The organism is Neobacillus sp. D3-1R (assembly GCF_052180215.1).
Classification (GTDB): Bacteria; Bacillota; Bacilli; order Bacillales; family Cytobacillaceae; genus Pseudoneobacillus.
This window is the reverse complement of record NZ_CP197471.1, coordinates 288,358-346,028: the sequence shown is the minus strand read 5'-3', so window position 1 is coordinate 346,028 and position 57,671 is coordinate 288,358. Positions and strand designations below refer to the sequence as shown.

60 protein-coding genes and 1 riboswitch (2 of these 61 only partly in view) are annotated in these 57,671 nt (G+C 34.9%); of the genes, 12 read left to right on the top strand and 48 right to left on the bottom strand.

Annotated features, from left to right (window positions below; genetic code table 11):
• The 10 genes from pglX to ACSBPO_RS01650 all read right to left on the bottom strand — a co-directional run.
• Positions 1-1,079 carry the 5' portion of a BREX-1 system adenine-specific DNA-methyltransferase PglX gene (pglX, locus tag ACSBPO_RS01695; RefSeq protein WP_442598156.1) on the bottom strand. 2,464 nt of this gene lie to the left of the window's left edge, so 1,079 of the gene's 3,543 nt are visible here — the first part of the coding sequence; its start codon is at positions 1,077-1,079; its stop codon lies beyond the left edge, outside the window.
• A gap of 15 nt (positions 1,080-1,094) precedes the next feature.
• Positions 1,095-4,676, bottom strand: coding sequence for a BREX system P-loop protein BrxC (brxC, locus tag ACSBPO_RS01690; protein ID WP_442598154.1), 3,582 nt, complete (start codon positions 4,674-4,676; stop codon positions 1,095-1,097).
• An 18-nt stretch (positions 4,677-4,694) separates the two neighbouring features.
• Positions 4,695-5,261, bottom strand: a complete 567-nt coding sequence (locus tag ACSBPO_RS01685; protein WP_442598152.1) for a DUF1788 domain-containing protein — start codon at positions 5,259-5,261, stop codon at positions 4,695-4,697.
• 13 nt (positions 5,262-5,274) lie between these two features.
• A complete protein-coding gene (locus tag ACSBPO_RS01680) occupies positions 5,275-5,871 on the bottom strand; it encodes a DUF1819 family protein (RefSeq protein WP_442598150.1) in 597 nt (198 codons plus the stop codon).
• A gap of 26 nt (positions 5,872-5,897) precedes the next feature.
• Positions 5,898-6,143, bottom strand: a complete 246-nt coding sequence (locus ACSBPO_RS01675) for a TIGR04540 family protein (RefSeq protein ID WP_442600287.1) — start codon at positions 6,141-6,143, stop codon at positions 5,898-5,900.
• Positions 6,144-6,255: 112 nt separating this feature from the next.
• Positions 6,256-6,732: a helix-turn-helix domain-containing protein gene (locus tag ACSBPO_RS01670; protein ID WP_442598148.1), complete on the bottom strand. Its 477-nt coding sequence runs from the start codon at positions 6,730-6,732 to the stop codon at positions 6,256-6,258.
• Positions 6,733-7,061: 329 nt separating this feature from the next.
• Positions 7,062-8,396, bottom strand: a complete 1,335-nt coding sequence (locus tag ACSBPO_RS01665; RefSeq protein ID WP_442598146.1) for a hypothetical protein — start codon at positions 8,394-8,396, stop codon at positions 7,062-7,064.
• Between the two features lie 26 nt (positions 8,397-8,422).
• Positions 8,423-9,358 carry a PD-(D/E)XK nuclease family protein gene (locus ACSBPO_RS01660; RefSeq protein ID WP_442598144.1) on the bottom strand — a complete coding sequence of 312 codons (936 nt, stop codon included), beginning with the start codon at positions 9,356-9,358 and terminating at the stop codon, positions 8,423-8,425.
• A gap of 325 nt (positions 9,359-9,683) precedes the next feature.
• Positions 9,684-10,049, bottom strand: coding sequence for a hypothetical protein (locus ACSBPO_RS01655; RefSeq protein ID WP_442598142.1), 366 nt, complete (start codon positions 10,047-10,049; stop codon positions 9,684-9,686).
• Positions 10,050-10,082: 33 nt separating this feature from the next.
• The gene (locus ACSBPO_RS01650; protein ID WP_442598140.1) at positions 10,083-10,943 is read right to left on the bottom strand and encodes a DUF7662 domain-containing protein; all 861 of its coding nucleotides are present in this window, start codon (positions 10,941-10,943) and stop codon (positions 10,083-10,085) included.
• A 192-nt stretch (positions 10,944-11,135) separates the two neighbouring features.
• On the opposite strand from ACSBPO_RS01650, the gene ACSBPO_RS01645 reads away from it, so the two are divergent.
• On the top strand, positions 11,136-11,555 hold the full coding sequence (locus ACSBPO_RS01645) for a hypothetical protein (protein ID WP_442598138.1): 420 nt from the start codon (positions 11,136-11,138) through the stop codon (positions 11,553-11,555).
• A 182-nt stretch (positions 11,556-11,737) separates the two neighbouring features.
• Here the strand turns inward: ACSBPO_RS01645 and ACSBPO_RS01640 are convergent, their stop codons facing one another.
• Genes ACSBPO_RS01640 through ACSBPO_RS01630 form a run of 3 tightly spaced genes read right to left on the bottom strand, consistent with a single transcriptional unit; the run spans position 11,738 to position 12,262 of the window.
• A complete protein-coding gene (locus ACSBPO_RS01640; protein WP_442598136.1) occupies positions 11,738-11,929 on the bottom strand; it encodes a hypothetical protein in 192 nt (63 codons plus the stop codon).
• A 28-nt stretch (positions 11,930-11,957) separates the two neighbouring features.
• Positions 11,958-12,104 carry a hypothetical protein gene (locus tag ACSBPO_RS01635; protein ID WP_442598134.1) on the bottom strand — a complete coding sequence of 49 codons (147 nt, stop codon included), beginning with the start codon at positions 12,102-12,104 and terminating at the stop codon, positions 11,958-11,960.
• Positions 12,105-12,127: 23 nt separating this feature from the next.
• On the bottom strand, positions 12,128-12,262 hold the full coding sequence (locus tag ACSBPO_RS01630) for a hypothetical protein (RefSeq protein ID WP_442598132.1): 135 nt from the start codon (positions 12,260-12,262) through the stop codon (positions 12,128-12,130).
• 361 nt (positions 12,263-12,623) lie between these two features.
• Here ACSBPO_RS01630 and ACSBPO_RS01625 point away from each other — a divergent pair, with 361 nt between their 5' ends.
• On the top strand, positions 12,624-13,784 hold the full coding sequence (locus ACSBPO_RS01625; RefSeq protein ID WP_442598130.1) for a copper amine oxidase N-terminal domain-containing protein: 1,161 nt from the start codon (positions 12,624-12,626) through the stop codon (positions 13,782-13,784).
• Positions 13,785-13,859: 75 nt separating this feature from the next.
• On the opposite strand, the gene ACSBPO_RS01620 is transcribed toward ACSBPO_RS01625, so the two are convergent.
• Positions 13,860-14,186 carry a hypothetical protein gene (locus tag ACSBPO_RS01620; protein WP_442598128.1) on the bottom strand — a complete coding sequence of 109 codons (327 nt, stop codon included), beginning with the start codon at positions 14,184-14,186 and terminating at the stop codon, positions 13,860-13,862.
• 106 nt (positions 14,187-14,292) lie between these two features.
• On the opposite strand from ACSBPO_RS01620, the gene ACSBPO_RS01615 reads away from it, so the two are divergent.
• Positions 14,293-14,625, top strand: a complete 333-nt coding sequence (locus ACSBPO_RS01615; RefSeq protein WP_442598126.1) for a YolD-like family protein — start codon at positions 14,293-14,295, stop codon at positions 14,623-14,625.
• A gap of 106 nt (positions 14,626-14,731) precedes the next feature.
• Positions 14,732-14,920 (top strand): Spo0E family sporulation regulatory protein-aspartic acid phosphatase, encoded by a 189-nt coding sequence (locus ACSBPO_RS01610; protein WP_442598124.1) that lies wholly within the window; start codon positions 14,732-14,734, stop codon positions 14,918-14,920.
• 430 nt (positions 14,921-15,350) lie between these two features.
• Here the strand turns inward: ACSBPO_RS01610 and ACSBPO_RS01605 are convergent, their stop codons facing one another.
• From ACSBPO_RS01605 to ACSBPO_RS01530, 16 genes are all read right to left on the bottom strand, one after another.
• A complete protein-coding gene (locus ACSBPO_RS01605; protein ID WP_442598122.1) occupies positions 15,351-15,692 on the bottom strand; it encodes a DUF4181 domain-containing protein in 342 nt (113 codons plus the stop codon).
• 136 nt (positions 15,693-15,828) lie between these two features.
• Positions 15,829-16,011 carry a hypothetical protein gene (locus ACSBPO_RS01600; protein ID WP_442598120.1) on the bottom strand — a complete coding sequence of 61 codons (183 nt, stop codon included), beginning with the start codon at positions 16,009-16,011 and terminating at the stop codon, positions 15,829-15,831.
• Positions 16,012-16,211: 200 nt separating this feature from the next.
• Positions 16,212-17,036, bottom strand: coding sequence for an ATP-dependent DNA ligase (locus ACSBPO_RS01595; RefSeq protein WP_442598118.1), 825 nt, complete (start codon positions 17,034-17,036; stop codon positions 16,212-16,214).
• 88 nt (positions 17,037-17,124) lie between these two features.
• Positions 17,125-17,709: a hypothetical protein gene (locus ACSBPO_RS01590; protein WP_442598116.1), complete on the bottom strand. Its 585-nt coding sequence runs from the start codon at positions 17,707-17,709 to the stop codon at positions 17,125-17,127.
• Positions 17,710-17,813: 104 nt separating this feature from the next.
• Positions 17,814-18,380, bottom strand: a complete 567-nt coding sequence (locus ACSBPO_RS01585) for a hypothetical protein (protein WP_442598114.1) — start codon at positions 18,378-18,380, stop codon at positions 17,814-17,816.
• 298 nt (positions 18,381-18,678) lie between these two features.
• The gene (locus ACSBPO_RS01580; protein ID WP_442598113.1) at positions 18,679-19,017 is read right to left on the bottom strand and encodes a hypothetical protein; all 339 of its coding nucleotides are present in this window, start codon (positions 19,015-19,017) and stop codon (positions 18,679-18,681) included.
• Positions 19,018-19,223: 206 nt separating this feature from the next.
• Entirely contained in the window at positions 19,224-19,961 is a 738-nt protein-coding gene (locus ACSBPO_RS01575) for a hypothetical protein (RefSeq protein WP_442598111.1), read from the bottom strand.
• Position 19,962: 1 nt separating this feature from the next.
• A complete protein-coding gene (locus tag ACSBPO_RS01570) occupies positions 19,963-20,682 on the bottom strand; it encodes a hypothetical protein (RefSeq protein WP_442598109.1) in 720 nt (239 codons plus the stop codon).
• A 154-nt stretch (positions 20,683-20,836) separates the two neighbouring features.
• Positions 20,837-22,363 (bottom strand): zinc-ribbon domain-containing protein, encoded by a 1,527-nt coding sequence (locus ACSBPO_RS01565; RefSeq protein WP_442598107.1) that lies wholly within the window; start codon positions 22,361-22,363, stop codon positions 20,837-20,839.
• 96 nt (positions 22,364-22,459) lie between these two features.
• The gene (locus ACSBPO_RS01560) at positions 22,460-23,608 is read right to left on the bottom strand and encodes an NERD domain-containing protein (RefSeq protein ID WP_442598105.1); all 1,149 of its coding nucleotides are present in this window, start codon (positions 23,606-23,608) and stop codon (positions 22,460-22,462) included.
• Positions 23,609-23,874: 266 nt separating this feature from the next.
• Entirely contained in the window at positions 23,875-24,282 is a 408-nt protein-coding gene (locus ACSBPO_RS01555; RefSeq protein ID WP_442598103.1) for a hypothetical protein, read from the bottom strand.
• A gap of 406 nt (positions 24,283-24,688) precedes the next feature.
• Entirely contained in the window at positions 24,689-26,665 is a 1,977-nt protein-coding gene (locus ACSBPO_RS01550; protein ID WP_442598101.1) for a DEAD/DEAH box helicase, read from the bottom strand.
• A gap of 598 nt (positions 26,666-27,263) precedes the next feature.
• On the bottom strand, positions 27,264-27,641 hold the full coding sequence (locus tag ACSBPO_RS01545; protein ID WP_442598100.1) for a hypothetical protein: 378 nt from the start codon (positions 27,639-27,641) through the stop codon (positions 27,264-27,266).
• Positions 27,642-27,705: 64 nt separating this feature from the next.
• Positions 27,706-28,146 carry a hypothetical protein gene (locus ACSBPO_RS01540; protein WP_442598098.1) on the bottom strand — a complete coding sequence of 147 codons (441 nt, stop codon included), beginning with the start codon at positions 28,144-28,146 and terminating at the stop codon, positions 27,706-27,708.
• A 661-nt stretch (positions 28,147-28,807) separates the two neighbouring features.
• Positions 28,808-30,193 carry a 23S rRNA (uracil(1939)-C(5))-methyltransferase RlmD gene (gene rlmD / locus ACSBPO_RS01535; protein WP_442598096.1) on the bottom strand — a complete coding sequence of 462 codons (1,386 nt, stop codon included), beginning with the start codon at positions 30,191-30,193 and terminating at the stop codon, positions 28,808-28,810.
• Between the two features lie 103 nt (positions 30,194-30,296).
• Entirely contained in the window at positions 30,297-31,163 is an 867-nt protein-coding gene (locus ACSBPO_RS01530; protein ID WP_442598094.1) for a DNA-3-methyladenine glycosylase family protein, read from the bottom strand.
• Positions 31,164-31,335: 172 nt separating this feature from the next.
• Between ACSBPO_RS01530 and ACSBPO_RS01525 the strand changes: the two genes are divergently transcribed.
• Positions 31,336-31,620, top strand: coding sequence for a phospholipase (locus tag ACSBPO_RS01525; RefSeq protein ID WP_442598092.1), 285 nt, complete (start codon positions 31,336-31,338; stop codon positions 31,618-31,620).
• A gap of 76 nt (positions 31,621-31,696) precedes the next feature.
• Here the strand turns inward: ACSBPO_RS01525 and pdaA are convergent, their stop codons facing one another.
• The 6 genes from pdaA to cax all read right to left on the bottom strand — a co-directional run bounded on the left by pdaA (position 31,697) and on the right by cax (position 38,166).
• Complete coding sequence (gene pdaA / locus ACSBPO_RS01520) at positions 31,697-32,494, bottom strand: delta-lactam-biosynthetic de-N-acetylase (RefSeq protein WP_442600286.1); 798 nt, start codon at positions 32,492-32,494, stop codon at positions 31,697-31,699.
• Between the two features lie 122 nt (positions 32,495-32,616).
• Entirely contained in the window at positions 32,617-34,152 is a 1,536-nt protein-coding gene (locus ACSBPO_RS01515; RefSeq protein ID WP_442598090.1) for a fumarate hydratase, read from the bottom strand.
• 712 nt (positions 34,153-34,864) lie between these two features.
• Positions 34,865-35,050 (bottom strand): SE1561 family protein, encoded by a 186-nt coding sequence (locus ACSBPO_RS01510; RefSeq protein WP_442598088.1) that lies wholly within the window; start codon positions 35,048-35,050, stop codon positions 34,865-34,867.
• A 168-nt stretch (positions 35,051-35,218) separates the two neighbouring features.
• Positions 35,219-36,028 (bottom strand): YfkD family protein, encoded by an 810-nt coding sequence (locus ACSBPO_RS01505; RefSeq protein ID WP_442598086.1) that lies wholly within the window; start codon positions 36,026-36,028, stop codon positions 35,219-35,221.
• Positions 36,029-36,108: 80 nt separating this feature from the next.
• Positions 36,109-36,756 (bottom strand): YczE/YyaS/YitT family protein, encoded by a 648-nt coding sequence (locus ACSBPO_RS01500; RefSeq protein ID WP_442598084.1) that lies wholly within the window; start codon positions 36,754-36,756, stop codon positions 36,109-36,111.
• A gap of 351 nt (positions 36,757-37,107) precedes the next feature.
• Positions 37,108-38,166: a calcium/proton exchanger gene (gene cax / locus ACSBPO_RS01495; protein WP_442598082.1), complete on the bottom strand. Its 1,059-nt coding sequence runs from the start codon at positions 38,164-38,166 to the stop codon at positions 37,108-37,110.
• 173 nt (positions 38,167-38,339) lie between these two features.
• Between cax and ACSBPO_RS01490 the strand changes: the two genes are divergently transcribed.
• A complete protein-coding gene (locus ACSBPO_RS01490) occupies positions 38,340-39,512 on the top strand; it encodes an MFS transporter (RefSeq protein WP_442598080.1) in 1,173 nt (390 codons plus the stop codon).
• 117 nt (positions 39,513-39,629) lie between these two features.
• Positions 39,630-40,481 (top strand): DUF4362 domain-containing protein, encoded by an 852-nt coding sequence (locus ACSBPO_RS01485; protein ID WP_442598078.1) that lies wholly within the window; start codon positions 39,630-39,632, stop codon positions 40,479-40,481.
• A gap of 244 nt (positions 40,482-40,725) precedes the next feature.
• Here the strand turns inward: ACSBPO_RS01485 and ACSBPO_RS01480 are convergent, their stop codons facing one another.
• On the bottom strand, positions 40,726-41,655 hold the full coding sequence (locus ACSBPO_RS01480; protein WP_442598076.1) for a DMT family transporter: 930 nt from the start codon (positions 41,653-41,655) through the stop codon (positions 40,726-40,728).
• Between the two features lie 215 nt (positions 41,656-41,870).
• Here ACSBPO_RS01480 and ACSBPO_RS01475 point away from each other — a divergent pair, with 215 nt between their 5' ends.
• Positions 41,871-43,781, top strand: coding sequence for a heavy metal translocating P-type ATPase (locus tag ACSBPO_RS01475; protein WP_442598074.1), 1,911 nt, complete (start codon positions 41,871-41,873; stop codon positions 43,779-43,781).
• Between the two features lie 358 nt (positions 43,782-44,139).
• On the opposite strand, the gene ACSBPO_RS01470 is transcribed toward ACSBPO_RS01475, so the two are convergent.
• Both ACSBPO_RS01470 and ACSBPO_RS01465 read right to left on the bottom strand, forming a co-directional pair.
• Entirely contained in the window at positions 44,140-44,916 is a 777-nt protein-coding gene (locus ACSBPO_RS01470; protein ID WP_442600285.1) for a YihY/virulence factor BrkB family protein, read from the bottom strand.
• Positions 44,917-44,979: 63 nt separating this feature from the next.
• Entirely contained in the window at positions 44,980-45,324 is a 345-nt protein-coding gene (locus ACSBPO_RS01465) for a YtxH domain-containing protein (RefSeq protein WP_442598072.1), read from the bottom strand.
• 181 nt (positions 45,325-45,505) lie between these two features.
• Here ACSBPO_RS01465 and ACSBPO_RS01460 point away from each other — a divergent pair, with 181 nt between their 5' ends.
• A complete protein-coding gene (locus ACSBPO_RS01460; RefSeq protein ID WP_442598070.1) occupies positions 45,506-45,727 on the top strand; it encodes a DUF1128 domain-containing protein in 222 nt (73 codons plus the stop codon).
• Between the two features lie 91 nt (positions 45,728-45,818).
• On the opposite strand, the gene ACSBPO_RS01455 is transcribed toward ACSBPO_RS01460, so the two are convergent.
• On the bottom strand, positions 45,819-46,814 hold the full coding sequence (locus tag ACSBPO_RS01455) for an HD-GYP domain-containing protein (RefSeq protein WP_442598068.1): 996 nt from the start codon (positions 46,812-46,814) through the stop codon (positions 45,819-45,821).
• Positions 46,815-46,843: 29 nt separating this feature from the next.
• Positions 46,844-47,599, bottom strand: a complete 756-nt coding sequence (gene map / locus ACSBPO_RS01450; protein ID WP_442598066.1) for a type I methionyl aminopeptidase — start codon at positions 47,597-47,599, stop codon at positions 46,844-46,846.
• Positions 47,600-47,858: 259 nt separating this feature from the next.
• Here map and ACSBPO_RS01445 point away from each other — a divergent pair, with 259 nt between their 5' ends.
• On the top strand, positions 47,859-48,188 hold the full coding sequence (locus ACSBPO_RS01445) for a helix-turn-helix domain-containing protein (RefSeq protein WP_442598064.1): 330 nt from the start codon (positions 47,859-47,861) through the stop codon (positions 48,186-48,188).
• 109 nt (positions 48,189-48,297) lie between these two features.
• Here the strand turns inward: ACSBPO_RS01445 and ACSBPO_RS01440 are convergent, their stop codons facing one another.
• From ACSBPO_RS01440 to ACSBPO_RS01420, 5 genes are all read right to left on the bottom strand, one after another.
• Positions 48,298-48,444 carry an anti-repressor SinI family protein gene (locus ACSBPO_RS01440; RefSeq protein WP_442598062.1) on the bottom strand — a complete coding sequence of 49 codons (147 nt, stop codon included), beginning with the start codon at positions 48,442-48,444 and terminating at the stop codon, positions 48,298-48,300.
• A 32-nt stretch (positions 48,445-48,476) separates the two neighbouring features.
• Positions 48,477-48,572: riboswitch (cyclic di-GMP riboswitch) on the bottom strand.
• Positions 48,573-48,917: 345 nt separating this feature from the next.
• Positions 48,918-50,018, bottom strand: coding sequence for a carbohydrate kinase family protein (locus tag ACSBPO_RS01435; RefSeq protein WP_442598060.1), 1,101 nt, complete (start codon positions 50,016-50,018; stop codon positions 48,918-48,920).
• Positions 50,019-50,327: 309 nt separating this feature from the next.
• Positions 50,328-51,074 (bottom strand): flagellar motor protein MotB, encoded by a 747-nt coding sequence (gene motB / locus ACSBPO_RS01430; RefSeq protein ID WP_442598058.1) that lies wholly within the window; start codon positions 51,072-51,074, stop codon positions 50,328-50,330.
• Positions 51,067-51,861, bottom strand: coding sequence for a flagellar motor stator protein MotA (gene motA / locus ACSBPO_RS01425; RefSeq protein ID WP_442598056.1), 795 nt, complete (start codon positions 51,859-51,861; stop codon positions 51,067-51,069). The genes motB and motA overlap by 8 nt, the downstream gene beginning before the upstream one ends.
• Positions 51,862-52,224: 363 nt before the next feature.
• Positions 52,225-52,599: a DnaJ family domain-containing protein gene (locus tag ACSBPO_RS01420; protein WP_442598054.1), complete on the bottom strand. Its 375-nt coding sequence runs from the start codon at positions 52,597-52,599 to the stop codon at positions 52,225-52,227.
• A gap of 170 nt (positions 52,600-52,769) precedes the next feature.
• Between ACSBPO_RS01420 and ACSBPO_RS01415 the strand changes: the two genes are divergently transcribed.
• Positions 52,770-52,931 (top strand): hypothetical protein, encoded by a 162-nt coding sequence (locus tag ACSBPO_RS01415; RefSeq protein WP_442598052.1) that lies wholly within the window; start codon positions 52,770-52,772, stop codon positions 52,929-52,931.
• Positions 52,932-52,980: 49 nt separating this feature from the next.
• Here ACSBPO_RS01415 and hutH read toward each other — a convergent pair whose 3' ends face one another.
• Entirely contained in the window at positions 52,981-54,507 is a 1,527-nt protein-coding gene (gene hutH, locus ACSBPO_RS01410) for a histidine ammonia-lyase (protein ID WP_442598050.1), read from the bottom strand.
• Between the two features lie 286 nt (positions 54,508-54,793).
• Between hutH and ACSBPO_RS01405 the strand changes: the two genes are divergently transcribed.
• Positions 54,794-56,884 carry a DNA topoisomerase III gene (locus tag ACSBPO_RS01405; protein ID WP_442598048.1) on the top strand — a complete coding sequence of 697 codons (2,091 nt, stop codon included), beginning with the start codon at positions 54,794-54,796 and terminating at the stop codon, positions 56,882-56,884.
• Positions 56,885-57,415: 531 nt separating this feature from the next.
• Here ACSBPO_RS01405 and ACSBPO_RS01400 read toward each other — a convergent pair.
• Positions 57,416-57,671: the final stretch of an AAA family ATPase gene (locus ACSBPO_RS01400; RefSeq protein WP_442598046.1), read on the bottom strand. 284 nt of this gene lie beyond the right edge of the window; the window shows 256 of its 540 coding nt (coding positions 285-540); its start codon lies off the right edge, out of view; its stop codon occupies positions 57,416-57,418.

Genomic DNA, 57,671 nt, shown 5'->3' with positions numbered 1-57,671 from the left:
TACGCCCGATCATCTATATCCAATCCATAAAGATTATTTTCAATAATCAACCTTGGAATTTCTCTCTCCATATATCCACACTTAATATAAATTTCATACAATACATCAAACATATAAACGAGGATATGACCACTACCCATGGCAGGATCGATACACTTAATATCCTCAACCTTTAACTCTTTATTTATATAAGGAGCTAATTCTTCCTCAAAATCAACCTCTGAATCTGGATTTTCGATGTAAAATTCCCATTCTCTAAATAATTCTCTCTGCTCAGGATGGGATTCTACCCAATATCGTCCTAACGAGTTTTGTACCATGTACCTTACAATCCAATCAGGAGTAAAAAGTTGAGTTGCATAAGGTATTTCCTCTGATTTATATTTTTTCTTTGCTTTAAACACTCTGTCTTTCTCTTCAGCTATATAGAATTGATACAGCCAACCTATAATTTCAACCCTTTTCCAATTATCTTCTTGAATGAAATCAATGTCAGTCATTTGACGAATAAAAGAATCCTTTGCCAACAAGCCTTCTGGAAAGAGGATTTCCGTATAATCATCAATTGTTTCAAACATAAATGGTAAGAATCGATTCAACTCGTTGCAATGTTTAATAATTAGATACTTGAACAATTCTTCCGTTTCATTGTTTAATTTCAAGTTATAGATATACTCTCTATCCAACTCGATCTCTAAATCCAATTCTAATGCCTCATTTATCATATCTGGATCTGCACTATTTGGATTTGAAGAAGATAATACCCTTACACCAGTTGGTAGATAGTCATTCACTTCCATAAAACGTAGTGCTGTAAAACGGTTAAACCAAGTATAAGCGACTTCTTCCATTACCTGTTTAAATCCGATTTGATTAATACGAGTAATGAGTTTATCACGTTGAGTTTTTTCTTCTCTTAAAAGCTGTCTGCCATCTATAAAGATGGCATCCGAGCTTTCAATGTCTGCTTTTTTTATATTGTCTTCTGTGATTCCAATTTTCATTGCCTTTGCTTCGACTTTTTTTAAGAGTTCTTTTCTGGCACTTGTCGCAAAGGTTTTGAGAGCTGACTTATTCATTTTTACATCTCCCGACTAATCAATGAACTCGATTTCTTTATTAGACTTAATGATTTGTTTTAACTTATTTGATAACGTCCTGATGTACTTGTCTACATCGTCTTCTGAACGTAATTCCTTCACTACAATTAGTTCTGAGGCTTTAACCTTTTGCTTTTGAACGGTTGCAACATGTCCACCGCCAGATTCGTTACCGCCTCCATCAATTACTACAGGAGGTGTGACGACAGTTCTTCTATGCCATTCCTCTATTTCATGATTAATCTTCAGTTCGTATTGTTCTTTAAAACTTGTGCTTTGAGAAATTGTCGCATCAACTTTATATACGTCAACAAATTCTTCAACTTGTGCTATTAAGGAAGGATAATATTGTTCGACTCGTTCTTTTGTTTCGTTTGATACGCCATTCTGCTTTGCTTTCAGATAAAGGTAATCATAATCCAACTTGATTTTCTCTTTCGCATTTTCTTTTTTCTCTGATAGGACAATATTAATTTGATCCTCTATACCTTTAACGATTTCAGGGATTAGCTTTATTTTCCCATAAGGAATCGAATCATTTAAGATGTCTGTCAATTTCTCAATGTAATTTTCCGCTTCATTTCCTACAAGATAGGCTTTGTTTTCTTGATACTTATTGATAGCTGATAGCCCTTTATCAAAGATATCCTTTTGATCTGTACCAAAAAAACTCTTAACGTAAGTCATATCCTCTTCCCAATAACTAAGGTCTTTTTGTAGTTCTTTTATCTTTCCAAAGAATGATGCATTATCTAACCCTTTGTGGAATTCACCAAAATAACTTAATCCTTTGTCAAGCAAGCTCATACCTGGGTATTTTCTGCCTTCGTAGCGAGCCTTGTATGCATAAATTTCATTCATTTGTTTTTCAATCAATGATCGCATTTCTTTTACTAAACCGTCTTCGTCATCTGGCAAATCGGTTTTATTTAGCACCTCTTTGCAGACCTTCTTCGCTACCTTAATGAGTGCTTCATCTACTTTTTTTCTTTTTAAGATGATTCCTTTGTCTGCTTCAGATGTTTTTGTTAAAACAGTGACAATCTTGCTTGCATCTGATGCTGGCTCCAGGTACTCCGAGTTATAGCGAATTCGAATTTTTTGATCCCTTAGTAGCTCAGCAATAAAACCTTGGATATCAAGCTCTCTCCAGCCATAAGGTTTGTCGTTGAAACGGTCTACAATCATTTTGACTCGAATTTGCTTTTGAATCGAATCTTGAAGGCTAATAAAATCAGAAATTTCTTTGATTGCCAGCTCATTTGGTACTTGTTCCATGACTGTACTTAATGACAATTGCTCTTCTTTAGAGTTTAAAATTGAGCGAAGTTCATTTTCAGTACCTATAAATTTTTTTACATAGGTTAATTTTGTATAAACATTGTCTACCAATGAGTATAAGGCTGTATTCATTTTTTCTTTTACCGTTGAGCCTTTGACAGCCACGTTGTCCCCATTGATAAAGAATTGACCATTTTTAACCGCATCTTCTAATAATTCACGTACTCTACGTTTTCTTTCTCGTACCTCAGCCTGTTTGTTGTTCAAGATGTTCTGAATGCTCTCAGGAAGTTGAGTGATATTTTTTTTCTTACGATACTCCTCAATTCTTAGCACTTCTTCCATCTCTTCGATATACGATTCATTCCCACCTAATTTCAATAGTAATTCACCGTTTCCAGACGACATCATCATTAATTCATGCTCTGATTTTCCATAGTGGTCTGATAATGGAGATATAATATTCACACCAATATTGGATGTTTGATTTCCATAATTCTTTTCATCCATTTTCTGATTATATGAAAATGAATACTCGGATGAATAACGGTACTTTTTCTCTTCATAAAGGTCTTGGAAGATATAATTAGCAAGTTCTCTTTTAATCACATCTTCATCTACATTGATTGTCTTAATTTCTCGGTTGATATCTTGTTCATCATCAGTCAGGAAGATATAGAACTCTCCGTTTTTCTGAACAAGCGTTTGAGAAATGAGCTTTCTTAGGGATGCTTTTATTTTCTCTTTCAACTCTAATTTATCTTCATCAATGCTTGTCACCATAAGGGTAGCGATATTTTCAATATTCGTTGGAAGCTCTTTAATGTATTTAATCATAAACAATACTTTCAAGAGGTTCATGTTAAATTCATCATCTTTAAGTGCAGGATTTTCGTATGCTCCCTCAATAACTCTTGATATAGTCGGATTGAGGAATTCTTTAATCGTGTCATAGAATGCATAGAATGGAATTAACAACCCTTCCTCTGCATCCTTATAACGTAGTCCTGCCTCTTTAAATGCGGATAACATGGAACGTTCCCCTTCTGATAAATGCTTACCAGAAGAACCATGTCGTCTTACTTGCTCAAATACATTTTGCAGTAGTTTAAATTGATAGGGAATAAAAGGATAAACCTCTGCAAATTCTTGCTCGTTGTCGTAGCCCCTTAAATCCGCAGTGCTTTCTTTGAAACTAATTAAATTCTTCAGGATGGCACTTTTCTCTGGATAAATGACTTTGAGCTTATCGTTAGCAAAGTCTTTCTTTAAGAGAATACGCTTCTTAATTACTTCATCTACTGAAATCGATGATAAAGATAATCTCGTATCAAAGCGGCCCTGAATACGGGAGAAGTCATCTCCTTTTACCTTAACGATGCTATCAATGCTCTCTTGGGAAGTGACCATAATCCAGACTTTCCCTTTGGCGAAAGTACCCAAGTCCTCCGCAACTGTTTGAAGATTAAGCATGAGACTACGACTGTCCCCAATAAACTGACCAATTTCATCTACTAAAAACACCAGATGAAAATTCTTACCCTTCTGATCGATATACTCCTTTACATCCTTGGCAAACTTTTCAATGCTAATCTCAAAATTATTTACTCCATTCTCAAACCAATTTCGAGCTGATTCTTCGGACATATCCGTTACTTTTGTTAAGGCTCCTATTACGTAGTCAGCATCGAAATAGAAAGTATTTCGACGGTCGAACCATTCTTCACCTGCAAGTACCTTAAACTCAGCTTTAAACTGTTCGTAGACACCTTTTTGATCTAAGTATTTCTCCATTTCGGCAACGCCTGGAATATCTCCAAAATACCCTCTATGTTCATAGAACACCTTCATAAATACACGTAAAATCGCATCATCTTTCGACTTACTATCCATGGATGCCTTTGAATCGATATTGAATAGAATTACTTCTGTCTCAACGTCGGCAGTTCGATTCATGTTTGCCAGAACTAAAGGATCTTGTATTTTATTTTGGAAGAACTCAATGGCTTTTTTGTTTTTTACTTTCTTGTTTTCAATCAAGTACGCAAGGATTTTCAAGAAGTGGGATTTACCAGATCCGAAGAATCCGCTGATCCATACTCCCATTTTATCGGTAGTTCCATCTATGCCCTTTTGATAATTCTCATAGAATTTGGATAAGTGCTTATGTAACTCTTTTGTCACAACATATTCATCAAGCTCTTGATAGGTATTGTCTTCATCTGCTTGTGCAACTTTTATTACTCCTCTTATATCTCTTTCAATGTCTTTTTGAAACATATCTCTAATAATCATTTAGTATCCCCCTCTTCTCTAATCGACTAACGGAAAGGCTCGGTAATAGTTGTCATCCTTGAACTTGTTAAACAAGTGAAGTGATTGACCGTCATATCTGCCAGGGAAAAACATGATGACTGGTATCTTATCAATAACTTCTTGAAGATTATTTAAAATCGTGTGTGATCGAACAAATGGATACACCTTTCCTACCCCTGTGATGAATACGACATTGTGATCAACCAATTCCTCTTTGATTTTGCTCAAAAAGATTTCTGGCTTGGCAAAGGCAGACATGGCTTTAAAGAGGGCATCCTTCCCCTGTTTTTCTTCTACTTGGAATACTTGATCAAAGATTCGTTTTTCCTTTGCGATTTCAAGCAACATATTATATAAGTCGAATTCGATAATCTTGCGTCCAGATCCTTCATAATTGAATTCCTTCTTGATATGCTTCACGTAATCACGAACCACTAATTCCTCATTTGGCTCATAGTCAAAGATATAAAAACTAATCTCATTACCAAGTCCTCTACCTTGTATAAACTTGTCCTCTTTGATTTTTGGGATAATTTTATCCAATCTACGATTAATATTCGCCATGTGTTTAATCCTTTCACTCACCCATTGCTTTTAAATAAGCTGTATCACCAATAAACATAAGGTGACGCTTTAAATTTTCATCAAATAATAGCCTATTCAACTCACCTGTTTTTTTATCGTTTAGCAAGCCAGCCTCGTAAAGCAATTTCAAATAGACTTGTTTCAATTTATTTACTGTCAGTTCAGTCCATTTTGCCATTTTCTCGTCTTGTTCCGCCTTAGAAATAAAGAATACGTTCAAATCTTTCTTTTCAAGCAGATAATTATTCGATTCCAGCTTTTCTCGGATGACCTCGTTCATAAATTCAAAAAAGAGTCTATCCGTCTTCATAATGGAATATAGGTTTATAACCTTACCCTCTTCCAATGGACTATTCAGTACCCATTCCTGTAGTTGATCGTCTAAAGCATTTGCTCTTCTGATAACTGATGGTACAATGCGTTTAAGACTCGAAGTAAATTTATATTCGAAGACATTTTCCTCGATAACCTTTTTCTTTATTTCATCATTTGATAACCCTTGCCTTTTGAGCTTCAACACTTGCTTTAATTCGTACAATAAAAAAGAAGCCCCAGTAAGTGTTGCACTATAATCTAATTCTTTAGTCATGCATCCAAATCCTTCCACCGTACTTATCAAATTCTACTACCAACTGCACTTTTTAAAATTTGTTCAATCACTTCAAGCCTTCTCTTTCCACATTGTTGTCTTAATATCGTGGTAAAAGCACCTTCCTTTAGTAATTTACTTGGATTATTTATGTAGATATCAGTAACAGATTTTACGAGAACATCTTCATCTATCTTATTTCCCCAATAAGCATCTATTACGGAATTTAATGAAACAGCAAGTTCTCTTTGTGTTTTATAAAAAAGTTTCACCTGCAAAGTTACCACCTCAAAAATAAATCTTATTCTATTCTTATTTTATTCTTACTTTAAATTAAAAGCAAAAACATGGATATAAAAAAAATAAGGAAGAAATTCTTCCTTATTATATAGCCTTAAATTTTTCAATTCTTTTCGACAACAAATATAAATCGTGAATTTTTGTCATAGCATCCCACTTGCAATCAACTATGAACTCCATAATATCCAATAGAAACCTTTTTGCACATCCCTCAATTTTCTTATCATTGATAGTAAATTCATTTTGTATCAACAAATCAGTTAAGGTTAATATACCGCTTTTATTATCATCTTTTTGTTTAAGTTCATCAAAGCTCTTCTCAATCAATAATTCAAATGGGATGCCCAAAGCAACTGCTATCCTAATTAACTTAGAAAAGCTAATTTCATTCCTTTCTCCATTCTCTATACGATTAATAAAACTGGATGATACATTTGTCATTCTCTCAACCTGTGATAAACTCATACCTCTCATTGCACGATATTCTTTTATTAATTTGGCTATCTGATCTGTTGCTACATCTAATTCATGATTGCATTCTACATCATTATTCTTCTCCATACCTTTCCTCTCTCCTTACCTATAATCAATAGATTTAACCTGGGGGGATTTCCAAAAGGAAACCTTTTTATTAAAACATTAGATTATAGATATAATGCATTTTCATTATTCATAGTTAAGAAGGAAAACATTTTGAAAAAACAAAAATAAAAAGCCCTATTTTTTTCAGGACTTTTTTGTAGATTCCATTTTTATAAGAAAAAATTTATTTTAACATTCCTCATATTGTACTTCAGTTGCATATGCAGATTCATTGTCTATGTCTTCAGCCAGTATATAACCAAGCTCATTAATATCTTCTTTTTGCATATTTCCCATTCCCTCCAATTTTATTTTAGGTGATTCCTTAGAATGTCATCCAAATATTTATCAATATTTTTAAGTTTACTATAGTGGATAGTAACTAATTTTTCATTATTTTTCTTGCAATATTCAGTCTTTATTTTATCGTTACGCTTGATTTTTAAAAAACCATCTATGCCTCCAAAAACCTTAACTGGTTTTTCATGTTGACTCCCTTGAAATTCAATTAATAGCAAAGGCTTATTATTATCTTTATCTTCTTGATTTCGAAATATAGCAAAGTCGAATCGGAGTGGTCTTATATATCTACAATCCTCGAACCAAAATTCACTTTTGAAATCAATCTTATTACTTACCAAATAGTCTAATATCTTCTTGTTCCCTTTTGATTCCATACAACGGGGACATCTACTTCCAGATAAAAAGGAATTAGGTTTTACTGACCATTCATGTTGGCATTCCTCATGCCTCATTCTTATTTTAGTTTTATTGTTTATGTATTCACCAAGCACCGTATATTCTTTACCGACTGCATTAAATACATCTATGACGAATTCCTCATGATTTTTTTCAAAACCTTTACATTTTTTACAGCCATCAATACGGTTTATAAAGCAATTAGGATTAACAAGATATGTTTTTCCGCATAGGTTATGCTTTACCTTCACATTGGTTTTCATATTTATATATCTTGATAAGATGATATATTCTTCACTATGAACTTTCAAAACTCTCTTAATAAATTCTTGATGGGTTAATGGCAAATTCCCTGCACAACTTGGACACGATGTACCTTTATGAAGTAGATTAGTAGGTGCTGTTCGCCATACAAAAGAGCAATCCTCAATATTATGCTTAACTAAAATTGGTGTATCCATTGCAACGTACTGCCCTAAAACAATAATTTCGTGACCTTTTTTGGCAAATAGTCGTTCTTTAAATTTCTCAGTGGTTAGTTTTGCATTGGGCTTACAATTTGGACAACTATTTTCCCCTAATAATAAATAGTTTGGAACCGCTTCAAATTCTTCACTACATATATTATGTTTTACCAAGACAGGATCTTTATTGTTCTTACCGTAACTACCAATAACAGTAATCTCATTACCCCATATTCTCCCTACATCAGCAATGAATTGTTCCTGTGTTTTACGTTGTTTTGCTATATTACATTCTGGACATCGTGTACCATTTTCTTTACAAAAATTATTTGGGAATACTGCCCATTCATGATTGCATACTGTATGTTTTAGCCTTACAGGTTTGTCCCATCCAAAATATTCTCCAATAACCTCATACTCAATTCCCACTAACCTAAAGATTCTTAACCTAAATTCTTCTATTGTTAATTTTCTTGGCATACTTCCCATCCTTAAATGTATTTATGCTAAAGATACTTTACATCTATCCCACACATTTCCTTGAAATTACACCGCCTACATACCTCTTGATTAGAAGTTTGACTAAAACACGATGATGGGAGAGGAATATTTTTGTCTACTTCTTCAAGAAAACTCTGCATATAATTTATACTCATATTTATCAGTTCTTTCATGTTATCAATATCAATTGGTTTAACAGAGTAAGACTTGGATTCGTTATTTAGAAGATACTCGTTTCTTATCTTGATCTTACTAAGCTCACTGACTTTATATGCTTTGGATACGAAATGTGAGTACAATGCAAGTTGGTTTCTATCATTATCATCTGATTTTCCAGTCTTCCAATCTACTAAAATAAGGTTATCTCCTGTAATTCGATCTCTATAAAGTAAGTCTACTCTTAACCATATTTTTATCCCGTCTTTACTCATAAAACGAAATTGTTCTGTGTGAGGATGAACATTAATCTTCTTTTGTAGCAATTCGACAAAAATTTCGTTTTCGTAGAGATTATGTATAACAACAATTAGTCGCTCTCTTAAATTAGAGATTTTTTCATTAGAAACATTATCTTCATAGTAAACTTCATGAAGCATATTAATTCTGCTTGGCTTTTCGAACCATTTGTTATAGTCACTAAACGAACAATCAATAACCTCTTCAACTTGTATCCAAATATGATTAAACGCTTCCTTCTCACTAATGAATAGATGTTTACCCTTTGCAGTATCCTCGATAAATTTATGTACCCTTTCCCCCACAAACATTTCAAGATTGGTTAATTTTTTTAGACGATAGATATGTTTTGTAATTGCATCTGAATCCTTTAACCAGCCATTGTGAAATCCATAGTAAGAATGATAATACTTTTTAGCACACTCCAGGGCTGTTTTATGACGTGAGTTAGACCATGAAAATACAGGGTATTCTTGAATAACCAATCATATTTCCTCCTTTTATTGCAATGTATTGTTTGTGAGAAGAGGTAAAATATTTTTTCCAAAAAGAAAAGAGCCGAAATCCTATTTAGATTTCGGCTCTTTTTATATGGGTATTTATAATTAGTTTAATTATTATTTGAAACAAATAAATGCACCCTCTCAGAAACATTTGTTCCCATATTACACCACTGACTTCAACTTGTCAAATACTGGTTAATTGATGGTGAAATGTATTATTTTCACCCTTAATTTAAACTTCTTCTTTCACTAACTCCCCTTTAATTCAATAATATTTTAATTGTGTGTCTTTATACTCAATTTTATTTTAGTGTGTTTTTGAAAAACGTTTACTGATATATAGTACAAGTGGCATTATGGTAAAACTAATTGCGGATACCCAGCCAATTAATACCGCAAATTTTCTAATAAAGTTCAACCAAGCAATCGATCCAATTATTGTATTTCCATCACTCTGTAGTGTATAAACACCCCCAACCCCTGGTGTTGGAAGGGTTACAAGCGTTAGCACACTAACCCCGATAATTAGCAAAGATATTTGACGACTTTTAATAATTTCTTGTTCCTCAAATTCCTCATTTACTTGTAAAAACCATTGAATTGTATTTCCTATTACAGATATAACAAAAAAAGATATAACAAAAAAAGGTGATAAGTGTATATCAAAATCCATAGTAGCCTCCAAATTTGATTAAATAACCCAAATTTATCTATACGTGATAACAAACTCTTCATCTGATAGAGCTTCTGGAAGTAACACAAGTGTAATTCCATTTAGATATTGACCATATTTATTCTGTACTATATTAAATGTCTTACCTTCAGTAACAAAAAAGTATTTGGAATCTGCTACATTTTGCTGTAACTTCTCAAAATCCTTAACGAAATTAATTTTTTGGTTTGCACCAAGGTCATTCTCTTTATAGGGATACGTGGTCTTCAACTCACCAATTATCCTTTTTCCTTCAATGGTTGTTTCATCAACATCTAACCCAGGTGATCCTTGTGGTTTTAAAGCCATATTTAGTTCAGAAAAAGTGTATCTTTGATTAAGAAACTCTTTTATTAATAGGCAACCAATGAAACTCATATCATTATCTATATTCCCGATAATTCTTCTGAAATTTTTTAATGTTTCATACTGATCAACTAAGCCTTCCTTAGAAAAATCGATTGCCAATTCATTCGTTAAGAATGCTCTAACTTTATCTAACTTAGTAGATAAGTTTTCGATATAGTCCATCTCTTCATTAGATAAACTATTATTTCTCTCTATCTGAGTTACTTCTTCCTTTTCATAGAGACTATCATCTTTTTCGTTTCTAATAAACTGTACAGATTTACCGAATATAACCTTTCCTACTGTATATCCCGCATCAAGCCATGTTGCAGAGTGAGAATGTGCTGTTTTGCTGTTCACCCACCATGCCTGATAACTATAGGCTGAGTTTGGCAATGGTGCTTTTAAAATCTCTTCCATTTCATGAAATGACAAAATAACATTGGTATCTGTTAAACTCTTTAAATAATTTTGCAAAGGAAGATACTTTCCTGCAACTGAACTCATTTTCCACACCCGCTACTCTTTAATTTTTATGTAATATAAAAACACTTTAATGTACTTCTTCCACATATCCTATTCGACATGAACTTACAAAACCCTTGAACTCTATTAGGGAAAATCAACCATAAGAAGTGCTTATCTGATGATGCTATAATTACAATGAAAAGTATTATTTTATTTAAAGGATGGAACAATATGAAATCATTAAAAACAAAAGCACTTGAATGGATTGTTTCATTAAAAGTTCATGAGAAAACAACAGAGAACATCCCATATTACTTTAAGTTAGAGGCATTTGCTGATGAACCAGAAGTATATATTCGGACTACTGATGAAGGGTTGGAGTTTGGATTTGAAGCTACTCAATGGGTGGATGGACATACGCCAGCTATTGGTAAGTATAAAAAATATACAGTGAGATGGGAGGATTTGGAGTCATTAAGTAAAGAAGAAAAACAACAGATGATTCTTGACCTACTCATGAAAACTATCAATTCAAGGAAAAGGCAATATAGGAAGTGCCAATTCTGCGGAGAAAATGTACCAGTAGAACATAGATTTGATCGAGATACTTGTCATGGTTGTGCCAGTTCAAACTTTGGAGTCTTGTATTAAAAAATATTCTTTAATTGCAAAAGTTTAGATAACTAATAGATAAAAAGAGCCTACTTTTTTAGCAGGCTCTTACTTGTAATTGAAACCACAATTAATGAGTTATTGGAAATTATATAAAGTAGAAAAAAGCGAACCCATTTGCTAACCCCTATAGTAGATATTCTCTTTATTACTAAATCTAACTATAAGCTGTACTTCACTAAAACAATGGTTAGCAAACATTGTACAATGACACCAAACATTAATATGAATTTTGATACTTGTCTGCGAGTATCAAAATCTACTTCCTTTTTCTTTAATATTTGATCAATTTTTAATATAGATAAGATGAAACCACAAACAATAATTAGCATAACAACTTGAAGAACATTCACATTTTCACCCACCTATCACTCCCGCTTCTCAACTTCTTCTGCTCAATATTTCTATTGCATTATCAATACGACTTAGAATTTTACTAAATCCAAAATTTTCAATTTTGGTCACTGGATATAGATCTGGGTTTTTATTCTTCTTTTTACGTTGTACTTTTGCCCTCTTACTCACCATTTATATACTCCTCTCTACTTTCATTACTTAAAGAACAATTGTTTTAATAGGAAACCACCCATTAGACCGACCATTAAGATGATAATGTTAGACGCTACAGTAATTACAATGTTCTGCATATATCCCTTTGAAACTAACTTTTCAATTAAAGTGTCCATTTTCCAATTCCTCCTGGTTTCTAATCATGTTTCTCAGACAACACCATTAAAAATAAGAAACGCCTATTCACAGAGAATAGGCGTAAAAACTTTTAAATATAAATTTGTAGATTTGGCAATTTTTCATCACAATCACCTTTTACAATTTTTGGTGTATTTGAGTTGGTATCGCTATTATAAAACGTGTTATCTATTTAGTCAATAATACCTACATCTTCCTTTTCTCACACATGGAAAAGCCATTAATTATACTGGTTCACATTCTACTTTTATAGGTCTTTTTTATTATAAATCCCTTTTAGAATATTGGTAGTTTTTACTATATAAGGTAGAATGAAAGAAAGTGAGATAACTAATAAAAATGATGAAAGGCTTTGAAAATATGACAAAGATTATGAGTTTAAAAAGTGTTCAAAAAGCATTTATCTGCTTTGCTTTAGTGGGTTCATTATTTGCAACAGAAGCCTTTGTTGGGCATTACATTGTATCAGCAAGCACCAAAGCTCCTGTATCCAACATCAAAAACATTAATACGGTAATCAATAAGACGAAACAAAAGTTTCCACAATCATCTGTATTAAAAAGTGGAAAAGCCTTGGTTCCAATGAAGAGCGTATTTGAGAAGTTTGGCTACAAGATTACTTCTGATAGTAAGAAAGGTACAGTAACCGCAACGAAATCTAAATCGAAAATTGTGGTGACATTAAACAAGAATACCGCAGTGGTAAATGGCAAGACTGTAAAAATGTCTGCTAATGCCCAAACGATTAATAAAACCACTATGGTTGCCTTAGATTTTGCAGGAAGTGCATTAGGCGTAACTGCCAAGTATGACAGCAAAACGAATACTGCTTCCTTAACCAGTAAAACAGTGGTTAAAACACCATCTTCTACTAAGCAAGTGGTGAATGGGATAACAGTTAATTATGGTAGACACACTTATGAAGTAAAGAGTCAGGCTGAATACAATAAGGTAATGGAGATCGTGAATAAGGCAGTAAAAGATAATAAGGCTAAAAGTTTTGAGAGCTTAAATGAATTTAATATTTATTTCACCGAATATCTTAACGGTGCGAGATGGAATGGTAATGTTGATGATTTAGAAAACGATGAAAGACAACTTGCTTTATATGCATTAGATAGTAAGTTGGGAGAATTAGTTCAAGTAGGAGTAAAGAAAGAAACGATTATGAATGCGTATAGAGCCTATAAAGTATCAAATACTCTTTTAGAAGTAGCGAAAACTGTTGATGATGGAAAACCAAGGTCAGCATATGATGCATTAGTAGGTAAATTAACAGATTGCGATGCAGATGGTAATACTTATTCCGCAGTATTTGATGCTCTTGGCTTTAACACATCTATGTTAGCCAGAACTGGACATTCATTTATGATAGTTCTAATAGGAAACAAGTGGTACGATCCATCAAACGGTGGGTTTGCTGAGATAGATTTTAATTTCTACAAAAGTGAAGGTTACAGAGTATATACTCAACCACAAACTGGTTCAATCAAAATGTAAAAAATATTAAATATAGAGTTAAATCGCTATATTAAAAAAAGCATCCCGCATATTCGCAGGATGCTCTTTTTATGATTAGGAAGCGGAAGATGCTTCTTCTGCCTCTTTCTGTAACTCTTCGACTTGTTGCTTGCGAGTTTTTGCTGTTTCTTTCTTCACTTCTTTATTTTTATCTGATGCTTTTCCCGTTGCTTTTCTGACGGTCTTTTTCTTATCGGTTGTTGCTTTCTTAGAAGCAGGAGCTTTTTTGACGTTTTTCTTATCCTTTTCTTTTTCAACCACTGGCTTCTCTACAATGGTTAGGACAGGCTCAATTTCCTCTTGTTGTTCTACAGGTGTTTCTTCGGTCTTAGCCAATAGGGATTGTTCAATTTCTTCCATCGTTTGATCAGGATTTTCCATCGCCTTCATTACGTATGCCAGTGATGTGTTTTAGTCAGAATAAAAAATCCCTTATGTATAATACCGAACATTTGTTCTATAATAAACAAAAAGGTGGTTTGATAATATGATTCGTGATAGAGGGAAAATCAAATGGAACTCGGCGTATTTTATACCTGAACATGTAAAAATGATAAATAACCTTAAAGCTGATGATCAGAAGGAAAAAATGCCTATTTTAGATGAATACCAACTATTAGCTATCAATGAAATTATTTACGAAGCTATAGAATACGCACATCCAGTACAGATAAGAGTTTGGAAGGATGGATTTTTTGAAGAATACAGTGGCTTGATACACAGGCTTGATGAAATCAATTGCATCCTATATTTAGAAGAGAAAGATGGAATTATAGTAAGACTCAGTTTTAAAAATATTGTTGGGATCGAGCTTAAATAAGAAAGGGGAAAATTCCATATTTTGTGATATACTTAACAACAATTGTGATTAATTTAATGATATATTCATAAAGTGTTTTGTCATATTTATAAATAGGGGTACTAAAATGAAAACTACATTAATTTTATCACCTTTAGAATTGAGGGTTTATATAGAATTTTTAAGATTTGATTTAATTAATACAGGGATAAAATTAGGTCTAAATCATGACCGAACGGTAAAAGCAAGTCAAGAATTGGATTATTTTCTTTATCAATATCAAGTATTAACAGAATCAAGGGAATTGACCATTTAAAAATAAAAGGCTATTTTTTACAATGAAGAATAGCCCTCTAAAGTCGAATGAAATTCTAAAATAACCCTGTAATATGTGCTTTCCTTAATAGATATTTCCAATAAACCCACATTCCTAACAGCTATTTATATCAACTTATTTCTTTTCTCTTAATACTAACTGTTCTTAAATTATATTTTGGACATTACCAAAAATTCCTAATAACTCGAAATAGTATTCTTGGGATAAAAAATAGGATATTTAAAATTAAATCAAATAAAATTGAATCTCGAATATCAATTATTATACTCTTAATAAGACTGGGTTCCTTTACATTTTTTTGCTCTTTTTCCATTCCTCTATCTCCTATTTCAAATGAGTTTCTAATAAGGCTTATCCATTTTATAAAATTAACCCTTCGTTAGTTATAAAAAAGTTTAGTATCTATTTTCTAACTAAAAATTGTTACCATGCTTAAAAATAATATTAAGTTAATAATAGAAAACAGAGTCACCAAATATTCTTTTCTCATTCTTTCATATTTCCATTCCATAAAAGCACGAACAGTAAATAGGGTAAAAAAGAAGGCAATCATCAAAAGAAAAGTATCTTCAACAAACCATAATAAGATCATGAATCCAATAAATATTATCCGTTCAATCCATTTATGAGTAGTATTAACAGATTTATAAAAAGCCCAATTACTCTTATTTATTTTTAAGGCTCTCCTTAATAACCAGTCAGATATTAATCCGTATATAAGAAATACTATAATTAGTAATAATATATTCATTTATTGTAGCACCCTTTCTATTTGTATTAATCAAAGTTTTATTCGACAAGGTTTAAACTATATCCTCTAATTAACTAACCTTCCCGTTACCTGCTTTAAGAGCAATGTAAATAAAAAAACCCTCAGTCAAGAGAGTTTAATCTTCGTAGAGTCCAAATTCCCAAACCCCAGTTAATAGTCCAGCTATTTTATCCTCTTCAAATCCTTTTTCTATTAATACTTGCTCCATTTTTTTAACAATATTGTCTACGGGTTCTTCCCCATTAATAAACCCAACATTGGGGATATATAAAAACATCTTCTTGTCACCGATCTTCATTGATAACAGCTCCTTTTACAAATATCATTAGATATAAATCGACAATATCCTTGTGACAACATTATGAATGTTTTAAAACTTTATATAAGGTAGCCTATTTGGGGATATTTTCATTAATTATCTTGAATAATCAATTTGCTGTAATCAATAACAAACTATTTACTGGAATAAAAAAGAGCGACCACTTTTGCCACTCTTAGTCAACTTACCCATTCAACAAAAGAAGGTATTCTCAATAGACCTTTTTTTGTTAGGTTTCTATATTTCACTATTGCTTTCAACTTTGGATCAAGATAAAGGAACGAATCATTCTCATCAACAATAAGGTCTTTGTATTGGTTGTAAAACGCTTTACGACCTTGCGGAGCCATAAATTCCAATAAACCTGCATACTTCCCATTTTCAAAGTTTAGAAGAAGTCCAAACTCGTCTTTTCTCAGCCCAGAAATATAGACATTTTCGAATTTGTAATTTATTATCTTCAGCCAATCATGAGACCGCTTATTTATTTGATAGTTTGAAAATGCCTTTTTATGAACGATTCCCTCTAAATCATATTGCTTTATCAGTTCAAAGTATTGCTCACCGTTTCCTTCAATCCATTGTACTTTGTTCAACAAAGGCGTATCCTCGGTGATTGCTTCTCCCAGAATCTCCTTCCGCTTTATCAGAGGTAAACTTGTAATCTTTCTACCTTCAAAATATAGGATGTCAAAAACTGAATATGAAATCGTATGGTGTGAATTTTTGGAGATAAAACGTTCCATAACAGCCTCAAAGTCTGGTCGCCCTTGTTCGTCTGTAACTACAATTTCACCATCAAGAATAGTCCCATTGGGAAGAGGAAGATTCACCAATTTTGGAAACTTGGAAGTAATCTCATTATTATGACGGGTATATATTCTCACTTTATCATCAAATTTTGTCCAGATAGTTCTAAATCCATCTAACTTTAATTCAGTTATATAGGAAACGTCATCAAAAGGTTGTTCTGATTTGTGTAATAACATTGGTGAAATAAACATACTAACCACCTCATGACTATTTTAACATGATACTTTAAAACCCCTTATGGTAATTACTACCTTGTTTCTGAACTCCAACTTATAAAAGCTAATCAAGCAGATGTTTTATTTCATCAAAGTCACTAAACTTCATTCTTACAGACATAGGTCTACAAGTATGGTTGTTTGATATGCTTCTTAATAATTTAATAGCTCGTTCATTCTCTTTAGAGAGTTCAGATTTGTAGGATTCAGGTAGTTTTGTTATCCCTCTTGCTCTCACTCTATTTTTTGCTTTTATACCTACATTCTCCTTCGCTTGCTTCCTTATGTCTATTCCTCCAACGTTTTGATTCATAAAATTAATAAATTCAGATTGAGCCACACCTGTTTTCTCTTCAATGATAGGTGCAGTCAGGTTAAGCTCATTAGCATCTTTTGCAAGACTAATTGCAATGTTCCTTGCTACATCAGTGTTTTTCCCTTGTATAGTCTCTTCTAATTCCTCTAATTCTTCTTTATCAAATGAAAGTATATGAATTACCGTATCAATATCTATATTCTTACTAAATAAATTGATAATGATGCCCCAAATATCCGCTCTTGCTTTTCTAACAACCTCTTCAAAATTATGTAGGTTACTCATTTCATTTCCTGCCTTTTCTTTTTTATTTTTTTGAAAGACATCTATCAATTTGACTACTAATAGATAAGAAAATATAGCATCTTACTCTACTCTTTATCTACTTATTAAGTGACGATATCTTAATTTATCATTAAGCAAGTTTTGTTAGTTTCTTATCTTCTATGTAACATGTCATAGGCCGCATTGTGGGAGGCTCTATAGAAAGGGTTATATAACTTTTGTTCTGTAGGTAAATATTTAATCTCAATAGATATGTTTGGATTCTGCTTTTTCGCTTTATGATAAAGTAAAATCAGTTCTGACTGTGCTTTCCTTAATGAAAGATTCTCAAATTTTTTTTGGTTATTTAAAATATTTTCAATCTCATTAACATCTGAAAAAATGATTACACTTTTACAACCTGGCATCATATATTTTGTAAAATGTATTAAAGTAAAAAAGATGGACTGCATTTCTCCATAGATATTTTTATTTATGCAATCCGTTGGAAGGTAAACAAATTTTTGTTTAACAATAACCGAAGCACCTTGTACATAAGAGCAAGCTACAGACATTTCTTGGCAGTGCAATTTCCCTGAAGCATCGCAATAAATAAAAAGTGTATCATTACTCAAATATTGCTCAAAGATCATTTCCTTCAGTTCTTTAGGAACTTTCTCCTCATAACCCTCCCAAAAATTCGTTTTTATCAGTCGTTTTGTATTCCCTTTTGCTTTCATACAAATCCCTCCAAATTTTTAGTAACTCATACTTAATTGTAATTTTGGTAAAATATTTTTTCATAAAAAAACCCTCACATCTCTTAGAGATGTAAGGGTTGAATTTTTTTATTTGTTTTTGTTGTCTTTTGAATTAGATATCCCATTATCGTCACCAGTAAAAATATTATTATATTATATCTATTTTACCCTAAATAATGGAATATTTCCACCATATTAAGAGTGCATATAACTTACCTATAATCATCCATTTTGAAGTATAGGATAAAGCAATTGTATTTATAACCCAGGGTTCTCCCTAATTCCCCTTTGCATTCTTTTTATTAATTCTATAGATTTTTCGTACCATTAAATGCAAATCATCCATCGGCTTACTATCTATAATCTCAGTAATATCAATCGCCTTATAGATATTTTCCTTACCAATTTCAAAATCTGGATCTGTTTTTATTATTTCAAACGTTTTCAATATACTTCCCTGATATGCATAATGCTTGATGACTTTTCCCTTAAAGCTAATTGGTTTATAATTTTCGGCACAAGTTATAAACCATTGTAATTCATCAATTTGTTTCTGTAGCTTATCAATCCTGCGTTTTGCCTTATCAACATTTACTGATAATAAATTGGTATCCATTTTAAGCAAGCCTCCTTTTTATACAATATTCGACAATAAGGAGACAAATCCCATCAACTATTTTCTTTAAATGTGATCATTTATAGACATTTGTTTGATTCAATATAGATATAGAGGGAATGTGGATAACCTGTGGGTAAATCGTGAATATCTTAGGCTTCTTAAAAGAAAGGATATCCTCTGTTCAAATTTCATTAATTTAACAGTTAAAACTCTAATTCTTTTTTATTCAATATCATGACATACTCAAAAGTTAAATTACCATTGGAGTAACTGTTACTATTTACAGAACCCTCTGGAAAGACTTCTTTATTAGTTTGATCATATGGAATCCAACCAAAAAACATATTTTGGTCGGGAAAGAAATTGTGAGATAAAAAATTAGGCTGTTTTGCTGATTCTACTTTTGCAGAAGTTTTTATAAATGTTACCCAATCCTCTGGTAATTGCATTAAACCATACGATTTCTCTTGAAAGGATACTTTTTTCTCCATTTGTATTCTTGGATAATAATACTCATTTCCATTAGTGATATGATACCCTCTATCTCTGATTAAATAAAAATCAATAGAACCCAAGTGGTCTTTAGGATGAATATTCCAAACAAGATGGAACGATGAAGGATCATTTCTATCAATCTTCCATACCTTTGGTTCCCCTCTTGTATCAATTGACTCTACAATCCAATTATGTTTTTTCCATGCCCAGTAGCTTAAACCGTATTCGCCTTTATTTGAGATATAAGGCACTAAAACATAACGTTCTTCAACTGTAATAGTGTCTTGAATGAAATTTGCGGCCGCTTCTGGAAATACGCTATTAATCTCTTCAACTATTTGTTCATTACTTGGAAGTGGAGTTGGCTTTGAAAAATAAAACCAATATACGATAAACAATAGAAATATTCCTACCGCTATAAGAAACAATAATCTTTTCTTCATCATTTTATTTTCCTCCTTCAATCAGCGTCTCTTCAGAGCGAAAATAAAATTGTTTTTTTGATGTTGATACTAAAATTCCTTTTCCATCGTCTTCAATGTAAATAATTGCGTGAAGACCACTTCCCCATTTTGATGAAGTTCCTATAAGTTGATATGGAAACCGTTCGTTTTTCTTATTCGATTCGGTATTCATATATGTATCTTCGTACCACTGATCGCTATAAATCTTTTCTTGTTCCATTGTATGGAGTTGTTTTACCAGACTCTCTTTATTAATTAAACGTTCCTTTGCTGATGGGTGAATATTAATAATTGAGGCATTCTTAATATTAGAAATGTAGGTTGATGGCTCGCTTTTGGGGTATATGACATGATGGACTGGAATTGTTATAAAAGTAGATACCAAGAAAATAAAGTTTGCACAAAAACCTAACCAGGCAAAAGCTCGATAATTTTGCCACTTCTCGTTCTTACCTTTAAAGACAAAATACAATATCCATACTCCAAGAGGTAAAATGGGAAACTTAATTATCGTATCAAATATATTCCAATTAATTGAGAAGGAAAAAAGACCAATAAGTATTACCACCATAACCTTCCATACTTTTGGTTTGACTATTTGTTTTTTATATATTCTATAAGCAAAAAATGCTACAAAACTCCATGCTATTATTCCAGTTAAAATAGATATGACATTAAAAGAAAAATCTAAATTAAAATCCAAGCTGATCCCCCCTCTTAATATAAATATGAAGCATCCTCAATGAATAGAGATTATAAAAATGAGTATAGAGTGCGAGTTAGATACCTGAATAGCTCCCTGTTTAATTTTCCTGGGGGCTATAGTGTATTAATTTTTCTTTTCAATTGACAAAGTATCAAACATCGTAGATATATTTAATTTTGCATAGATTACATTTCGCACTTCTTCTACTGTTAGGAGACTTTTTCCATTCATGACCATTCTCACATTGCCACCAGTATTTTTCCCTTGCAAATGCTCCAACTTCATCAGGGCGGATATTACCATTTTTGGTTGGATGCCATTGCTTTGCAATTTCTGGTTTTTTTATTACTAAAGATCTTTCTCTCTTTACCTTTTTTGGTGCAAATCGACCATAAAGTTCATAGCAAGTTGGACAGCCCTTTCCATCAACACGACTATATACAACAGCAGGATAACTATGGTTTCTCTCACATAACCACCATACTTTTTCATGAGAACCTTTTGTGACATTATCTGGTGTCAGGTCATCATTTTTATTATAGTCCCATTCAATTGCAAGATGGGGATGTGTTTTGGATAAACAATTAGTTTCATTTACCCTTTTACCTGCACAATAGGGACATCCCTCACCCCCACCTGTTCGCTCATTGATTATTTTATCGTATGTCGATTTACATTTAGGGCAATCCCAAAACACAAGTTGATTTGAAAATGGTAAATATTTATTCGGTGAAGCATTGTTGTTTTTCTCAGAATTCCATTCTGTTGCTATCTGTGGAAATAATAATTCCAAGTTATACTCTTCTCTTGCTACTTGACCATCACAAACCTTACACCCATGCCCTTGTGCTTTACTACCGATTTGGGCTAAAGTTGAATGCTTTTGCTCACAAATAAACCAAGCCTTAAAATTTGAATACTGCTTGAAATGTTCTGGTCTCAAAGGGTAGTTTCTATCGTAATCCCAAATACTTTCTATTTCTGGATACTTTTCTAATAGGTTGTCCTTTTCTATGATTGGTGGAATTTGAGCAAGTATAGGAATATTATCAATATCAACATTAACCTTTTTTATCAATCTATTAATATCATTGGTAAAACCTTTATACTGTTCATTAATCATCGATAATAGATGTTTAATCATATTCCCAACTGTTTTATTTGAAGTACGTTCATATAGATATTCTTTTACTCCTTCAATTTCAAGAGACGATAATCCATTATCTCTGATCCTTATTAACAGATATCCATTTTCTATTAATAAACGGCTCTTTTCCTTATCGATTACTACTCTTTCCCTATGGGTATGTCCACCATCATACTCTATGACCAAATTAAAAGAAGGGATAAATACGTCTACAGATTTATACTTACCTATCCCCTCTATAGGAGCATTTAGCTGTGCATCTACAAAAAGTTGTTTGATATAAAAATATATCGCAAGTTCTGGAAAGCCTACATTATATCTTTCATGGCATTTTGGACATCCAGTATTCTTAATTGCTCTACTCTTTGCTTGCGTTTCCCAAATATGCTCACATTCTTTACAACGCCAAACAACACTCTTATCTGAACCAGCTCTTACATTGAATGGGGTATTCTCTTTATTTTCAGATGGATGCCATTCTTCAATTAGGTTGGGGCATTCCTCTGCTATAAATCCTCTTTTATTCTTCATTTTTATCTCCATATAATTACGCTGTAGATTTCTTTATGCTATCACTAAACATATCGCATTAAACCCATTGTGAAATCTATGTTTTTCATAAAACATTTATTGAATGCCAGTTATTTTTATTTCATTCCCCTTTTGATTCTTTGAAGGTTGTATATTACCTTCAAATATATATGTTTCCCCTTCCTCAATAAATGGAACCTTAGTATTCTTAAAGATTACGGCTTCGATTTCCAGTTCTCCATCTGATAGTGTAAGGAATTTAGTATCACTATTTGAATCATAATAGAATCTGGTAACTTTTGCCTTTACTTCAATATAACCCTCAGTTCTATCATCCAGGCTTTCAAAACTACTAAGAACCTTTTCTGTTCCAATTTCGTCAGCATCAAGTGCTTTGAATACTGTAAATCCAATTATAAATAAAGCTATTATTATTGGGTAAATGAGGAAAATAAATTTATTCCTCTTCTTCCCTACTATCATTTCTTCTTGCTTACTATTAATTTGATATGATTGCATATTCTTTTTTATTTGATTAAGCTCAGCATTTACAAGTGCTATTTTCTCTTCATGATCATTAAATCTTTCAAAATAACCATCTTCATCCATCTTAATATGGGAAACTTTAATACTCTCAACTATTTCCATTTGAGCATTATCAGTAAGAGAATAACCCTTAACTTGAAATTTGGTGGCTCTTTCGATGGCATTAACAATACCACTATCAAGCTGTTCAGAAAATAAGTGATATTTAAAATAATCCCTTTTATCTTCTGATGACCACTTATTAAGTTGATTTGCAAATTTATATTCAAAACTTCTTTTTGAAAACCCTAAATGTATCACGCAATACCCAATACTTTTATAAGGATCTCCCAACCCTAAATTTGGATGATTTGAAATCAAGTAATTTTTTAATCCATCTACGTGAGATTTAACCTGAGCTAATGGATTTCTATTGCCGAATCTTGTTTGTAAAACCCCGTTAGATAAAATACCCTCTATATTATTAATATTGATGTTTTTCACTTCAACTATCCTAAAACCATAATGAGGATTAATAATTAAAAAATCAGGATGTAATTCTCCTATATCTGGCTGTGCAATTATATATGTATTTTCTGGTAGGTATTTTTTAAGAATATCTCCAACTTTAATTTCGGCTTCAAGTCCTTTTTTATCCTGATTTCGTTTTGCTTCTTGTAGACTTTTTATTAAATCATCTCTTCCTTTAAAAATAGCCATTTGGGACACCTATCTTTTTTTACATTTTTATGTAATTATACCATTTCTAAATCTCTCAAACATGTTCTCTTCTAATTACACTCATTCGGAGTATGGATGTCAAAATGTGTATGTAAATTACCCATGAATTAAATGAAACAACGGTTTTAATCCCCTACTTACTCAATTTTTCTATTACACTTTTCTATTCTCCTTTGTTATCGCACAAAAAAGAACCAAATGGCGTTCCGATTACGCCTTTTGATTCCCTTTTTTCAATGTCTATCTCAGAATCCAATAGAATCATCAGATTCACTTTCCCTTATTTTATCGTTCCCTAATAAATCGGAAAGCAATTGGCGAGTATATATGAATTGATTCGATACATGATGCAACTCATTGTGAATAAAATATCCTTCATTCGCTACGTCTTCAAGAGCATCATCAAGCGTGTCTAAGTGACGGAATATCTGCTTAGGTACTTCGTTGTAATAATCCACGTCTTGATTAAGATATACAACATTTACCAAATGCTGAAGTGGGATAACATTGGATAATAAAACTGTTGCTAAATTGACTGCGACTTTATCGGAGTCTTTGTTTGTGTAATGGTAGCACTCTACAACAAATCTACTGATACTGATTTCAAGATTTTTAGTTTGGGTAATAGCTGAGGTGAATTGTAATTCGTTCATAATGAGGTCTCCTTTATATGGGGGGTTAGTTTGTATTAAGCATCAGATGGGAGTGCTTGAAGAGAAAGGATAAACACATCCTATGAGGGATTCATCTATGATTATGAATTCATACTATATCAGAACAATTGCCAGAACAATAGCTATGGTGTCGAACCCTGTTTAACCTGATACTACTGATCTCTAACAGACTAAGTGATTCATTTTCCTTTTTACGGCTTTCCTCTCAGACTTTTTACTCGACAAAAATTGAACCGAGGAGCGAATCTATGATACGCTCCTGATTCAATTGAATAGTAAGATACTACATACCCCCTATCGCCATCACACTCCATATCAATATGTTTTCCCTTGTTAAAATTTATTAATTTGGGAATGGCATAGATTTCAGATAATATCACTCGAATTAGCTTACTGCCTTTTCAAAAGGCACTGAGGAGTATATTTCAGGATCTTCTAATTTCAGGATCTCTATGTCAATGCATTTTCTAAAATAGAGTTTGTTGTAATCAAAATACACTTTGAAGTACCCTTCATCTTCCCAAATTTTATCAATATACTCTTTCTTCCTTTTACCGCCCAACTCGCTATCATATATATATTGAGCAACATTGGAAATATCGTATTTATCTCTGTCTTTAAATTTCAAAAACGAAGGTTCCGAACGATTTATAGCATAGTATCTTATGAGATCCTTTAAATCTTCAACTGCATATCTGTGAATCGTTCCTAATTCATGAAGGAAATTATCCACAACAGGAAGATCAAATAATTTTAAACCCATTTTCTCTACAGATTTAACATCTTTTAGCTCACCCGATTCAAAACAAAGAGGTAATGATTTTAGTAATTTTTGATATGCTTTTTGTGTGTTTTCATAAACCAATACTTCACAACTTTTCTTGAATAGTTCCCCATTTTCATCAGGAATCGATAGTGAAAATGAATAGAAACCTACTGGAATTGTTTTAATAAAATCCACACTTTCCAATTCAGTTGTATCCACAGAATCATCGGCTATTTTTATAAATTCCTCTATTTTCTTTAAAGAAATTAGTCTCGGTGTTGCCTTTACATTACAATTCGACGAATCATTCCAAACACATTTACCTTTATATAGCTTTTTAGGATTAATCCATGCAATCATGTTTTTCCAGCGATCGATAAAACTAACGATAAATGCCTTTTCAGTTCCGCCAGCTTTTTTTCCCCTTAAAGCCCTTCCTACCATCTGAGTCATTAATATTTCCGATGTGGTGGGTCTTGTCAAGAAGACAGTTTGTATATTGGGTATGTCAGTTCCTTCTGTTAGGATATTTACATTTATCAACACGTCGAATTTATTTTCCCGATACTTTTCAATAATTTCTTTGTTTTCCTTAGACAAACCACTATCATCTACAATATCATTGTCGGATGAAATAACGTATTCTGATTTAATCCCTCTGTCATTAAATAATTTATTCAACTCAATTGCATGAATCTTATTAATCGCAAAAACCAGTAGTTTTCCATATTCTTCTTTGTTATCAATATACTCTTGAACAATTCTTTTATTTCTTATCTTATTTTCCGCTATATGTTCAGCGATATCTGTAGGGATGCTGTCCAACTTTTCAATAGTATTAATATCTTCTTCACTTAGTTTAAATCTCATATCTACATTTGTTTTTAATTCTTTGAAAATAGGTTCTGCAAGAATTCCTCTACTTATTAAAGATTTTAATGAAACCTCGTAAACTATGTCATCCTGAAAGATTTTCTTCAATAATCCCCTTTCCTCTAATTTTGTTCTAAAAGGTGTTGCTGTTAAGCCTAATACTCTAAACCTATTAGTCCTTTTATCTATTACCTCCATTATTTTCCTGTAAGTTTTTGCAGTGGCATGATGGGCTTCATCAATAACAAGAAATATATCATCATGGTGATTCAACCAATTCTTTATTAGATGGTCTTTTCCTCTATACAGGCTATCTTTACTTGCAATAATAAAATCATCTTCTTTTTTTATATTTCGGCATTTATCATGTTTGCCTGAAATAATTCTGTAATTAAAGCTCTTTCTTTTATTAATTAGGATTGAGAAGGAATTCTTTTTAACTGATAATAAGGCTTGTTCTAATAATTCCTGTCTGTGAGCTATCCAAAGGACTTTCTTATTTGAGTTGATAATATTTCTAAGCACCCATTGGACTGCTGTTTGTGTTTTACCTCCGCCAGTTGGCAACACTAACAATCCTGAGAATCTTTCCGCTTCACTATTTCCAATCGCCTTATCCAAGGCTTTCAATGCTTCTTTTTGATGTAAATATGGTTCAATCGGATTTCTTTCTTCACGAACCTGAATTGTTCCTGCATATTGTTTTTTACTTAACTTTTCCATTTTTCTTTTCCTCCAACTCCGTAATAGCCAAATTTTTTGTTACCTTACCTACACTAATTTTTGGTAATTAAAAAACACAAAAAAGACTGATATATATAGTTTTACATTCTTAATTACAGAAAAATCCTTATTCCTACATCACTTCAAGACATACTTGTCCCATGAGTTTAAAGTAGAAATACTGATCTGCAAAAAATGTAAAGCTACGTATATCAGCCTATATATGGCTAATTAAAAGAATAAATAATAATAGAAAAATAGAAAAATTAGAATATGAACTTTGCAGAAATTATATAAAATTATAGCAACATTATACTACAAACTTTGACTATTGTCAACATCTTCCTGCATTTCCTTGTTATTTACAAAATATCTATTAGATTACACTTCCTCCCCATTCCATTTCCTCCAAACCCTAATCTTTATCTTGTGTGTATCTATTGATTTAATAGTTCCCTTTTTCTATTACCTTCTCTTACCCACTTATCCCCAATACTTTCTTCATGCATTTCAGGCTTTTCTTCTCACTTTATTCAAGAAAAAGACCGAAGGTCTTCCAGGCAGAACCTGATATCCTTCGATCTTGGTTAGACCTATTCTAAAAAGGGCAGTCTTCCTCTAATGATTTTATTAAATCCTCGATAATAGTATCTGATAGAGACGCTACTACATTCCTTAAATCTTCATAACCTTCTACATCATTAATCTGGACTAATAGTTCCTCAAAATAGTTTGATTCGACTCCTAACTTCTTTAGCTCACGCATTATTTTTTCATTTAACTTTCCATCTCTAATAACTTTGAAAAAGTGATCAACATATTCTTCGTCTTGTCTGGAATTACATTGGTAAGACCACAAGTATATAATCGCAATTGGTATTTGTAAGTAATATATCTTTCTGAATCGTTGGAATTCCACAGACATTTTATTCGAGATTGTAGACTGAGGTTGAGTAGATGGGTTAGTATTCTTCATAATTGAGGTCTCCTAAATATGAGGTATAGTTTTGGTAGTAGGGTGGTGTACAGACGGTACGCATTCATTTAATTTGAGACTGAAGATAGTCTTCAAACAACTCGATTTTTGAAGTTTTTTTAACTAAGAATGGCTGAATTTCTGTTTTATCAAGCTCGATATAGGCTTGATGAATTAAGAAGTAGATCTCCTCTACTGTTTCTTTGAGAGACTCTTCCTCCCAAAGTGGCTGTATGATTCTTTCAAAGCTACTTAAATGGTTGCCTACTTTTACATAGAATTCTATATTGTGTTGAGGTGCTGACTCTTCCAATACTTGTTTTAATGGCTGGATTGAAAGGATTGAAGGCATACTGGAGAAGTGATCGATTGCTTGGAGTAATTTCAAGTTGTCAATTGCTAAGAGCCGTACTGCGTTTTCAACGTTCTTGACCGCTGAAAATAGCTTACGATAAAGAGTGTAATCGGGTTGTTGAAGTGCTTTTTCTGGAATTACTTTGTTCATTTTAGAGGTCTCCTTTATTTGGGGGATTGTTTGTGGTAAGCATAAGACGGGAGTGCATTAGAAGGAGGATAGCACATCCAAGAGGAAATTCATTCATCTACTGCTTATGTTTTAATTATAGTCATACTTATAAAATAAACAACCCATCATGTGTCGAACCACTGTCGTACCCCTTATATCTCTTGAAATTAATAGCGTTGTACCTACAATTACACCTTTACCATTCCTCGCATTTCATTCTGGATAGAATATTTATTCTCATACAGATTTCCCCTTAATCCTTCACCCTTAACAAAAAAGAGAGAAAATATATAGCAATTTTCTCTTTTTTGTTTTCTACTATGTACTCCCACAAAATTCCCTACCGATTTTACCTCACCCAAACCCGCATTCCTACGTTTTCCAGTTAGAATAAAGTCTACTTAAATCCCGCTTTTCTCCCCTTTTCCTTCTCATTTTTTCACTTTTTCACACTCTTTTTTCACGCTTTTTTTCCCGCTTTTCCTCAAATTAGAATAAAGTTTTCTCAGTGATACAAAAAGAAAAAGGATTATCCCGTAAGGGATAGCCCTGTTTTTCTCACGCTTTTTTTACGAAATCTTTTTTCTCACTTGGAGAAGAAATCGGTAATGTTTATTGTGTGTTAAGTTAGAAATTTTGGTTAGTTACATTTTAATTCAAGAAGTGTACAGCACTCCACATGTGAGGTGTGAGGAAACATATCTACTGGCTGAATGTAGCCAACTTGATAGCTTTTGCTTAACGTATCAATATCCTTCGCTAAAGTCGAAGGATTGCATGAAACGTAAACCACTTTTTTCGGTTTTACTTGAAGAATGGTTTGAAGAAGCTGGTTATCTAATCCCGTTCTTGGTGGGTCGACAACTATAACATCTGGTTTCCAGCCCTTTTTTACCCATTTTGGTAAAACTTCTTCGGCTTTCCCTGGTACATATTTCGTATGAGTGAACCCATGTTTTTTCGCATTTTTCTTAGCATCGTCAATCGATTCTGGGATGATGTCCATTCCTCGAATTTCTCCTGCTTGGTCAGCCAGCCATAGTCCAATTGTTCCAACACCACAGTAGGCATCCACTACTTTTTCTGTTCCAGTAAGAGCAGCCGCCTTCTTTACCTCGTTGTACAACTTAACGGTTTGCTCTGGATTTAATTGGAAAAATGTTCTTGCTGATAACTCAAAGTGTAAATCACCTAGAGTCTCTTGGATAAAATCTTCCCCAGCCAAAGACAGTGTTTCTTCGCCAAAAATAAGAGATGTCTTTTGCCCGTTGATATTTTGAACAATCGACTTTACATGAGGAAGTCGATTTTGGATTTCTTGGATAATGGCTTCTTTCTTCGGTAATTCCTTTTGAGTTGTGATGAGTACAACTTGAAGCTCACCTGTTTGAATACCAACACGAGTTACGATGGTACGAACAATTCCTTTACGTGATTTTTCGTTATAAATAGGAATACGTAATTCTTGAAGGATTTGCTTGACCATACCAGTAGCTTCGTTGGTTTTTGGATGTTGAACGGCACATTGTTCAATATTAATGAGTTGATGCGAGTTTAATCCATACAACCCAGCTAAAACCTTACCGTCTCTTTCGCCCACTTGAAACTGGTTTTTATTTCGATATCCCCACGGGTCTTCCATTCCCATGGTTTCTCTAATATCAAGCTTGTCTAGCGCTAGCTTCGTATGGCGTTCAAGTGCCTGAATAATAATATCTCTTTTTTCTTTTAATTGTTGCGGATAAACTAGATGCTGGAGCTGACAGCCGCCGCATTGTTCATAGACAGGACAAAGAGGCTGTACACGATGCTCCGATTTTTTACGGATGTTTTTGATTTTAGCTTCCGCATATTTGGGATGAATTTTTGTTGCTTCTACCACGACTTCTTCTCCAGGTAACGCACCTGGAACAAAGACGACCGTTCTTTTAAAATATCCGACCCCTTCCCCATTAATTCCTAAACGCTTGATGGTTAACGGAAAGGTCTGTTTTGGTTCAATAATGACTGATTGCTCTTTCTTCATTTATTTCAACTCCAAGTAGATCTAATTTGGTACTAATTGTTTTCGACAAATATCGATGGGTAATTTTCAAAATACCGAAAATCACTTGGTGCCTGTCACCTTTTTACTCAATACTTCTCCAAAGGTAAAGAGCAGCATAGCTTAGATACGGCTCCCAAGGTTGTTTGTATTTTTCCATTTCTTCTAGTGTTGGTTTTCGGTCGAGATTGTATAGCTTTTTAAGGGCATTTTGTATGCCAATGTCTCCGGTCGGGAATAGGTTTGGTTTGCCGTACCCGAACATAAGCAAATTTTGAATCGTCCACGGTCCAACACCCTTGAGCTTAATAAGTTTACTAAAGATATCTTCTTCTGGTAACTCTTTAAGCACTTCAAGGTCAATTTCACCGTTCACAATGGCCTTGCTCACACCAATTGCATACTCTGCCTTCCTCCCGCTGAATTGCAGAGCCCTTAACTCTTCTACTGTCAGCGAAGCGATTTTTTCAGGCTGAGGATAAAACCAGACCCCCTCTTTTTCAAAGCCAAATGTATGCACAAATCGTTCGGTTAGCTTGTGGGCAAAGGATAGGTTGAGCTGTTGGTGAATAATACATTTCATTAAACAGCTATAAGGATCGAAGTCTAGGATGAGAGGTGTACCGTAATGGATTTCAAAAAGTTCTTTGAGATCCGTTTGACTAAAATGATGATGAGTATTCAAAAGGGACTGATCCCATTGCAGTATTTTTGTTACAGCCTCAATGGCCTTTGTTTTATCCGTTTCGCTTGTACTCGATACATTAAATGCTGGATTTTCTAAGTTACCGAGGCTTTTAATTTCAACTACAGCCGGTTTCGCATCAAGCCAAAGTGGTATTTTTAAGGTTTGTTCTTCTAGGTTGACGGCATGAAGCGGATCAAGTAATAGTCTTTCTAGAACTCGTTCAAAATTATATGGTCCTTTTATCGAAACAATTTCCTGCCACATTCCTTGTCCACCTTTACACATTTTCCCCGTATTATAGCATGATTAGTGTACTTTGTGGATTTTGAAAGAGACCTACAATGGATTTTTCATCTATTAGGTACTTTGCCTTTTCTCCTTTGTAGCTTGGTCATATACATAAATTAAAGAAAAATAACTAAGGATGTGAACGATTGTGTCAATCAATAGGAGATTTGTAAAACAAAAATCTGGCTGCATCTTTCCTCATTATCGTTGGTGTGGCCCAGGATGCAGTGGACCTGGCAAACCCATTAACGATGTGGATACTTGCTGTATGCGCCATGATGAATGTTTAAAACGTGGGAATTCCCCTTGCCAATGTGATGATGAATTTATTCACTGTCTTGCTCCCAAAATTAATACTTACACTAGAAAAGGTCGAGTGGCTGAAACGATGTATTATGCAATGAAATTAAAGATATTATTTACATGTAAATAGTCTACGGATTCCTTATAAGACAGAATTTCATTTTTAAAGCCTGATTATCCAAGATAATCAGGCTTTTGGTTTATAACTAATATAGCATTTCTTCTTTTAGGTTATGTCTTAATACAAAATCATCTAGACTTTTGAATTGATATCCTTGTTTTTTCAAGTCCTGGATCACTTTTTCTAACGCATCAGCATTGTCTTTAGATACAGTGTGTAGCAGCATGATAGCACCTGGATGGGCTTGCCTCATAATGTTATCGTAAGCATATTGAGCACCTTTTTGTTGATCTGTGTACCAATCCACAAACGCTAATGACCAAAACACATGAGTATAACCTAATTCTTTGGCTAGTGCCATTGTTCTTTCACTAAAAATACCACGAGGCGGTCTTAGGTATGCCATGCCCTTTTGACCAGTAATCGCTTCTGTTTCAGCACGTACTTTCTCTAACTCTTCTTTTAATCTCTCATCACTTACCTTTGTTAAATCAGGATGATACCATGAATGATTGCCAATAATATGACCTTCATCCACCATCCGCTGAACGATATCATCTGCTGATTCAAGATAATGCCCTGTGACGAAGAAGGTAGCAGGTACTTTTTCTTTTTTAAGTACATCAAGAATTTGCTCGGTATACCCATTTTCATAACCATTATCAAAAGTTAAGTAAAGGTATTTTTTATCGGGATCGCCTTTATAAAAGGCGCTATGCTTTTCAAGGATTTTTTCAAGTACCTTACCTGCATCAGCCCCGTTCCCATCCTTACTTTTTTTAAATCCCCAATGAATGGGTGCATTAGCGTTTTCAGCATGAGCTATTTGTATGTTACTGCAAATCAATAGAAAAACCCCAAACAGGATGGATAGTTTCTTCAACAACTTTTACTCCCCCTACATTTTTTTCTTATTATTTGTAAAAAGAAAAGAGAACATTCAACTGGGGGAATTTTTCCAATATAAAAAGCTGACCTAGAGAAATCCCCAGGTCAGCTATTTTTTTAACTAAATACCTTTTCTTTAAACTGTGCTAATTTTTCTAATGATGATTTATCTACATCAGCATGTAAGCTATTGCCATGAGAGTCCATTGTTACAACAGCAGTAAAACCTTCTACCTTTAGATGCCACATAGCTTCAGGAATTCCAAATTGCATTAAGTCGACGCCTTCTACTGACTTGATACAATCTGCATAATATTGTGCTGCACCGCCAATGGCATTTAAGTAAACTCCGCCATGCTCATTTAATGCTGCAAGTGTTTTAGGTCCCATTCCACCTTTACCGATTACAGCGCGGATTCCAAAGCGCTTCATAATATCACCTTGGTAAGGCTCCTCACGAATGCTTGTAGTCGGACCAGCTGCTTTCACATGCCATTTGCCCTCTTCATCCTTTAACATAACTGGACCACAGTGGTAAATGACTTGGCCGTTTAAATCTACTGGTGATTCATTGTCAGATAAATACTTATGAATCGCGTCGCGACCCGTATACATCATGCCATTAATCTGAACAACGTCACCTACTTTTAACTCACGAATTTGCTCTTCTGTAATTGGAGCTTGAAGGGTAACGATTTTTTGTTCTGTTTCAGTTTCGTCTTCCACTTCTTTTGAAAAATCAATGTGTTCACCTTCTTGGTACATCCAGTCATTGATTTCACCAGTTTCCGCATTGATTTTTACACCTAGGCGGCGGTAAGCCCAGCAGTTGTACGCAACGGATACAAAGAAGCTTGCCGGGATACGGTTAATGACCCCGACTTTACAGCCTAATAGGGTTGTTTCTCCGCCGAAGCCCATTGTTCCAATTCCAAGCTTATTGGCATTTTCCATTACATACTCTTCCAGCTGTCTTAATTCCTCAATTGGATTGACATCATCCACAGAGCGGAAAAGTTGTTCTTTCGCAAGCTCATAGCCGGATGTACGATCTCCACCGATTCCAACACCGATAAAGCCTGCGCTACAGCCTTGTCCTTGAGCTTGATACACAGAATGCATGATACATTTACGGATTCCATCTAAATCACGACCCGCACGACCTAATCCTTCGATTTCACTAGGTAAGCTGTATTGAATATTTTTATTTTCACATCCGCCGCCTTTTAAAATAAGGCGAGCATCAATATAATCTTCTTCCCATTGTTCAAATTTGATGACAGGCGTTCCTGCACCAAGATTATCTCCACTATTTTCTCCAGTTAACGAATCCACTGAATTGGGACGTAGTTTTCCATCTTTAGTTGCTTGAGCAATCGCTTCCAAAATAGCTTTCTTAATTTGTATTTGGTTTACTCCAACAGGTGTTTTAATTTTAAAAGTAGGAAGACCTGTATCTTGGCAAATAGGTGACACTTGATCGTCTGCCATTGAAATATTATTTGTGATTGTCGCTAAGCTCATAGCTGCTCTAGTCCCAGCATTTTCACGTGCCTTTGCAGCTTTAATCGCACGACGCACATCACGTGGAAGCTTTGTAGACGTTTCCACAATTAACTTGTACATACTTTCTTGGAATTTCTCCATTGTCATGTTCGTTTCCCCTTCCCGTTGAATCCCCTCTGAAAAAACATCTATTTATTTACACCGTTTATTATACTCCTATCAGAATTGTATGAAAAGATTTGATGTCTAGGAGCAAAAATTTCTAAATTATGTTACTGGTTAATGTTATTTGATCCAGTGTGGAAAATTACTATTACAACCGCTCTTCTATACAGGTTTCTTCACTTTTCCTTATTGTTGGACCGAACACCTTGACGGACTTATTTCCGCAAACCCTTTTGTCCGATAGAACACCTCTATCGGACATTCATCGCTTTTCTGCATACCTTTTTGTCCGATAGACCATCTCTATTGGACATTCATCGTCTTTCCGCAAACCCTTTTGTCCGATAGAACACCTCTATCGGACATTCATCGCTCTTCCACAAACCCTTTTGTCCGTTAGAACATCTCTATCGGACATTCATCGCTCTTCCACAAACCTTTTTGTCCGATAGAACACCTCTATTGGACATTCATCGTCTTTCCGCAAACCCTTTTGTCCGATAGAACACCTCTATCGGACATTCATCGCTTTTCCGCAAACCCTTTTGTCCGATAGAACACCTCTATCGGACATTCATCGCTTTTCTGCATACCTATTTGTCCGATAGACCATCTCTATTTATAATCCTGCGGTTTCATTGGACAAAAAATTAAAAAAGACATTAATAAAAAAAAGAGCCCCCTCACAAGGCTCTTAGCTTTCTCTATGATTAAATTCTTTACATTTGTTTTCTAGTTCATCAATCATGTTAATTAAACGATCAATATCCTCTAACTCAACCTCTTCAGGATCAATCGAATCTAATACATCTGAAAACATATTTAAGCGTGTTTTTAAAAATTGTACCTGTGAGCTTTTTTCTTGAATTGGACTACCCAAAATGTCCTCCCCTTTCTCTTTCGTACTCATACTACCGAAAATCGTAAAATTCTGCAATATCTATAGCCAGGTAGGAAGAAATGTAGTGCTTTCTTCGCTGCTGAAACTGGACAATTTTGAAAAAGAGCCGGAGAGTTTAATTTCCCGGCTCCTTTCCTTTACTAAAAATTACCGTGGTCTTTCTGTGGCAACGAACCCAAAGGAAACATGGTCTTGGACAGGTATCCAGGCTCCAATTCCTTGTGAGGTTACGTTTTTCACAACGATCATTTTTTTGTTACCCTTTAACATTAAGTAAACTTCTCCGTAGGTAACCTTCCCTTTTTCATTTACCGCTGGGGCATACCCATATAAATACCCTAGACGTTTTGGGGGGATATTATAAATTTGGTTCTTTTTTGTTCCGCCACCAATTACGGTTTCAAAAGCAAGAGGTAATTTTGTTTTTTCAATTGCTTTTAATAACATCATTTTTTTCACTTCTTCTGCATTTTGAACCTTTGCAGTTAATCCTCCACGAACCATTCTTTGTGCTTCTTGTACATAGTGAATTTGATATGGTGATTTACCACCGCGATTGTCAAAATAATTGGTGTTAATTCGTTGATATTCCCAATTCGGTGACGTTTCTGTTGATTCATAATTAAGCGGCCACTGCCCTAAGTAAATAATCGCACGATAACCAAGCGCAAATGGAGTACTATTTACACTAGATTCATTAAGCATTCTAATTAAGTCAGGATTTTCAATTTTCACCTTAGTTGAATCCAGTAATGCTTGTGTTAATTCACTCGGCTGCAATAATGGTAAATCCTGTGTTGAATTTGGATAGGTATTTTCCTTGGCAATGTTCATGACAGAATTCGGGATTTGATATTTCGCAACCTCTTTTGCTTCTTTTACTTCTTTTCCTTGTCCAGGGAGAGTAAAAGAAAACATAAATATTAGCCCAATAAGAACAGATATATATTTCTTCATAGGTGAACCCCTTTCACTATTTACATACAAACTTTTGCTCATAGTTTTTTCGGAGTTTAGGATTCTTATCCCTAATGAAATTATTTTTTCACTGACAGATGCTGGGCTAATTTTTCAAAGGTCGGAACAAACAGCTGAATGAATGGACCAATTAATACGAGACAAATAAAGGTTCCTAATCCAATTGGACCTTTTACCATCAATGCTAATAGTAGGGCAAACGCCTCACAGATGGTTTTAGCAATCGGCAAGCTAATACCAAAGCGTTCATTTAATGACACCATTAAATTATCAATTGGATTCAATGGAAACTTTGGTTGCAGGTAAATGGCTACTCCAAGGCCAATGATTAACAAACCTAATACTAAAAATAGCACTTTCACCAATAGTTGAGTTGGTTCGAATTGTCCTAAAACGATCAGCATCCAAAAGTCGATTAACGGACCTAAAATAAATATGGTAAATAAGGCGAAAAAATCTGGTCTTCTTTTTACAAGTGCTCCGTTCACGAACATGAGAGTAATTCCTACGAGGATGACAAATGTACCTACAGATAATCCTGTCATCCTTGATAAACCAACGTTTAGAGCATCCCATGCACCTGCTCCAACATTGGCTTTTATCGTTAAAGAAGCTCCAAAGCTTATGACAAACAATCCCACAATATAGAATAATAATCGATAAATAAATGGCATTTTTTTCTCCTCTAGTTTTGTTTTTTGTAACAAAATTGTAAAAATCTGAATATTTACAAAACTTAAATGAATCGTTATAATTAACTTAACTTCTACAAAAGGAGGGCCGAAAGCATTCGCTCATGAAAAAAATGTAGGGAGGTTGGGAATCTAATTTGATAACAATTCAACAATCGTGTTTGAAATAAAACAAAACATGAAAGTTGGTGATCGGTCTCCAAATTAGTAAGCGAATGATGAAATGGACCTTTAGTAAATATAGTTATTCCTTTTGTAACATAAAATGAACGTGACATACTTAAACTAGATTAAAAAAGACTCTGTACCTTATTTAGGCACAGAGTCTTTTATTTTTCAATACTTCTTTTATAATTTGTAAATATTTTACAACAAATAAAATCCAATCCCCATTATAAAGTAAGCCGCTAATAAAGTGAGCCCTTCAAACCAGTTTGTTTCCCCATCATTTGAAATAATGACAGTAACTAAGACAGCTGATACCATAGCGACTAACTCAGGCCAAGAAAAAACGAGAGGCATTGAAGTTGGAAAGAATAGTGAAATAATCACCAATAAAGGGGCAACAAACATGGCAATTTGTAATGTTGACCCAACCGCTATCTCTACTGCAATATCCATTTTATTTTTATAAGCCATTAAAATGGCTGATGCATGTTCAGCCGCATTCCCTACAATGGCAACAATAATAACCCCGATAAATAATTCCGTCCAACCAAACGATTCCGCTACGACTTCAAACGTATGAACTAAATTTTCCGATACATAAGCAACTGCTAAAGTAGCTACCGCTAAAATAGTAAGCGCCTTCCCTTTTGACCATTCTGGTTCTTCATGGTGTTCTTGATTTTCGGATGATTCATTTTGGTAAACACCTCGATGGGATACCAATTTGAAGAATAATGCCGCTAAGTATAAAGCAATTAAAATCACCGAGATTCCAATGCTTAAATTAATTGTTTTATGTTCATTCATATTGATAGAAAAAACTTCGGGAATGACAAAGGCAACAATAATCGCAAACATGAGTAATCCTGAATTATGCCTCGCATCATAAACATTAAAATTCTGGCGTTTATATTTTAATCCACCAACAAAAAATGAAAGACCAGCAACTAATAAAAGATTTCCTAAAACAGAACCCGTTATCGATGCGAGAACCACTTCCACTAGTCCTGCTTGGAGGGCAAAGATGGAGATAATCAGCTCCACTGCATTACCAAAGGTAGCATTTAATAACCCACCAATTCTTGGCCCAGCCACAATAGCCAAGCTTTCAGTTGCTCTTCCCATAAAGCTGGCCAGCGCAATAATGGTTAAACAATAAATTACAAATAGTATCGTACTCGGCCAATGCATCAGTGAACCTACCACCGATAAAGGGACCCCAACAAATGTCATAATCATAAAAATTTTATTCGCCATTCAACGTTCTCCTTTAAAAAATGTATTGAGCATCATAAGTCCATTTTATTCCAATAATACCCATTATCAAGTGAGATTACACTATTTTTTAGGATTATAAAAGTAAAAAATCTTGCAATATTCTCCAATAATCGCTACCATCATTAAGATTAATGCTTTTTAGGAGAATTATTATGAATACACAATCTAGTTACCGATTTTGGATATTAGTTAGTATAGTAGCCATATCAGGATTCAGCCAAGGAATGCTACTACCTCTCATAGCGATTATTTTTGAAAATAATGGTCTGTCTTCATCTCTTAACGGGTTAAATGCAACAGCTTTATACATAGGAATTCTGTTAGCATCACCATTTATGGAGCAACCGCTCAGAAGATTTGGTTATAAACCCATCATTATTTTAGGCGGATTACTCGTTGTTATTTCACTCGCTCTTTTCCCTTTATGGAAATCCTTCTGGTTTTGGTTTATCCTTCGTCTCCTAATTGGAATTGGCGATCATTCTTTGCATTTTGGTACTCAAACTTGGATTACTTCCTTTTCTCCAGAAAATCGGAGAGGACGGAATTTATCACTCTACGGGCTTTTCTTTGGAATCGGATTTGCAGCTGGACCGCTTATGACTCCGCTAATCAATATTCATGAAGCTCTTCCATTCATCATTTCTACCGTATTATGCTTAGTTGGATGGGTATTTTTATTTAGTTTAAAAAATGAATTTCCTGAAGAGGATATACGATTAAATTCCTTTTTTGATACATTAAAAAGATTTTCACAAGCCTGGAAGTATGCATGGGTTTCCTTTTTACCACCGCTGTGCTATGGATTTTTAGAGTCCTCTCTAAACGGCAGCTTTCCTGTATATGCTTTAAGGATAGGCCTGAATGTTAACAGTGTCTCGATTCTATTAGCCGCTTTCGCGATAGGAGCAATCGTTTTCCAGTTACCTCTTGGAATACTTAGTGATAAATTTGGAAGACGGAACATATTGATTCTGATATTATTTCTCGGATTTATTAGTTTTACTACAGCAAGTTTTGTAGAAGAATCGTATGTTGGTCTACTACTTTGCTTATTTATGGCAGGAATGTTTGTAGGTTCCACCTTTTCTCTTGGTATCTCTTATATGGCAGACTTAATGCCTAAAAATCTTTTACCTACTGGAAATTTATTATGTGGCATCTTTTTCAGTTTTGGGAGCTTAGCAGGGCCGTTTATTGGCGGACTATTTATACAGTTCTTTGCAGAAATTAGTTTCTTTCAAATTATCAGCACCTTATTTTTTATCATTTTTTTAATCGTTTTATTTGTTCGAGAGAAATCTTTAGTATCAGTAAATCATTGATTTATTGCCTTCGAAACCTTCGGAGGTTTTTTTTAGACTTTTTTAAAGTTAGACTTAAGTTTTGAAACCATTTCACCTCTCTTTCGTCTTATTGGTTGAAAGGAAGTGTTAATCCCTATGATTTTTAAAAATTTCACTATAATCGTTTCATCTTTATTGTTGTTAGCCGGTTGTGGTACAAATATAATTTCAGACGGGCCTGAGAAGACCGGTTCAACCATAACCTCTAATGACATCATTGATATCCACGGTAATGTAAAAAATCTGGAACGCCTAGATGTTTTTATGCAACATTTGAAAAATGGAGAAACAGACGAGATTCGGGTTACCCATTACACGATCGAAGGTGACCCCATCTACGATGAAGTCATTTTTGATGGAAAACAACTATCTATTACAAATGATACTACTGAGGATGAGTTTGGACCAAAAGAAAGAACGACTTATACCTGTCAAAATATCGAAAGAAACGAAACTAATAAAACTTTAGAATATATGTTGATAGATTGTGAACTAGAAGAACAAAAAGGGAATCATCCGCTCATCAGTATTGATTATAACTTGGAAGCGCAAGATTACTTCGGTTTCCGTCTGGAATACGGTGTTGATCGAAAAAATGTGATTGATACGAAAGCGATGGAATTAAAGAAAGACCTTCAAAATGGCGAGATGGTAGCCGTAAGTGATTTTCAATTTACCGATTCAGAGTTACAGGAGATTTATAAGTTAATCGTATTAGCTGGCTACTTAAGTGAAAAGGAAGTTTCAACTAGCTGCCAGGCGGAACCGTTAACAAGCTACAAACTTACGGTATGGATTAATCAAGGTATGAGGGAATTTGAATGGAATCGCTGTGATTCTAGTGAAGACGGTAAACAAATGACTCAATTAGTAGATGATATCGTTAAAGTGTTAAAGAATAATCATATTTATAAGGAATTACCGGAAGTAAAAGGGGAATATCAATAAAAAATTGTACGGCTGCCCCTATTTTTTAGAAATCTCCCTTATAAATTAAGAGGAAAATCTTAATTCCGAAAAGATATCTGACTAAAATGAGAATATTTCAGACTTTTTCACAGGTTTATCTGACTAATCTTTCAATATATCGACTAAATTCAGGATATTACTAACTTTGTCACAAAAATGCAAAATATTACCAGCTCCACCACATCGAAAAAGCCTTCACTCATTATGTGAAGGCTTTTTCTAATTAAGCTTCCTGTCTAACTTTCCTTGGTCGGTTCACGATTACAATCCCAGACACTACAAGAATTAATCCAATCATCACAATGAAGTAAACCTCTTCTCCAAGTAAAAAGGAAGATAGAATGACTCCAAATACCGGTACTAGGAACATATAAAGGGAGACTAGTCCGACCTGATTATATTTCATGACATTATTCCAGAGGATAAATCCTGCCGCAGATAAAAACGCCAAATACAGAAGCATCCAAATCGCTGAACCGTTAAAGTGAAACGGAAAAAGCTTTGATGTAAAGCTTCCAACTAAAAGCAAACCAAGGGAACCGAAAACCATTTGATAGGCCGTCAGATACCCTACCTCCATCTCTTTACTCCCATTCCTAGCGAGGATATTTCCAAAGGCACCTGATAACATGGCAAGCATTAATAAAAGCTCACCCCATCCAAAGTTAATCGTCAATTCTCCTTTCGGAAGGTTAGCAAGGATAACCCCCCCAAATCCAAGTAGCAGTCCAATGGTTTTTACCATGTTGATTCGATCATTTTTATACATAAAATGAGCTAATAGGATTTGAAAAAACGAAGTTGTCCCCGCAATAATGGAGCCTTGAATTCCAGTAGAATAGCTTAAACCAATATAAAACAATACGTATTGAAAAAAAGTTTGGAAGAGACTTATTTTTAATACAGGAAAGAAGGTTCTTTTTTGAAATATCATATTCTTTTTTAACAATGAGAAAAAGATAAAAATGAATAGTCCAGCTAAAAAGAAGCGATATCCGGCAAATATCATTTGCTCACCAATTTCGTTCGGATGAATTTGTAAGCTTGAATAACTTAATTTGATAAACGGAAAAGCACTTCCCCATAAAAAGGTGGCAGCTGTAGCCGAAATAATGATCCCCAAAGGATGGGTGTAAAATCGTTGTGCGTTCATATTTTTAACTCCTACTCTTTGTAGCAATTTCTTTTCAAGGCCATAAACTATATGATATGATAAGAATATAATAAGTACAAATATTGTTTCTTGAGCTTTTACTGCTGTCATCCTTGGGATGGCAGCTTTCGTGTTTTTTAAGGGTATTGATTGTGATTCTTTTTCTCAATTAAAAAAGGGTTTTTTTAAAAAAAGGAAAATGGGGTGAATGGAAAATGACTGAGTTTGCTATGACGAAATCAAAAACCGAAGAAACAGGCCTTCTACAAAAATGGATGCCACATGCGGAATTAATTGCAGCTGCCATTTGCGGGATTTTAATTCTTGCTGGCTGGTTATTAGAACTGCAAGAAAGGTCTGCTATTGCAATCCCTCTCTACGTTCTTTCTTTTATCATCGGTGGATTTGCTAAGGCGAAAGAAGGTATCGAGGAAACGATTGAAAATAAAGAATTAAATGTAGAAATGTTGATGATTTTTGCCGCCATTGGCTCGGCGATTATTGGATATTGGACGGAAGGTGCCATACTGATTTTTATTTTTGCTGTAAGTGGCGCGCTTGAAACCTACACGATGAACAAAAGCTATAAGGAGATATCTTCTTTAATGAACCTTCAGCCAGAGGAGGCTCTTCTCCTTCGCAACGGGATCGAAGAAAAGGTTCATGTTTCCAAATTAAGTATTGGAGATCAGATACTCATTAAGCCGGGAGAACGTGTTCCTTCAGACGGTAAAATCATTAAGGGAATTTCGAACCTTGATGAGGCTGCCATTACAGGTGAATCCATTCCAGTTACAAAAAACATTGAAGATGTTGTTTTTGCAGGGACGGTAAATTTAACTGGATCGATTACAGTTGAAATTACAAAACCAAATAATGAAACCCTTTTTCATAAAATTATCCAGCTTGTTCAAAATGCACAAAGTGAGAAATCACCCTCACAGCTTTTTATTGAAAAATTCGAAGGTACCTACGTGAAAGTGATCTTGCTTGTCGTTACTTTAATGATGTTCCTTCCCCATTATCTACTCGGCTGGGGCTGGACTGAAACCTTTTATCGTGCAATGATTTTGTTGGTGGTTGCTTCTCCTTGTGCTTTAGTGGCATCTATTATGCCAGCAACCTTATCAGCCATATCAAACGGGGCACGCCATGGAATTCTTTTTAAAGGAGGCGTCCACCTCGAAAATTTAAGCCACTTAAAGGCGATTGCATTTGATAAAACCGGTACGTTAACGAAAGGGAAACCCGTTGTAACAGATGTATTTTTTGCAAATGGAAACGAAAGAGATCCTTTATTATTAACGGTTGCATCCATTGAAAATCACTCTAATCATCCGCTGGCACAGTCCATTGTTTCGTATGTTAAGAGAGAATTAAACAAAGAGCTGCTTCACCCGGAAACGATTGAAGATATTGCTGGAAAGGGTGTCAGAGCCATCGTCCATCATGAAGAATGGAGAATTGGGAAGGCTGATTTTATAAATGGCTTGGAATCCGCACCAGAAATAGTAGAAACCTCAAGCCAATTAGCAAGTGAAGGCAAGACGATGGTGTATATCCAAAAGAATAATAAAGTTCTTGGATTCATCGCTTTGAAAGATGTAGTGAGAGAAGAAAGCAGCAAGGCAATCAAGGAGCTTAATGAACTAGGTGTTTTTTCCGTCATGCTGACGGGTGACAGTGAAAAAACAGCAAGAGTGATTGCATCAGAAAGTAAGGTAGATGAATATGTTGCAGAGTGTTTACCTGAAGAAAAAGTGGACCAAGTAAAAAAACTGAAGGAACGTTTTCAGACCGTTGCAATGGTTGGGGATGGAATCAATGATGCACCTGCCCTCGCCACTGCAAACGTCGGCATTGCGATGGGAGAAGGAACAGATGTCGCCCTAGAAACGGCAGACGTCGTATTAATGAAAAATGACCTGCCAAGAATCGCAGAAGCCATCCGCCTATCTAAGAGAATGAATAAGATTATTAAGCAAAATATTGTCTTCTCCTTAGTTGTTATTATGTTACTTATTGCTTCCAACTTCATTCAAATATTGGATTTACCATATGGAGTTATCGGACATGAAGGCAGTACGATTTTAGTTATTTTAAATAGTCTTCGTTTACTAAGATAAGGGAATATGCTCGGTTTTTAAAAAGGGTGACTCTCGATAGAAGAGTCACCCTTTTTAAATTAGTGATAGCTGTTTGATCCGTTAGCGGAGGAAGATGTTTTGTTCCCTTTAGCACCCTTTGATTTTTGTTTCGTGCTGCCATCCTTCTTCGTATGCTTCGTCATCGTCAACCTACCTCCAAAATATAATGTAACGCTTTAAAGCACCGGGGGTCTGACCCCCGCCGCTTTAACGCATTAACTCATTGGGGGTCAGACCCCCAGTGCGTTAATGTGGAAAAGAGTTTTTCTTTTCGCTCGTTATTATTTTGGTCTATTTGAGCGGTTATATAGGAGGTAATTAGAGGCAGTTTTTTTTATTAACAGCCGACTTTTTTGCTGTAGTAGGCGTTAATTTCTCCGCCGATAATAATAATAAATCCAGTTAAGTAAAACCATATCATGAGAACGATAATGGCTCCAATACTTCCATATGTGGCTGAATAATTACCAAAGTTCCCCACATAATAGGAGAATGCCCAAGATACAACAATCCATCCTATTGTGGTAAAGATAGCCCCTCGTATCACACTGACACATTTAATTTTCTTATTGGGTGCCATCCAATACAGAACGGTAAAGAAGATAAATAATACAACCAAACTAACTAGCCATCTTACCGTATTCCAAATAATTAAAAACTCATTAGATAAACCGAACTCCGAAAACAAAAATAGGCCAATTTCTTTCCCGAACACTGGTAATAACAAAGCGACAATAAATACACCAATCATGGCAAAAGTAAACAGAATCGCCATACCTCTTGCTTTTACAAAGGATCTTGTCTCCTTAACGTCATACGCCTTATTAAACGATCGGACGATGGCATTAATACCATTGGAAGCAGACCAAAGTGTCCCTATAACCCCAAAGCTGAGTAACTTACCATTTTGATGGGCCATAATTTCCTCAAGATTGGATTCGATAAGATTGATGGTTTCCCCGGGAGCAAAATCTCGAAATAATCCAAGGATATCGAGACCAGATATTTGTAGGTACGGTAATAAAGTCACGACCACGATTAATAATGGAAAAAGAGATAGTAAGAAAAAATAGGCTAACTGTGCTGCCAGGCCAGAAACATCATCTTCCTCCATCCGATGCCATAAATCCAGTACGATCGATTTACTTATACCTCTCACCCAATCACCTCACCTTGATTATTCTATGGAATCTTCCTCTTTGTTACCTTTGTAGAATGCTTCCTTTGTTTCCTTCACCATTTCAGTTACTTCAGGAGTTAGTTCCCTAACTTCTTCAATTTTGTCCATAATATAGGTAAAGTCTTCATTCATTTGCTGTACCGTTGATTTCCATTCATTAGTCTTTTCTTTTATATTTGTAGCTATTTCTTTAGGATGTGTAAGTACATAAGAAATACTTTTACTAGCCTTACTGCACTTTTCTCCAACAGCCTGTCTTGTTTCTCTGTCTAATAAACTAAGAGCTGCTCCTGCAACAGCCCCTGCAACCATACCTTTCCAGAACTTATTGGTATTCCCCATTTTCTAACTCTCCTTCTAGCCTTAGTTTAGTCACTCGTGATAATTAATCATTCCCTATTTAAGTTATACCAAAACTTAACAAACATGAATATTATAGACAAGCTTTAATAAGCTTAATATTGACAATTGTTTTTAAAAATGAAAAGATTGTGAGATAGTAATCTTAGGGGGTATGGGCAAAGTGGACTTAACTCAAAAGTCAGTTGAAAATGTTGAATACATGATCGAAAAAATAAAAGAAAAGTTACGGGTTCTAAACTTTGGTGCAATCAAGCCTTCTCATTTTAATGAAGAGATGTATGAAGAACTGAAAGATATATATGAATTGGTAATGAAAAAAAATTCATTCAGTCCAAATGAAATGCAAGCCATCGTTGAAGAATTAGGTAGCTTAAAAAAATAAGAAAAGCGCTATTAAAAAAGGGTGTGCCCACTATAAACGATGCCCCGAAAAAAGGTACTTTTATGAAGACCTTTATTCGGGGAATGGTTTCCTACTGGGCAGACCCTTCATTTTTTATCACTTCAGCAATCAGTAGTGTATGATTATCCGATAGGGAGACTTCCTCCTGATTATCCAAATAGCGGACAATCGGTCGTTGAAGATTGGCAACCACTTTTGTTACAATAGCTGCTCTCCCATTATTTAATACCACCCTGCTCCCTGGTGTATACATTGGTACCCCTTGAACGAATAATTGCACCAATTCTAAACTAAATTCAGAACCATTTTTGGTCATCATCCATTCTATCGCTTGATGCGGAGCCATTTTATCTTTCGAAAGAGCATTTTCATAACCATTAGCAATCGCACAAATTTGTGCAAATTCATGAACCTGTTCTTCCTTTAATCCTCTTGGAAATCCTTTACCATCAAATCTTTCATGATGCTGGTAGCACACATGCGCTGATAGCAAGCTCACTTCTCTGTGTTTTCTTAAAAAATCAAAGCCTGCACTTGGATGTTGCTCATAATCTTTCGTTATGGCTTTCCCAATGTCATGCAGGAGTGCTCCAACTGCTAAATCTCTCAATTGAACGGGTGTTAAGGTTCTCATTTTAGCTAATTGAATCGTTAGTAATGCCACGTTTACAGAATGGGCATATAACCTTAATTCTTCCTCCAAATAAGAGGTCGGGATTAACACGATCGCCTTACGCTTGATGGTTTCTTCCACGATTCTCCCAGCAAGCTTTTGAATTTCTCTAATGGGAAATTCCTGTTTCTTTTCTATCGACTGAGATGCTTGTTGAATAACTCCTATTGCATCTATCCAAGTAGGCATATCCAAAACTTCATCCATGGTAATTCCAAATGATACCGCATCCTCAATAAAGAGATAATGGATATCCATCTGTTTTAATTTTTCTAAATAAGTTGGGTGAATGCTTCTACCAGCTGCTAAAAGGACCCGCTTATGTTTGTCAAAAACAGGTCGAGCCAGCTGCATTGTTTTCGAATTATAGTCATCTATCGTAATTAATCTCATGCGTACCCTCTTCTTTATTTTCCTAGTTGCTATCTCATTTCTTGGTCTGTCAAAATAATCGGACCTTCACTAGTAATCGCTATGGTATGCTCATATTGCGCAGAATACTTTCCGTCGATGGTTCGAGCGGTCCAGCCATTTAGATCCATTTTCGTATGATATTCTCCAACATTCACCATCGGTTCAATTGTAAAAACCATTCCTTCTTTTAAGCGGGCTCCTTTTCCCGGTAACCCAAAGTGAGGAACATCTGGTTTTTCATGAATAGTGGCACCAATTCCATGACCAATAAAATTTCGAACAACCGAAAAACCTTCCGCCTCTACATACGATTGGATTGCATGCCCTATATCTCCAATTCGATTACCTGGTTGTGCGACTTCAATAGCACGATATAATGATTCCTTAGTCACTTCCAATAGCCTTTTGGTTTCGTCTGAGACTTTTCCAACTGGATAGGACCATGCAGAATCTGCTAAAGCTCCATTTAAGTTGACAACCATATCAATCGTCACAATATCCCCTTCTTGTAAAGGAGTTTTCCGTGGAAATCCATGACAAACCTCATCGTTGATACTTGCGCATGTTGCGTATTCATATCCTTTATATCCCTTTTGTTCAGGAGTTGCACCGTGCTTTTTTAAAAATTGTTCAACAAACTCATCAATCTCCCAAGTCATGACTCCTGGTTTAATTAATTTGGCAATTTCTCTATGGCAAGCAGCAAGAATTTTTCCTGCTTCCTTCATCTTTTCAATTTCACGTGGTGATTTTAAGATAATCAAGTATTTCCCCTTCTTTCCTGAAGTGTACCTACTAAGCATAGATGTTATCTTTCATTTTACCCTTTTTTTAAAAATAGAAAAAGGAAGAAACACTCATTTATGAAGGAACTTTCCTCATATAAGGTTTTCAATAACATTAGAATAATTTGGAGTAGGTCCATTTTATGAATTTACGTAAAAATACGTTCTTTATATGGAACTTCTAATTATTTTTTGATATACTAAATAAAAAGTAAACAAAAGTGAAGTGAATAATAAAATGATTGGTGAACGTGTTAAACAGCTTCGTTTAGAGAAAAGAATGTCACTTTCGGAGTTGGCCGAAAAGGCTGGAGTGGCTAAGTCTTATCTTAGTTCTCTAGAGCGAAATCTTCAAACAAATCCTTCTATACAATTCTTAGAAAAAATATCGGTTGTCTTGGGGGTCTCAGTTGATCATATAATTAATGACCCTATTAACAAGGATGATCTAGATTCAGATTGGCTAACTTTAGTACAAGAAGCGATGGGTTCTGGAATATCAAAAGATCAATTCCGTGAATTTTTGGAATTTAATAAATGGAAATTAAAACAAAAAGATGATGAATAAAGAACAAAAAGCGCTGGAGCTGGATTACGAAAACTTCGTTTAATGCTAAATTTATAAATCTCTACAATAAAAAAGTATTTCTTCTACACGAAGAAATACTTTTTTGGGGTTATTTTTCTACAACTAGCTCTTTCACTGAATTTACATGGAGAAAATCTCTGATTGTGTTCAAATCCATTCCCATACTTTTTGCTTCTAAAATTAATTGAAGCCATTCTTTGTCTAATTCATTTACGCAGTCCAGTTTTCTACTCACCTTATCTCCCCCAAAATACATCTATCTGTATCTCAGGCAGCCCAGCCATCATCGTAATGCTTAGTACTCATTACCTTAGATCTGCAACTTTGCGCCCCTATCTTTCAATAAGTTAGCCCTTTTCTGATTGTTACTTAAGTAATAGTTTTACCCTATTATATCTAGTTCTTTTTTAGTAGGGTGTTGTTTCTTGTCAGGAACGTCCAATAAAATACCACCTTTTTCCAACAAATAGTGACAATTAATTCTACTTTATAGAATTTTCTAAAAATTAAACCTCTAATCTACTTACTTTCTAGGTAAAATTACTTCTAATTCCGTCGAATTTTTAACAATTATTTTCCAAACAATGTGAGATATTTATTTGACCACAAAAAAACACCCCCAAAGTTAGAAATTACTTGGTCCAACTTTTGGGGTGCACAGCATATGAGGACTTTTCAGTTTAAATCAACAAAGTTGCAGAAAAGAGCCTAATTAAAATATTTCTGATAAGTTTCTTGGAGCTTTTGTTTACTTAATTCAGGATTGACTGTTTCGTAGGATTGAAGGGTGATAATAGAACATGACATCCCTATTTTACAAGCATCTTCTGTGTTAACTCCCTTTAAATAGCCGTATAGGATTCCCGCTACTAATGAATCGCCTGCCCCTGTTACATCATCTACTTGTATCTCAGGTGGTAGAATGACACTGGCTTCTCCATTTTTTGTGAAATAAATAAGACCTTTATCTCCCCTCGTAATAACGACTCTTTCTACACCTTTTTTCAAAATTAATTCGGCTGCGCGAAAATAGTCTCCATCACTTTGAATAGGGAAATCCGCAAGGGCTTCAGCCTCAGACTGATTAGCAATTAACCATGTCACTCCATCAAGTTGATGAGGAAGCTTTTTTACTTTTGGGGCGGATACAGGAACAATACTTAATGGTATATTTTCCTTTTGACAACGTTTGATGATATAGGAAAGAATATCGGAAGGTAAATTGGTGTCTAATAAGACCATTTCGGATTCTCTTATGATTCCCCACTTTTTTTCAATAAGGGACCGCTGTATGGAATCGTATAAAACCATATCAGCTAAAGCGACAATCATTTCCCCTTCTTCATTTAAAACTGCTGTGTACGTTCCCGTTGACATTTGTGGAATAACTTCAGTTGGTGTAATATCGACAAATCTCTTTGTCTGATTCAAAAGCCATTCCCCTTCATGATCCCCTCCGACAAAACTAAGTAAAGAGGTTTGGCAATTGATTCTGCCAAGGTTTTCAGCAATATTCCTAGCTACACCACCACAGGAAATAGTACTGTTCGATGGATTAGAAGTCCCATATTCTAACCCTTCCAATACTTGAATTTTCCGATCTATATTAGCTCCACCAATACAAAGAACTTGAGTCTTTTTTGGAAAAATAAAGGATCTTCCTATAATATCTCCGCTTTCTTTTAATTCTAAGAGACCTTTTTCAACGTCTTCTAGAATTACATTTAACTTTTGTGATAGTTCCAAATTGGATATTTGCGGGTTTGATTTGACTAATTTTAACATCTTTATTAATACTTGTTTTTCCATGACTCTCAGTCCTTAATAAAGAATTTGTGCAAACGCTTTCTCTACTCTAGTAATTCGTCAAAAGATGTCGGTTTCCTTCTAAATAATTTTAAAAATAACTAATCTAAATATTATTTATTTTCTGAATTTTAACATATAATATTTATTAATACGAAGATAGGGGTAATCCACTAATAAATGAGGTGAACGAATTGACGATACTTCACATTTTGAATTATGCCATTCCTATTACTTTTTTAGGGCTATTTGGATTCTTCATTGATAGAATGTGTAAACCAGTTCCGAAAAAAGAAGAAGACTAAACCTTGTTTAGTCTTGGAATCTTGGAAGTATGAGAATTTCAACCCGTCTATTTCTCGCTTTACCTTCTTTGGTGTTATTTGATGCTACTGGTTGGAATTCTCCAAATCCTTTTGCACTAAACCAACGTGGATCCAGTTTATCGTTTCTTAGGACAATCTTCATGAAATTAACAGCCCTCATAACGCTTAATTCCCAGTTTGATTCAAAATTTGCATTACGAATCGGAACATTATCTGTGTGTCCACTGATGATGATATTTCGAGGAGGATCCATAACAAGTAGTCCTGAGATTTCTGTCGCAATATTTAAATCGACATTGCGGACCTCTGCTTTACCAGAATCAAATAACACATTATCTCGTATTGTAACAAGCAAACCTTCATCCGTTAATTTGGTGCCTAATTTCGCTTCAAGCTTTTTATTATGAATATACGTATTAACCTTCTTTTGCAAGTCCTGTAGTTCCTGTTGGTCCTTATCGATGTCTTCCTGTTTAGGTTCCTCTTTCGGGTTCACCTTTGTATCATTTTCGCTCTGAGGCATAGGGGCTTCGAAATCTAAAACGCCTGTACCACCAGCAAAAATTTGATTAAACGCTTTGGAAAAAGCATTAAACTTTTGTGCATCAATCGAGCTCATTGAGAACAATACAATAAATAATGCAAGTAACAGAGTCAATAAATCTGCATATGGGATAAGCCAGGATTCATCCACATGATCTTCATGATGATGCTTTTTCTTTCTCCTACTCATCCTGCTTCACAACACTTTCATTCAGGAATGCTTTGCGCTCTCCTGCTGGAAGATAAGATGCAAGCTTTTGTTCAATAACCCTCGGAGCCTCTCCTTCTAAAATGGAAAGAATTCCTTCAATCATCATCTGCTTTTGTTTCACTTCTTGCTTTGATTTTCTTTTTAATTTATTGGCAAAAGGATGCCATAACACATAACCAGTAAAAATCCCCATTAACGTAGCAACGAATGCAGCCGAGATAGCATGACCTAAAGCTTCTATATCATTCATGTAACCTAATGCAGCAATTAATCCTACTACCGCCCCTAATACTCCAAGAGTCGGTGCATACGTACCAGCTTGAGTAAATATAGCAGCTCCACCTTGGTGACGCTCCTCCATCGCTTCAATTTCCTCAGATAGAACATCCCGGATGTAATCAGCACTTTGACCATCTACAGCCAAAGTTAAACCATTTCGTAAAAAGGCATCATCCACTTCATTTGTTCTAGCTTCAAGTGCCAATAAACCTTCTTTTCGTGCCAGTTGTGCCCAATCAGAAAACATACGAATCAATTCTACTGAAGACATTAATTTTTGTTCTTTAAAAATAATTCCAAATAGATTTGGAACTTTCTTTAATTCATTTGTAGGAAATGCAATGGTTACTGCTGCAACAGTACCTAATAGGATGATGAGAATGGCTGCAGGGTTGACTAGCTGCGATGGGCTTACCCCTTTTAAAAACATCCCTACACCAACTGCTATTAATCCTAATATGACACCTATAATCGACGTTTTGTCCATATAACCGTTCACCTATCTTATCTCAAACTTTGATTAATCGATTCAGAAATTAATTCTTATCTTTTATTTCGACAATTTTTTAGTTTTCTTTAGAAATTTGAGAGGATTTCGTAGAAAGAAAAAAAGACTATGTGGAAATAGTCTTTAAAAGAGTACTTTTTGGATATGTGAGATTTGTTAATCTTAGTTGTTGTTGATTTCCGTTCCAGCCGCTTGCTTTCCGGAGGGCGTTCGTCGAGCCTCCTCGTCGCTTATGCTCCTGTGGGTTCTCGCCTGTAACGCTAATCCCCCAGGAGTCAAGCGGCTTCCACTCCAATCAACCGTTTCTCAAAATTTAAAATAATCTTTAACAGAGCCTTATATTTAAAAAAATTTTTTATCTATTTTTTGTTCGTAGTTTTTAAAGAGGGATGAGTTGGTTTTAGCGCCTCTTTTGGACATGACTTGATTAAATCGAAGCAGCTTTTCATTTAGGTTCTTTTGATGCTTTTGTTTTTCGTCTGGGTCTTCACAATTTCTTATTAAATTTTCTATGGAGAGCATTTCTTGTTTAAGTTTATTTTCTTCAGGAGAAAATCCTGCATTTTTCATCAAACGATAAGCCATGCGAAGGTCTTCTGGAACTCCTGATAAATCCTCTAAGTTCATCGGTTTACCTAAGCCTGGAAGATTGTCAAACTCTCCATCTTCATAGGCCTTTTTTATTTGTTGCTCAGCTATAATCGTAAAAAAATCCATCCTAAACCCTCTCCCTCGGACATTATCGATTACCCTATATGTATATTATAAACTATGTTGGAAGAAAAATGGTTACTTAATCAAGGATTTATGTTCTTCAGTGTTTCATTTACATACTCCTCCTATATTAGGGAAACCTATCTTTGTCAAAGTGAAAGGAGTGGATGTAAATGGCTCGTGGAAAACATTTTGAACATCAAAAGAAAGGTCATCCAGGACCTCTTCCAGAAGCTGGCGCTATGGTTGAACAACATGCAAAACAAAGCCTTGAGGACGAAGAGTTTATTGTTGTTCAAGAAGCTTTTAAAAATCGCAGAGAAAAAACAGAATAATAACAAATGGGATAAACGACAAGTTTATCCCTTTAATTGGTTCCCTGTATCAATTTGTCTCTTGTTTAGTAGGTGGTACCATAATCATGTCTTCTACCGATTTGTTTTTCAACCAGTCCGCTAATTTTTCAATATCTGTAGAAAAAATTCTATCTTTTATAATGGAAGGCACAATTTCACGTGATTTTTCATATAAGGATCTTGTGGCCGTTGCCATAAGATGAATCCCTCTGAATTCTAATGCCTGTAACGCACAGAATAACTCAATAGCTAGGACTCTTCTGGCATTCTGTATGATTTGGTAAGCATGCCTAGAGCCTATTGTACCCATACTCACATGATCTTCTTGATTGGCAGAGGACGGTATGGAATCTACACTAGCCGGATGTGCCAATGTTTTATTTTCAGACACGAGAGAAGCAGCACTATATTGTAATATCATTGCACCAGACTGCAGACCAGGTTCCGGGCTTAAAAACGCTGGTAAATCATTTAATTGAGGATTCACTAAGCGCTCGATTCGACGTTCTGAAATATTGGCAAGCTCTGCAACAGCAATTTTCATAAAATCCATCGCAAAAGCAATTGGTTGGCCATGGAAATTCCCACCTGATACCACCATATCTCCTTCATGGAAAATTAATGGATTATCTGTCGCCGCATTCATTTCAATTTCTAACTTCTCTTTCACATAATCCAACGCTTGCCAAGAAGCGCCATGAACTTGTGGGATACATCTTAACGAATAAGCATCCTGTACTCGCACTTCCCCTTGTCGTGTCGTCAATTGACTATCCTTCAAATAGTCACGAATTCTTGCTGCTGTTTCTACCTGCTGGTGATATCCCCTTGCAATATGAATTTCCTCTGCAAATGCATCCATAATACCCTTATGACTTTCTAACGAAAGAGACGCAATAAGCTCAGCTTGATAAGCTAAGTTTTCAGCCTCTAAATAACCAACGACCCCCATCGCGGTCATTGCCTGTGTTCCATTAATAAGCGCCAATCCCTCTTTTGCTTCCAATGTTAACGGTGTTATTCCTTCTAAAAATAAAGCTTCCTGGGCCAGCATTCTTTTTTCTTTATAAAAAACTTCTCCTTCTCCGACGATTGGAAGAACTAAATGCGATAATGGCGCCAAGTCACCGCTAGCCCCCAATGAACCTTGCTGAGGAATAACGGGAATAATATCTTTATTAAAATATTCTAACAACCTCTCCACAACAACTGGACGGATACCAGAAAACCCTTTTAATAAGGCATTCGCTCGTAATAGAAGCATTACTTTTGATACTACTTTTGGAAACGGCTCCCCTACCCCGCAAGCATGGGATCGAATGAGATTGATTTGCAGCTCTCGTACATCATTTTGATTAATACGAACATCACTGAATTTACCAAATCCTGTGTTGATTCCGTAGACGATCTTTCCTTCTGTAACGATTTTTTCGACGGCCATCCTACTTTTTTGAACTGCTGCCAAGCTTGCTTCCGATGCCTTGACAGGTAAATTTCGAGCCAGAATCTCTTTTATCATGTTTAGTGTTAGTCCATAACCTTTTAATTCAACCATCTATCTCTCTCCTCTACCACTTTAATAAAATAAAGAAAGAGCCTGGATTGATTAATCCAGGCTCCCGAGTACGATTTTTAATTTTTTGATCCGTTTAAGATGTATCATATTATCCTCTTCTTTCAAGAAGGGTTTAAATTTTCAAAAAATAACGATATTTACCTTTATTCTATGCTCGTGCTTCCATTTCTGTCAATAAGGTACTTGAAAATGACATTCTAAGGTATACTGTTTAGTGTAACTCGGACGAAAATGAGGTATTTCGTCCTTGAAAGGAGTTTGTTTTATGAAATCACTTATTCTTGCAGAAAAGCCGAGTGTAGCAAGAGAGCTTGCACGTGTTCTTGGATGTAAACAACAATCAAAGAGCTATATTGAAGGCAGCCAATATATTGTTACTTGGGCACTTGGGCACTTAGTTGAATTAAAAATGCCTGAGCAATATGATACGAAATATAAAACATGGAACTTAGAGGATCTTCCGATAATCCCCGAACGAATGGGTTTAAATATTATGAAGCAGACTCATCATCAATTTCGAGCTATTGAAAGTCTAGCAAAACGCAATGATATTAAAGAAATCATCATTGCAACTGATGCTGGGCGTGAAGGTGAACTCGTTGCTCGATGGATTTTAGAAAAAATAAAGTGGAGAAAGCCTCTTAAACGTCTTTGGATTTCTTCTTATACAGATAAAGCCATTAAAGATGGGTTTAAACAGCTAAAGCCAGGACAAGACTTCGAAAACCTTTACCAATCCGCTGTTTGTCGTGCTGAGGCAGATTGGCTTATTGGTTTAAATGTGACAAGAGCTTTAACAACAAAATACAATGACCCACTATCTGCTGGTCGTGTGCAAACACCTACTCTGGCTCTTATTTTAGAAAAAGAAAGCGAAATACAGAAGTTTGTACCGAAAGAATATTGGACCATAAAGGTTCCAATTGGCTCTAGTGAAGCAGACTGGGAAAAGAATGGCGAAAAAAGAATTTTTGATCAAGAAACGGTTAATCGAGTTAAGGAACAACTTGAGAACTCGGACGCTATAGTAGAGAACATTAAGAAAAATCCAAAGAAAGAAACACAGCCCCTTCCCTATGATTTAACAGAATTACAAAGGGATTGTAATAAACGATTCGGTTTCTCGGCTAAAAAAACATCGACGGTGCTACAACGTTTGTATGAACAGTATAAATTAGTGACCTATCCGAGAACAGATTCTCGTTATTTAACGACTGATATGGAAGGAACCATGTTAGAGCGCCTACAGGCTATCTCGGGAGGATATAAGGAAGAAACACTTTTGCCTATTAAAAATAAAGGCAAGGTCGCGACCAAGAAAGTTTTTAATAACGAAAAAGTAACCGATCACCATGCCATTATCCCGACGGAGGAGAGACTTCGCCTTGATGTATTAGACTCGGATGAACGGAAGGTTTACGATCTTATTACTCGCAGATTCCTTACCCTGTTTTATCCTGAATACGAGTACGAAACCACTCAAATCACTTTAAAAGCTGGCCAAGAGCAGCTAGTCCTTAGAGAAACCACTATCGTAAACCTTGGCTTTAAAAAGGTATTAAATAAAGAAAATGTCATTAGCGAAGGAACGAAAGCTAATTGGAACGTTGGGAAAACATACACACTCCGCTCCGTCCAAGTTGCCAAGGGCTTAACCGAACCGCCTAGCCGTTTTACCGAAGCGGATCTTTTAGGAAAAATGGAAAAGTTCGGATTAGGTACTCCTGCAACAAGAGCAGATCTAATTGAACGAATCATCGAAACAGAGGTTGTTGACCGTCAAAACGGTAAGCTAATCCCGACTGCGAAAGGGAAACAACTATTTGAACTAGTAAACGATGAATTGAAGTCTCCTGATTTAACAGCAAAATGGGAGAAACAATTAGAGTTGATTTCGAAAGGAAAAGCAAGTCCTAAGGAATTTTTAAAAAATATCCGTCAACAAACAGAAAAGCTAGTTAGTGAAATCAAAGGCAGTAATAAATCTTACCGCGCTCATAACTTAACTGGCTCAAAATGTCCTGAATGTGAGTCGTTCTTAAAGGAACGAAATACAAAAGAAGGGAAAGTCCTAGTCTGTTCGAATCACGAATGCAGCTATCGTCGTCGTAAAGATCCGAAGCTGTCAAACCGTCGTTGCCCGCAATGCCACAAGAAAATGGAAATCCATAATGGTAAAGCCGGTGCTTACTTCCAATGCCGCCCTTGTAATTTAGTAGAAAAGGCAGAAGCGAAGAAAAAAGCCGTGTCTAAACATGAAGAACGTAAGCTTGTTCAAAAATACTCTGCTAAGAATGAAGACTTTGGAACAAGTTTAGGTGATCTATTGAAGGCCGCTTTAGAGGATAAAGAGTAATAGTAAGTGAGAAAAGCAGTGATACGCGTATCACTGCTTTTCTTCAGTAAGCTTGTCTCGAAAACTCGGGGATAAATTTTGAAACTCGAGCATTTGTCTCGGAAAGTCGAGCATATTTTTTCAAACTCGAGCATTTGTCTCGAATAGTCGAGCATATTTTTTCAAACTCGAGCATTTGTCTCGAATAGTCGAGCATATTTTTTCAAACTCAAGCATATCCCTCCGAAAGTCGAGCATATTTTTTGAAACTCGAGCATATCCCTCAAAAAGTCGAGCATATTTTTTGAAACTCGAGCATATCCCTCGGAAAGTCGAGCATATTTTTTGAAACTCGAGCATATCCCTCGGAAAGTCGAGCATATATTTTTGTAAAACTTCTTTAGAAACATAAAAATGCAATTTTTTTACCACTTCCTATACGAAAAACGTTCATCATAAGCCATTTACAATGAAATTTTAGATAGAAAAACATCAAATTTGCTAGTTTAGAAAATTTTTAACACCCATCCATCCTCTAAAAACTCTTAATGACTATTTTGTAGATTTTTGAGATACTGTCCCCAAAATAGTTTTCACTATCTCCTCCACATTCATTTCATCCGTATGGATAAACTCTCCAAAGCCGGGATCCTTAAAAGCTGTGACACATTTTTGCGTTTGTTGGAAGCACCAATTCCCTTCTTCCTCTCCTCTTTTCCGTAATCTTTCATAAATCGTTTCCTCATGGCCGAGCAAACAGAAATGATAGGTTTGTGGATCTATTTGTTTAAATCCTTCCAATATGTAT

What these genes read in the sequence shown, in the direction of transcription:
- brxC (WP_442598154.1), bottom strand. Translation starts at nt 4,676, where the DNA reads ATGATTATTAGAGATATGTTTCAAAAAGACATTGAAAGAGATATAAGA.
- ACSBPO_RS01685 (WP_442598152.1), bottom strand. Translation starts at nt 5,261, where the DNA reads ATGGCGAATATTAATCGTAGATTGGATAAAATTATCCCAAAAATCAAA.
- ACSBPO_RS01680 (WP_442598150.1), bottom strand. Translation starts at nt 5,871, where the DNA reads ATGACTAAAGAATTAGATTATAGTGCAACACTTACTGGGGCTTCTTTT.
- ACSBPO_RS01670 (WP_442598148.1), bottom strand. Translation starts at nt 6,732, where the DNA reads ATGGAGAAGAATAATGATGTAGAATGCAATCATGAATTAGATGTAGCA.
- ACSBPO_RS01665 (WP_442598146.1), bottom strand. Translation starts at nt 8,396, where the DNA reads ATGCCAAGAAAATTAACAATAGAAGAATTTAGGTTAAGAATCTTTAGG.
- ACSBPO_RS01655 (WP_442598142.1), bottom strand. Translation starts at nt 10,049, where the DNA reads ATGGATTTTGATATACACTTATCACCTTTTTTTGTTATATCTTTTTTT.
- ACSBPO_RS01650 (WP_442598140.1), bottom strand. Translation starts at nt 10,943, where the DNA reads ATGAGTTCAGTTGCAGGAAAGTATCTTCCTTTGCAAAATTATTTAAAG.
- ACSBPO_RS01645 (WP_442598138.1), top strand. Translation starts at nt 11,136, where the DNA reads ATGAAATCATTAAAAACAAAAGCACTTGAATGGATTGTTTCATTAAAA.
- ACSBPO_RS01635 (WP_442598134.1), bottom strand. Translation starts at nt 12,104, where the DNA reads ATGGTGAGTAAGAGGGCAAAAGTACAACGTAAAAAGAAGAATAAAAAC.
- ACSBPO_RS01630 (WP_442598132.1), bottom strand. Translation starts at nt 12,262, where the DNA reads ATGGACACTTTAATTGAAAAGTTAGTTTCAAAGGGATATATGCAGAAC.
- ACSBPO_RS01625 (WP_442598130.1), top strand. Translation starts at nt 12,624, where the DNA reads ATGATGAAAGGCTTTGAAAATATGACAAAGATTATGAGTTTAAAAAGT.
- ACSBPO_RS01620 (WP_442598128.1), bottom strand. Translation starts at nt 14,186, where the DNA reads ATGGAAAATCCTGATCAAACGATGGAAGAAATTGAACAATCCCTATTG.
- ACSBPO_RS01615 (WP_442598126.1), top strand. Translation starts at nt 14,293, where the DNA reads ATGATTCGTGATAGAGGGAAAATCAAATGGAACTCGGCGTATTTTATA.
- ACSBPO_RS01610 (WP_442598124.1), top strand. Translation starts at nt 14,732, where the DNA reads ATGAAAACTACATTAATTTTATCACCTTTAGAATTGAGGGTTTATATA.
- ACSBPO_RS01605 (WP_442598122.1), bottom strand. Translation starts at nt 15,692, where the DNA reads ATGAATATATTATTACTAATTATAGTATTTCTTATATACGGATTAATA.
- ACSBPO_RS01600 (WP_442598120.1), bottom strand. Translation starts at nt 16,011, where the DNA reads ATGAAGATCGGTGACAAGAAGATGTTTTTATATATCCCCAATGTTGGG.
- ACSBPO_RS01595 (WP_442598118.1), bottom strand. Translation starts at nt 17,036, where the DNA reads ATGTTTATTTCACCAATGTTATTACACAAATCAGAACAACCTTTTGAT.
- ACSBPO_RS01585 (WP_442598114.1), bottom strand. Translation starts at nt 18,380, where the DNA reads ATGAAAGCAAAAGGGAATACAAAACGACTGATAAAAACGAATTTTTGG.
- ACSBPO_RS01580 (WP_442598113.1), bottom strand. Translation starts at nt 19,017, where the DNA reads ATGGATACCAATTTATTATCAGTAAATGTTGATAAGGCAAAACGCAGG.
- ACSBPO_RS01575 (WP_442598111.1), bottom strand. Translation starts at nt 19,961, where the DNA reads ATGATGAAGAAAAGATTATTGTTTCTTATAGCGGTAGGAATATTTCTA.
- ACSBPO_RS01565 (WP_442598107.1), bottom strand. Translation starts at nt 22,363, where the DNA reads ATGAAGAATAAAAGAGGATTTATAGCAGAGGAATGCCCCAACCTAATT.
- ACSBPO_RS01560 (WP_442598105.1), bottom strand. Translation starts at nt 23,608, where the DNA reads ATGGCTATTTTTAAAGGAAGAGATGATTTAATAAAAAGTCTACAAGAA.
- ACSBPO_RS01555 (WP_442598103.1), bottom strand. Translation starts at nt 24,282, where the DNA reads ATGAACGAATTACAATTCACCTCAGCTATTACCCAAACTAAAAATCTT.
- ACSBPO_RS01550 (WP_442598101.1), bottom strand. Translation starts at nt 26,665, where the DNA reads ATGGAAAAGTTAAGTAAAAAACAATATGCAGGAACAATTCAGGTTCGT.
- ACSBPO_RS01545 (WP_442598100.1), bottom strand. Translation starts at nt 27,641, where the DNA reads ATGAAGAATACTAACCCATCTACTCAACCTCAGTCTACAATCTCGAAT.
- ACSBPO_RS01540 (WP_442598098.1), bottom strand. Translation starts at nt 28,146, where the DNA reads ATGAACAAAGTAATTCCAGAAAAAGCACTTCAACAACCCGATTACACT.
- rlmD (WP_442598096.1), bottom strand. Translation starts at nt 30,193, where the DNA reads ATGAAGAAAGAGCAATCAGTCATTATTGAACCAAAACAGACCTTTCCG.
- ACSBPO_RS01530 (WP_442598094.1), bottom strand. Translation starts at nt 31,163, where the DNA reads ATGTGGCAGGAAATTGTTTCGATAAAAGGACCATATAATTTTGAACGA.
- ACSBPO_RS01515 (WP_442598090.1), bottom strand. Translation starts at nt 34,152, where the DNA reads ATGACAATGGAGAAATTCCAAGAAAGTATGTACAAGTTAATTGTGGAA.
- ACSBPO_RS01505 (WP_442598086.1), bottom strand. Translation starts at nt 36,028, where the DNA reads ATGAAGAAATATATATCTGTTCTTATTGGGCTAATATTTATGTTTTCT.
- cax (WP_442598082.1), bottom strand. Translation starts at nt 38,166, where the DNA reads ATGGCGAATAAAATTTTTATGATTATGACATTTGTTGGGGTCCCTTTA.
- ACSBPO_RS01490 (WP_442598080.1), top strand. Translation starts at nt 38,340, where the DNA reads ATGAATACACAATCTAGTTACCGATTTTGGATATTAGTTAGTATAGTA.
- ACSBPO_RS01485 (WP_442598078.1), top strand. Translation starts at nt 39,630, where the DNA reads ATGATTTTTAAAAATTTCACTATAATCGTTTCATCTTTATTGTTGTTA.
- ACSBPO_RS01480 (WP_442598076.1), bottom strand. Translation starts at nt 41,655, where the DNA reads ATGAACGCACAACGATTTTACACCCATCCTTTGGGGATCATTATTTCG.
- ACSBPO_RS01475 (WP_442598074.1), top strand. Translation starts at nt 41,871, where the DNA reads ATGACTGAGTTTGCTATGACGAAATCAAAAACCGAAGAAACAGGCCTT.
- ACSBPO_RS01470 (WP_442600285.1), bottom strand. Translation starts at nt 44,916, where the DNA reads ATGGAGGAAGATGATGTTTCTGGCCTGGCAGCACAGTTAGCCTATTTT.
- ACSBPO_RS01465 (WP_442598072.1), bottom strand. Translation starts at nt 45,324, where the DNA reads ATGGGGAATACCAATAAGTTCTGGAAAGGTATGGTTGCAGGGGCTGTT.
- ACSBPO_RS01455 (WP_442598068.1), bottom strand. Translation starts at nt 46,814, where the DNA reads ATGAGATTAATTACGATAGATGACTATAATTCGAAAACAATGCAGCTG.
- ACSBPO_RS01445 (WP_442598064.1), top strand. Translation starts at nt 47,859, where the DNA reads ATGATTGGTGAACGTGTTAAACAGCTTCGTTTAGAGAAAAGAATGTCA.
- ACSBPO_RS01435 (WP_442598060.1), bottom strand. Translation starts at nt 50,018, where the DNA reads ATGGAAAAACAAGTATTAATAAAGATGTTAAAATTAGTCAAATCAAAC.
- motB (WP_442598058.1), bottom strand. Translation starts at nt 51,074, where the DNA reads ATGAGTAGGAGAAAGAAAAAGCATCATCATGAAGATCATGTGGATGAA.
- motA (WP_442598056.1), bottom strand. Translation starts at nt 51,861, where the DNA reads ATGGACAAAACGTCGATTATAGGTGTCATATTAGGATTAATAGCAGTT.
- ACSBPO_RS01420 (WP_442598054.1), bottom strand. Translation starts at nt 52,599, where the DNA reads ATGGATTTTTTTACGATTATAGCTGAGCAACAAATAAAAAAGGCCTAT.
- ACSBPO_RS01415 (WP_442598052.1), top strand. Translation starts at nt 52,770, where the DNA reads ATGGCTCGTGGAAAACATTTTGAACATCAAAAGAAAGGTCATCCAGGA.
- hutH (WP_442598050.1), bottom strand. Translation starts at nt 54,507, where the DNA reads ATGGTTGAATTAAAAGGTTATGGACTAACACTAAACATGATAAAAGAG.
- ACSBPO_RS01405 (WP_442598048.1), top strand. Translation starts at nt 54,794, where the DNA reads ATGAAATCACTTATTCTTGCAGAAAAGCCGAGTGTAGCAAGAGAGCTT.